40 protein-coding genes and 4 pseudogenes (1 of these 44 only partly in view) are annotated in these 57,671 nt (G+C 60.0%); 36 read left to right on the top strand and 8 right to left on the bottom strand.

Annotation, left to right across the window (positions count from 1 at the left end):
• A protein-coding gene (locus NKJ64_RS22530; protein WP_031198374.1) for an OmpA family protein crosses the window boundary here: on the top strand, positions 1 to 1,007 show its 3' portion. 34 nt of this gene lie to the left of the window's left edge; only the last 1,007 of its 1,041 coding nucleotides appear in the window; its start codon lies beyond the left edge, outside the window; it ends in the stop codon at positions 1,005 to 1,007.
• A 59-nt stretch (positions 1,008 to 1,066) separates the two neighbouring features.
• Positions 1,067 to 2,221, top strand: coding sequence for a DUF4236 domain-containing protein (locus NKJ64_RS22525; RefSeq protein ID WP_352463365.1), 1,155 nt, complete (start codon positions 1,067 to 1,069; stop codon positions 2,219 to 2,221).
• A gap of 33 nt (positions 2,222 to 2,254) precedes the next feature.
• Here the strand turns inward: NKJ64_RS22525 and NKJ64_RS22520 are convergent, their stop codons facing one another.
• Positions 2,255 to 3,142, bottom strand: coding sequence for a thermonuclease family protein (locus NKJ64_RS22520; RefSeq protein ID WP_081731062.1), 888 nt, complete (start codon positions 3,140 to 3,142; stop codon positions 2,255 to 2,257).
• Positions 3,143 to 3,618: 476 nt separating this feature from the next.
• Between NKJ64_RS22520 and NKJ64_RS22515 the strand changes: the two genes are divergently transcribed.
• From NKJ64_RS22515 to NKJ64_RS22505, 3 genes are all read left to right on the top strand, one after another.
• Positions 3,619 to 9,207 carry a DUF3320 domain-containing protein gene (locus NKJ64_RS22515; protein WP_352463364.1) on the top strand — a complete coding sequence of 1,863 codons (5,589 nt, stop codon included), beginning with the start codon at positions 3,619 to 3,621 and terminating at the stop codon, positions 9,205 to 9,207.
• A 71-nt stretch (positions 9,208 to 9,278) separates the two neighbouring features.
• Positions 9,279 to 10,538 (top strand): metallophosphoesterase family protein, encoded by a 1,260-nt coding sequence (locus NKJ64_RS22510; RefSeq protein WP_352463363.1) that lies wholly within the window; start codon positions 9,279 to 9,281, stop codon positions 10,536 to 10,538.
• Entirely contained in the window at positions 10,535 to 14,005 is a 3,471-nt protein-coding gene (locus tag NKJ64_RS22505) for an ATP-binding protein (RefSeq protein WP_352463362.1), read from the top strand. Before NKJ64_RS22510 ends, NKJ64_RS22505 begins: the two co-directional genes overlap by 4 nt.
• A 632-nt stretch (positions 14,006 to 14,637) precedes the next feature.
• Here NKJ64_RS22505 and NKJ64_RS22500 read toward each other — a convergent pair.
• From NKJ64_RS22500 to NKJ64_RS22490, 3 genes are all read right to left on the bottom strand, one after another.
• Entirely contained in the window at positions 14,638 to 15,855 is a 1,218-nt protein-coding gene (locus tag NKJ64_RS22500) for an MFS transporter (RefSeq protein WP_352463361.1), read from the bottom strand.
• Positions 15,856 to 15,912: 57 nt separating this feature from the next.
• A complete protein-coding gene (gene rpoN / locus NKJ64_RS22495) occupies positions 15,913 to 17,349 on the bottom strand; it encodes an RNA polymerase factor sigma-54 (protein WP_352463360.1) in 1,437 nt (478 codons plus the stop codon).
• A gap of 69 nt (positions 17,350 to 17,418) precedes the next feature.
• On the bottom strand, positions 17,419 to 17,952 hold the full coding sequence (locus tag NKJ64_RS22490) for a peroxiredoxin (RefSeq protein ID WP_023698264.1): 534 nt from the start codon (positions 17,950 to 17,952) through the stop codon (positions 17,419 to 17,421).
• A 1,650-nt stretch (positions 17,953 to 19,602) separates the two neighbouring features.
• On the opposite strand from NKJ64_RS22490, the gene NKJ64_RS22485 reads away from it, so the two are divergent.
• The 28 genes and pseudogenes from NKJ64_RS22485 (at position 19,603) to NKJ64_RS22350 (ending at position 50,885) form a co-directional block, all read left to right on the top strand.
• The gene (locus NKJ64_RS22485) at positions 19,603 to 20,805 is read left to right on the top strand and encodes a cytochrome P450 (protein WP_352463359.1); all 1,203 of its coding nucleotides are present in this window, start codon (positions 19,603 to 19,605) and stop codon (positions 20,803 to 20,805) included.
• 91 nt (positions 20,806 to 20,896) lie between these two features.
• Entirely contained in the window at positions 20,897 to 22,186 is a 1,290-nt protein-coding gene (locus NKJ64_RS22480) for a cytochrome P450 (protein WP_352463358.1), read from the top strand.
• A 1-nt stretch (position 22,187) separates the two neighbouring features.
• Positions 22,188 to 22,313 (top strand): annotated as a pseudogene (locus tag NKJ64_RS30540) (ferredoxin); the annotation flags it as partial.
• 168 nt (positions 22,314 to 22,481) lie between these two features.
• Complete coding sequence (locus tag NKJ64_RS22470; protein ID WP_352463373.1) at positions 22,482 to 23,324, top strand: SDR family oxidoreductase; 843 nt, start codon at positions 22,482 to 22,484, stop codon at positions 23,322 to 23,324.
• Positions 23,324 to 24,667, top strand: coding sequence for a cytochrome P450 (locus NKJ64_RS22465; RefSeq protein WP_352463357.1), 1,344 nt, complete (start codon positions 23,324 to 23,326; stop codon positions 24,665 to 24,667). The genes NKJ64_RS22470 and NKJ64_RS22465 overlap by 1 nt, the downstream gene beginning before the upstream one ends.
• Positions 24,668 to 24,797: 130 nt before the next feature.
• Positions 24,798 to 25,790 carry a polyprenyl synthetase family protein gene (locus tag NKJ64_RS22460; RefSeq protein WP_352463356.1) on the top strand — a complete coding sequence of 331 codons (993 nt, stop codon included), beginning with the start codon at positions 24,798 to 24,800 and terminating at the stop codon, positions 25,788 to 25,790.
• A 146-nt stretch (positions 25,791 to 25,936) separates the two neighbouring features.
• Positions 25,937 to 27,487 carry a hypothetical protein gene (locus tag NKJ64_RS22455; RefSeq protein WP_352463355.1) on the top strand — a complete coding sequence of 517 codons (1,551 nt, stop codon included), beginning with the start codon at positions 25,937 to 25,939 and terminating at the stop codon, positions 27,485 to 27,487.
• The gene (locus NKJ64_RS22450; RefSeq protein ID WP_352463354.1) at positions 27,484 to 28,386 is read left to right on the top strand and encodes a terpene synthase family protein; all 903 of its coding nucleotides are present in this window, start codon (positions 27,484 to 27,486) and stop codon (positions 28,384 to 28,386) included. The genes NKJ64_RS22455 and NKJ64_RS22450 overlap by 4 nt, the downstream gene beginning before the upstream one ends.
• A gap of 28 nt (positions 28,387 to 28,414) precedes the next feature.
• The gene (gene fni / locus NKJ64_RS22445; protein WP_502902885.1) at positions 28,415 to 29,518 is read left to right on the top strand and encodes a type 2 isopentenyl-diphosphate Delta-isomerase; all 1,104 of its coding nucleotides are present in this window, start codon (positions 28,415 to 28,417) and stop codon (positions 29,516 to 29,518) included.
• Between the two features lie 1,152 nt (positions 29,519 to 30,670).
• A complete protein-coding gene (locus tag NKJ64_RS22440) occupies positions 30,671 to 31,090 on the top strand; it encodes a DUF4258 domain-containing protein (RefSeq protein WP_084013556.1) in 420 nt (139 codons plus the stop codon).
• Positions 31,083 to 31,535, top strand: a complete 453-nt coding sequence (locus tag NKJ64_RS22435; protein ID WP_023706400.1) for a helix-turn-helix domain-containing protein — start codon at positions 31,083 to 31,085, stop codon at positions 31,533 to 31,535. Before NKJ64_RS22440 ends, NKJ64_RS22435 begins: the two co-directional genes overlap by 8 nt.
• A gap of 492 nt (positions 31,536 to 32,027) precedes the next feature.
• The gene (locus tag NKJ64_RS22430; RefSeq protein WP_502902884.1) at positions 32,028 to 32,375 is read left to right on the top strand and encodes a helix-turn-helix domain-containing protein; all 348 of its coding nucleotides are present in this window, start codon (positions 32,028 to 32,030) and stop codon (positions 32,373 to 32,375) included.
• Positions 32,350 to 33,606, top strand: coding sequence for a type II toxin-antitoxin system HipA family toxin (locus tag NKJ64_RS22425; protein WP_352463372.1), 1,257 nt, complete (start codon positions 32,350 to 32,352; stop codon positions 33,604 to 33,606). The genes NKJ64_RS22430 and NKJ64_RS22425 overlap by 26 nt, the downstream gene beginning before the upstream one ends.
• Before the next feature lie 473 nt (positions 33,607 to 34,079).
• Complete coding sequence (gene nifH / locus NKJ64_RS22420; protein ID WP_023706403.1) at positions 34,080 to 34,973, top strand: nitrogenase iron protein; 894 nt, start codon at positions 34,080 to 34,082, stop codon at positions 34,971 to 34,973.
• A gap of 97 nt (positions 34,974 to 35,070) precedes the next feature.
• Positions 35,071 to 36,573, top strand: coding sequence for a nitrogenase molybdenum-iron protein alpha chain (gene nifD, locus NKJ64_RS22415; RefSeq protein ID WP_352463353.1), 1,503 nt, complete (start codon positions 35,071 to 35,073; stop codon positions 36,571 to 36,573).
• Positions 36,574 to 36,700: 127 nt separating this feature from the next.
• Positions 36,701 to 38,242, top strand: coding sequence for a nitrogenase molybdenum-iron protein subunit beta (gene nifK / locus NKJ64_RS22410; protein WP_352463352.1), 1,542 nt, complete (start codon positions 36,701 to 36,703; stop codon positions 38,240 to 38,242).
• A 56-nt stretch (positions 38,243 to 38,298) separates the two neighbouring features.
• Entirely contained in the window at positions 38,299 to 39,789 is a 1,491-nt protein-coding gene (nifE, locus tag NKJ64_RS22405) for a nitrogenase iron-molybdenum cofactor biosynthesis protein NifE (protein WP_352463351.1), read from the top strand.
• 8 nt (positions 39,790 to 39,797) lie between these two features.
• Positions 39,798 to 41,180 carry a nitrogenase iron-molybdenum cofactor biosynthesis protein NifN gene (nifN, locus tag NKJ64_RS22400; protein WP_352463350.1) on the top strand — a complete coding sequence of 461 codons (1,383 nt, stop codon included), beginning with the start codon at positions 39,798 to 39,800 and terminating at the stop codon, positions 41,178 to 41,180.
• Entirely contained in the window at positions 41,146 to 41,643 is a 498-nt protein-coding gene (nifX, locus tag NKJ64_RS22395) for a nitrogen fixation protein NifX (protein ID WP_352463349.1), read from the top strand. Before nifN ends, nifX begins: the two co-directional genes overlap by 35 nt.
• 17 nt (positions 41,644 to 41,660) lie before the next feature.
• On the top strand, positions 41,661 to 42,140 hold the full coding sequence (locus NKJ64_RS22390; protein ID WP_352463348.1) for a NifX-associated nitrogen fixation protein: 480 nt from the start codon (positions 41,661 to 41,663) through the stop codon (positions 42,138 to 42,140).
• A gap of 27 nt (positions 42,141 to 42,167) precedes the next feature.
• Positions 42,168 to 42,947 (top strand): winged helix-turn-helix transcriptional regulator, encoded by a 780-nt coding sequence (locus NKJ64_RS22385; protein ID WP_352463347.1) that lies wholly within the window; start codon positions 42,168 to 42,170, stop codon positions 42,945 to 42,947.
• 100 nt (positions 42,948 to 43,047) lie between these two features.
• Positions 43,048 to 43,929: a universal stress protein gene (locus NKJ64_RS22380; protein WP_352463346.1), complete on the top strand. Its 882-nt coding sequence runs from the start codon at positions 43,048 to 43,050 to the stop codon at positions 43,927 to 43,929.
• A 1,305-nt stretch (positions 43,930 to 45,234) separates the two neighbouring features.
• Positions 45,235 to 46,365 (top strand): annotated as a pseudogene (locus NKJ64_RS22375) (TlpA disulfide reductase family protein).
• Positions 46,366 to 47,141: 776 nt separating this feature from the next.
• Positions 47,142 to 47,459 (top strand): ferredoxin III, nif-specific, encoded by a 318-nt coding sequence (gene fdxB / locus NKJ64_RS22370; protein WP_023672812.1) that lies wholly within the window; start codon positions 47,142 to 47,144, stop codon positions 47,457 to 47,459.
• Positions 47,460 to 47,500: 41 nt separating this feature from the next.
• Positions 47,501 to 47,812 carry an exopolysaccharide production repressor protein gene (locus tag NKJ64_RS22365; RefSeq protein ID WP_352463371.1) on the top strand — a complete coding sequence of 104 codons (312 nt, stop codon included), beginning with the start codon at positions 47,501 to 47,503 and terminating at the stop codon, positions 47,810 to 47,812.
• A 255-nt stretch (positions 47,813 to 48,067) separates the two neighbouring features.
• Positions 48,068 to 48,890 (top strand): annotated as a pseudogene (gene istA / locus NKJ64_RS22360) (IS21 family transposase); the annotation flags it as partial.
• Positions 48,891 to 48,909: 19 nt separating this feature from the next.
• Positions 48,910 to 49,666, top strand: a pseudogene (gene istB / locus NKJ64_RS22355) (IS21-like element helper ATPase IstB); the annotation flags it as partial.
• A gap of 973 nt (positions 49,667 to 50,639) precedes the next feature.
• Positions 50,640 to 50,885, top strand: coding sequence for a helix-turn-helix domain-containing protein (locus tag NKJ64_RS22350; protein WP_352463345.1), 246 nt, complete (start codon positions 50,640 to 50,642; stop codon positions 50,883 to 50,885).
• 166 nt (positions 50,886 to 51,051) lie between these two features.
• Here NKJ64_RS22350 and NKJ64_RS22345 read toward each other — a convergent pair whose 3' ends face one another.
• Entirely contained in the window at positions 51,052 to 52,392 is a 1,341-nt protein-coding gene (locus tag NKJ64_RS22345; RefSeq protein WP_352463344.1) for a hypothetical protein, read from the bottom strand.
• Positions 52,393 to 52,592: 200 nt separating this feature from the next.
• Here NKJ64_RS22345 and ectB point away from each other — a divergent pair, with 200 nt between their 5' ends.
• From ectB to NKJ64_RS22330, 3 genes are read left to right on the top strand one after another with little or no spacing between them, the layout of a single operon-like run.
• Positions 52,593 to 53,867 (top strand): diaminobutyrate--2-oxoglutarate transaminase, encoded by a 1,275-nt coding sequence (gene ectB / locus NKJ64_RS22340; RefSeq protein WP_352463343.1) that lies wholly within the window; start codon positions 52,593 to 52,595, stop codon positions 53,865 to 53,867.
• Positions 53,868 to 53,911: 44 nt separating this feature from the next.
• Entirely contained in the window at positions 53,912 to 54,355 is a 444-nt protein-coding gene (locus tag NKJ64_RS22335) for a hypothetical protein (protein WP_352463374.1), read from the top strand.
• A gap of 2 nt (positions 54,356 to 54,357) precedes the next feature.
• A complete protein-coding gene (locus NKJ64_RS22330; RefSeq protein WP_352463342.1) occupies positions 54,358 to 54,591 on the top strand; it encodes a hypothetical protein in 234 nt (77 codons plus the stop codon).
• Between the two features lie 215 nt (positions 54,592 to 54,806).
• Here the strand turns inward: NKJ64_RS22330 and NKJ64_RS22325 are convergent, their stop codons facing one another.
• Genes NKJ64_RS22325 through NKJ64_RS22315 form a run of 3 tightly spaced genes read right to left on the bottom strand, consistent with a single transcriptional unit; the run spans position 54,807 to position 57,473 of the window.
• Positions 54,807 to 55,973 (bottom strand): amino acid kinase family protein, encoded by a 1,167-nt coding sequence (locus NKJ64_RS22325; RefSeq protein WP_352463341.1) that lies wholly within the window; start codon positions 55,971 to 55,973, stop codon positions 54,807 to 54,809.
• Entirely contained in the window at positions 55,970 to 57,001 is a 1,032-nt protein-coding gene (locus NKJ64_RS22320) for an aspartate-semialdehyde dehydrogenase (RefSeq protein WP_352463340.1), read from the bottom strand. Before NKJ64_RS22320 ends, NKJ64_RS22325 begins: the two co-directional genes overlap by 4 nt.
• Positions 57,002 to 57,008: 7 nt before the next feature.
• Complete coding sequence (locus NKJ64_RS22315; RefSeq protein WP_352463339.1) at positions 57,009 to 57,473, bottom strand: cobalamin-dependent protein; 465 nt, start codon at positions 57,471 to 57,473, stop codon at positions 57,009 to 57,011.
• Between the last annotated feature and the right edge of the window lie 198 nt (positions 57,474 to 57,671).

Below are 57,671 nucleotides of genomic sequence, written 5' to 3'. Positions count from 1 at the left end.
AGCGCAAGGGTTTTGGCCGCGGTTTGATACTGGGCCTGACCATGGCCGAGACGATGCTGCTTTTGGTGTTCTGCCTGTTGCTAGCAGCCGGTGCTATCATCACGAAAAAGCAGAAAGAGACCGATGAGGCACTGCGAGCCACTCAATCAAACAAGGAAAACGTGCAGAGGCTCGAAGCCGAGAACAAGCGGCTTCTGGCTCAGATAAAAGCGGTGTTTCAGCCCACGAGGGGAGGAACCGTTCCCGACGAACAATGGCGCGAGCTGGTCCTGGCCAAGGATGCTGTTAAGTCGGTCAAGGAAGCAGGTATTTCTCTGGAGGAGGTCGTGCGAAATGCCCCTGTCGCGAAAGTCCTTGCGGACAACGACATAAGCATTGATCAGACCAAGGCCATGATAGATGCGGCGAAGGTCTTGAGAGAATTTGGTTACGCCGGCACCGACAAAGGGCTGCAGGATCTGGCTGATGTGCTCAAGGAGGCTGCAGAGCCGACGCAAGCAGCAAAACCTCACGATTGGCCGCCGATCATCAGTCTCAGCGAACTGGATGGCTATAATTTCGATACCGGAAGCGCAGAGCTTTCGAATGCCTTCAAAACAAAGTTGCGCGATCTTGCGAAGACCATCGCCGGGACTGCGACCTCGTACGGTGTCGACGTGATTGAGGTAATTGGACACACGGACGAACAGGCAATGGCGGGCGAATCCTCCAACATGGACAAGGGGCTCCAACCGGTCCTGTCAGGGAAAGTGGAAATCGGCTCACTCCATCCCGCCGACAATGCCGGTCTTGGGCTGGCCCGCGCGATTTCAGTTACAAGTGTGCTCAGTGACATGCCCGCATTAAAGGGGTTTACGATTTTGCCGATGTCTGGTGGTCAGCTCATCCTGCCCGGCGATCATCTCACCGACGGAGCGCAGATTGGCGATGTACGGGCTCGAAGGCGCATCGAGATTAGGGTGAGGCAGCGATCAAAATTGGCGCCGGTTGGTGGCGCCAAGCCATGAATGGGGACGAGAGACTGGCGCCTTAGTCGGTACGGCAGTTGAGTTGGGGGGATTGGGCTATGGGGTTTTACGTTCGAAAATCGATCAGTGCGGGACCATTCCGCTTTAACTTTTCGTCCGGTGGGGTTGGCGCTTCCGTTGGCGTGAAGGGCCTCCGCATCGGCACTGGGCCAAGAGGTCACTACATCCACGCCGGCGTGGGTGGGCTCTACTATCGTGGCACTTTAGGCAAGGCCAGCGCGAAGAAGGTAGTTCAGCTCTCTCAGACCCCATCTGCGCCGCAACCCCGTCCACAATCCTCGCGCCCGGAATACGTCTCTGACGGCGTCGTGATGAGAGAAATCGAGTCCCGCGATGTGGTGGAAATGCGTGACGAGACATTCGCCAATGTGCTCGATGAAATCAATGCCAGGCAATCGCAGACGCGGCTGTCCGTAGCACTCGCGGTTTTGTTCGGGATTGCAGGTTTCCTTGTGGGGACCAAGCTCGGAGGTGCCGCACCGGTGCTGGGCATCGGTGCCTTTGTGCCGGGTATGCTCATTGGCAAATGGTTTGACAGTTACCGCCGGGTGAGCGTGCTCTATTACGATCTGGAAAAAGACGCGGAGGCCGCCTACGGGCGACTTGTCGGCGCGTTCGAAACTCTCACCGGCTGCGCAGGGAGATGGCATGTCGCTGCCGGCGGCAAGATAGAGGATCTGACTGCTTGGAAGCGAAATGCCGGGGCCAGCATGCTGGTCGACAAAAAGCCCACGACCCTTACAAGCTCCTTGCCGAAGGTTGTACGCAGCAACGTTACTCCTCCTTCAATCCATGTGGGTCGGCAGGTGCTCTTCTTCATGCCTGACCTAGTGCTGGTGAAGGACGGAAACCGATACGGCGCAGTCGGATATGCCGATCTGCAGACCCAATTCGCCCCGAGTAATTTTATCGAGACCGGCAAAGTTCCATCTGATGCGGAGATCGTGAGCTACACCTGGGCTCACCCAAACAAAAACGGCGGGCCTGACAAGCGCTTCAAAGACAATCGGCAGATCCCTGTATGCCGCTACGAAGCGTTGCGGTTTTCTAGCCCGTCCGGACTTAACGAGCTGGTGGAATTTTCCAAGACAAACGTCAGCCAGCCCTTTTGCCAGGCTCTATCGGCACTCGCGCAATTGCATCGAAGCTCCGACCGCCAATTCATAACGCTAAATGCGCACGCTAGGGAGTGATGGTTGGGGATGGGCTCAAAGCGTGAGCCCAGGTCAGCAAACGCCTTCGCACGGAATCCCGTCGCTATCTCGATCCAACTTGCTCCCCCATGAGCAGTTGGCGAGATACCAACGTGCTTCTTCGCAAGATGAAATCTGCGTGCACAAGCGGCGAGGTTGGCATGAGTAGCTCTGTGCTACTTGGCGACGGCTGACAAGCCCAAGGGGGCTTTTGGTTGGGCTCGCAGATTCGGCATGTTGTTCGCGCCAATCCCAAGGGTTGTCAAACGTCCCAATCCAGATTCCAACCTTTGCGGTTTCAGCATTAGTTTGCTGTTGCGCATAGGCGCCGTGGCTATAGCGGGGCCAGTCCAAGGCTTGGCCATGTTCGACCATCCAGGACGCGGCGCTGACACCGTCCGCGCGCCGACAATCACCGACGAAGCGACGGTACCGATCCCATGAAACAAATGTGCATTGGACAGGCTGCGAAGCCGCAAGGAAATTCGCCAATGCTTCGGCCGCCCGGCGCCCGCAGGGGTATTGATGTGCGCTAGCGTCATTGCAGTATTGGCGGCTTTCGGGTGCATCGATGCCGTTGAAGCGGACGCGCTGCCCGTGGATCTCTATCGTGTCTCCATCAATCACCGATGCTATGCCTACTATCGGCGCCCGTCTCGACCCGGCCGAGTTTGCTATATCGAGACCACGTAACTGGTCACCCGAGCCTGTAAAATAGTGGGTCGCGTAAGCAGCCAAGGCCACCACGATCACCAGGATCAGAGGCAAGCGCACATCTGGAGAGAAACGTCTGCGGACGATTGGTTCAGCGCCGCGCCTTGGTCGCGCGCGGCGACGATGAGAATAGCGATTGTTATTCAATTTCCGATCCTTTGCGAAACGCAAGCTGCATGATTTGTAACGTGCCTCTGCACCATTCATAGGCGCCTTTTTCGCTGGCGCTGGTTTGCCTTGTAGTTCGGCGCTTTGACCACCATGGTGCCTTCGCAGATCAGCCCGAAGTCACGACTTTGTAGTTACCTTTTCCGTAAACACGACCATCTTTCCGCGCTCGAGCCTACAAGTTTTCTCGGAATGAAATTAGGAGGCCGATTCAAAAAGAAGTCGGCTTGTGCGCCAGTTGGTCGTGGCCGGCGAGGCGGATGCCAGAGCTGCCAACACCTCGTCCACACGTACGATGGCATTTTGTCTGAAAGGGAACCTCGAGATCAAGGTGGGGATGCGAAGTGTCCGGAACATTAAACAAACATCCGCAATTTTTCCACCAAGCCGCAGTGCTCACAATACTAAACGATTGAAGTGTTGGTGGTAGCCATTCGAGGTTGAAAAACCAGCATTTTATGTTGCGGACTGCCCTTGTCTAGGCTCTATGTGTCCAGCCTATCAGGGGGGTGTGAGTGTCGGAAGTTGAAAAATCGGTCTTCCAAAGCGATCTGCCTTTAAAGGAAAAGCTCGAGCGAGCCAGGATGGAATTGCTCGACCTTTCTGCTCGCAACCGACTTTTGAATGTGCCACGGTTTTCAAAGAGCGCGAAGACGATCGATATTGTCGACGAGAGGTCGTCTGAGATCTATCGATTGCTGGTGAGCGAAGGAAAGGCTTTTACCTTCCTGGCCGGCAAGCCGGATCGGCCGAAGGCAGGCCAGGTTGAAAGCAGCCCTCCAGACGAGGAAATCGACTATTCCCCCGTTGCTCTTGCTCAGCCTGAGGACGAAGGATTCGACGACAGAGGGGTATCTGCGCGACATTCTGACACCAAGCTTCAGACGAGGATGACCCCAACGGGGCTGCAGCGCCGGCTCCTTGATCTCTACCACGACGCCCGCACACTTGAGGAAGAGCAGGGCGTCAATATCCTCTTTCTGGCCCTTGGCATGCTGAAGTGGATTGACCCGAGCAACAAAGAAAACATCCGTCAGGCTCCTCTCATTTTGGTCCCGGTACGGCTGGAGCGAGGGGCCGCTGGAGAAAAGTTTCGGCTGCGAGCTCGTACGGAAGATCTTACCGCAAACCTCTCCTTGGAACTCTATCTCGACCGCATTCACAAGCTCGCCCTGCCGCGTTTTGAAGTAGGAGACGACTTCGACGTCTCGGCCTATCTCGAAGCCGTTGCCGAAGCAGTGTCGACCAAAGAGGGTTGGCAGGTTCTTGCCGATGATATGGTGCTCGGCTTCTTCTCGTTCGCTAAGTTCTTGATGTACCGTGACCTGGATCCGGATCTCTGGCCGGATGGCGCAAAGATTATCGAACAACCGAAGATCCGCTCGCTTCTTTCAGATGGTTTCGAAACACGCGAACCGCTGATGTCGGACGACATTGCGATTGATCCGCATATCGCGCCTGCCGAAATGTTGCATATCGTCGACAGTGACAGTTCTCAGACGCTGGCGATCCATGATGCAAGAAAGGGTCGCGACCTCGTTATCCAAGGTCCTCCCGGGACAGGAAAATCGCAGACGATCGCAAACATTATCGGGTCGGCCGTTGCCGATGGAAAGACCGTGTTGTTCGTTGCGGAAAAAATGGCCGCACTTGAGGTCGTAAAGCGACGGCTTGACACTGCGGGGGTGGGGGACGCCTGCCTTGAGCTCCATAGCAACAAGGCAAACAAGCGCATGATGCTGGAGGAGTTGCGGCGCACCTGGCAACTCGGATCGCCTCGCGGACAGCTTGCTTCTTCCCTTACTGAACGCCTGCTGGAGGCTAGGGATAAACTCAATGCACATGCTACAAGGATGCATGTTCCATTTGGAACGTCCGAACTCACTCCATACCAGGTTCTTGGCCAGCTAACCCGACTAAGGCAGAACGGGCAAAAGACAGTTGATATTGAACTTGAGGATGCCACCGCTTGGACGAATGACGGTGTCTCGCAACGTCGCAAACTTCTCGATGACGTGTCTCAGCGGATCAACGAGATCGGCTTGCCGATCCACCACCCATGGCGGGGAGTTGGCCTGGATGTCGTCCTACCAACGACCATTGAGAGGCTCGTCCCACGCATTGCGTCGTCGCTGGATCAAGCAAAGGCTCTGCACGCCAAACTGGCCGATATTGCTGAGCGGATCGAGGCGAAGCCTCCGCAAATCCTCAGCGACAGCGGCGAGGTAGAAGATCGCGCTGAGCTTCTCGCGTCCGCACCTGGACTTCCTGCCGAGGCGCTAGTCTCGCCGGTTTGGGATGAGCGTCCAAAGGACATTGCATCGCTTCTCTGGACAGGAACAGATTTCAACCGCAAATCCGAGGAACTGTCGGAGCAGTTGGTGGCGACGGCTATCGACACGCCAATTGAAGGTCTCGAGACAGAGCTTGCTAAGCTTCCTTCAGACTTTCCGAAAGATGGTTTCGTTCGTGCGCGCCAGCTAACCGTGTTGCTCCCACGCTTAAGAGAAGAAGCTGAGCGGCTAAATCAAGAACTGGGGTCTACGGTTTTACCGGACACGCTTGCAGGACTCCTCAGGTTAGTGATGACCGGCGAGAGAGTTGCGGCAGCCCCCGATGCGAGCCCTGAGGCATTCGCAGCCACAGTTTGGGACTCCGGGCTGGAACAGGCTGGTGACCTTGCCGACAGCGTAGCAACGCTAGAGACTGCTAGAGCCGAGCTTCAGGGCAAAGTTGTTGATGCCGCGTGGAGTACCAACGTGGCCGCGGCGCGGCAAGCGCTCGCCGAGCACACGGGAATATTGAAAGCATTAAATGGCGACTACCGTCGTGCCACTGCACTTGTGCGGACTATTTTGGTGGCCCCTAGCGCTCCTGCGGCGGAGATAGTGGGTCTCCTCGACATTCTAATGAAGGGCCAAGCGGCCGCAGCAAAAGTGCGCGAAGGCGACGCCTTTGGCGGTTCCGCCTTCGGAGCCGATTGGCGCGGTGAGAGATCGTCTTCGGCACCACTCCAGGCCTTAGTGGAGTGGATGCGCACGCTGAGGGGACTTGGCTCGGAACCGCGAATTATAGCCGGGCGGATGGCGGAGCGCTCTGAAGCGGGCGCGCGTGCGGTCCGAGTTCGTAAGGTGATCGACATCGGTCAGCCGATTATCGAGGGGTTTTGGAACGATTTAGGCCACCTTGCGTCATCCCTGCAAGGTGACGTGGCTTCCGCCGAGCGGGCCTCGCTGCAAATGATGGAAGCGAAGGCAAGCACTGTAGCTCAAGCCGATGACGCGTCACGACAGGTTCTGACTGACGTTCCAGATCTGATCAGTGAGCGGGTGGAGATACTACGCCGACTAGGCAGACTACAAGCGCTTGATCAAGAGATCGAGGACGGGGAAAGCCTTGGCAAGTTCGCATTCGGCTCGTCGTGGCTCGGTCGAGGATCCGATTGGGCCGCTCTCGCGCAAGCCGAACTTTGGCTGAGAGAAAATGGCTCAATCCGGCATTTGGCTGCGCGGTTGCCTGAAAGAAAAGAGATCGCAAACTTGGCGCGTTCAGCGCGTGAAGCGGCCCAAGCGGCAGCGCGGGAATTGAAGGCGCTTGCAGGGGATTTGAAAGCCGATGCTCCCTCCTTGTTTGGAGTAGACGATTTTCCAGACGTCGCGATAGTCGAGGTTGTTTCTCGACTGGAGGGGTGGCTTGATCATCAGGAACAGCTCTCAAAATGGGTTGCCTATGGAGAGCGATCCGAAACAGCCCGAAAGGCTGGACTGGGACAGTTGATAGACGGCCTGGCCAACGGCCAGATTACAACAGGATCGGCGCGATCAGTCTTCGATATGGCCTACTACGAACGAATGTTTCTAGCGATGGCGACCGATGAGCCGGAGCTGGCAAGGTTCGACGGGGAATTGCATTCCAGGGCTGTACGTGACTTCGCGGATCTGGACCGACAGAGGATCAAGGCCGGTGCCATCGAAGTTGTGACGGCTCATCACCGAAAAATTCCTTCAAGAGACGGCGGAGCTGGACCAGTCGGACTGCTTCGTTCTGAGATGGCGCGCAGACGGGGCCACATGCCTATCCGGCAGTTGATGCAGAAGGCAGGGCCTGCCATCCAGGCACTCAAGCCAGTGTTCATGATGAGCCCGCTTTCGGTGGCCCAATTCCTGTCGCCCGGCAGGATGTCCTTCGATCTTCTTGTGATGGACGAGGCGTCTCAGATACAGCCTGTGGACGCGCTCGGCTCGATCGCCAGGGCCAATCAGGTGGTCGTTGTTGGCGACGAACGCCAACTGCCACCCACGACATTCTTCGCCAAGGTGACAGGCTCGCAGTCTGAAGATGACGAGGGTGAGGGCGCGCAGGTCGCCGACATCGAAAGCATCCTCGGCCTGTTCACGGCCCGCGGCTTGCCGCAGCGTATGCTCCGCTGGCACTACCGTAGCCGTCACCAATCTCTGATCGCCGTATCGAACAGCCAGTTCTACGAGAACCGGCTTTTCATCGTGCCAAGCCCCTATACCCAAGAGGCAGGCATGGGGTTGCGGTTTCATCATGTGCCAGAGGGGGTCTTCGATTCCGGTGGCACAGGAACCAATCCGGTAGAGGCGAGAGCAGTAGCCGAAGCGATCATCCGTCATGCGAAGGTGAACCCGCGAGAGACTCTAGGCGTTGCAACATTTTCGGTTAGCCAACGCCGCGCGATCCAGGATGAACTCGAAGGGCTGCGGCGACTAAATCCCGATACGGAGGAGTTCTTTCACGCGCACCCCAGCGAGCCATTCTTCGTCAAGAGCCTTGAAAATGTTCAAGGCGATGAGCGCGACGTGATCATGATCTCAGTGGGGTATGCCAAGAATGCGCAGGGGTACATGGCCATGCGTTTCGGCCCTCTTGGTGCGGAAGGCGGCGAGCGTCGGCTCAACGTCCTCATAAGCCGCGCCAAGCGCAGCTGCGAAGTATTCGCGTCCATCACAGACGAGGACATCGACCTGGAGCGTGGCAAAGGGAAAGGCATCTTCGCCTTCAAGCTCTTCTTGCACTACGCGAGAACAGGACGAATTTCGCTTGCCCAGGCCACGGTTCGCGAAATGGATTTAATCTTTGAAGAGCAGGTAGCCAACGCGCTGATCGGAAAGGGTTACCAGGTTCATGCTCAGGTTGGCATTGCAGGCTTCTTCATCGATCTCGCGGTTGCTGATCCGGAGAGGCCAGGCCGCTATATTCTTGGCATCGAATGTGATGGCGCAGAATATCATTCATCGCGCTCGGCCCGAGATCGAGACCGGCTACGGCAGTCTGTTCTGGAAGACCATGGTTGGATAATCCATCGCATCTGGAACGCTGACTGGTTTCAGAGGCCACGCGAGCAGCTGGAGCGAACCATATTAGCGATTGAGGCTGCGAGAAAAGAGCTCGATGAGCGGGCCGAATTGGGGGTCCAGAGAAATCGTGCTGTAGCCGTGCAGGTTGTTACGGTCGACAGAGGCAACGTGACGGAAATCGGTCTCGAAAGCACAAAGGGATCCGAGATACCCAATCGAGCCTACGAAGAGGCCGAACTAAACCGACCGGGATCGTTCGAACTCCACGAGACGCCCAGCGGAATCATGGCCGGACTGGTCGAGCAGGTGGTGGCTATAGAAACACCAATCCATGTCGACGAAATAGTTTCGCGTATTCGGGGCGCGTGGGGTCTGCAGCGGGCCGGTGGCAGGATTCAGGATGCAATCGAGCGAGGGGTAGGCCTAGCGCAGAGAGGTGGTGCAGTAGCCCGTCGAGGCAGCTTCTGCTTCAAGCCAGGTGCTCCTGTTCGTCTCAGGGACCGCAGCGGCGTCGTGTCCGCTGGATTGCGCAAGCCCGAAATGATTGCGCAGGACGAAGTCGCCCAAGGCGCCATGGAAGTCGTGAAATCCAACCTCGGCGCGACGGAGGAAGAAATCGCAATAACCGTTGCGAGAATGCTGGGCTTCAAAGCCACAAGTGCACAATTGCGGCAGTTGATTTCAGCTGGGGTCGCCGATTTGATTGCCAAGGGCTTGCTGCGGCCCCAAGACGGTTTGTTGGTGGCCGGCGAGTCCGCGAGCGAGGCATTAGCTGAAGTGTGACCGGGCATTGTAGAGCCCTCGTTGCAATCTCTGTTGAAGCTCGGAACACCTCTTTTGCTGGCGGAGGCCGAATGGCATTTCGATTCGTACACACGGCCGATATTCATCTCGACTCGCCGCTGCGTTCGCTCGCGATGCGTAATCCCGATCTTGCCGGGCTCGTGGGCGACGCCAGCCGCCAGGCATTCGTTTCGATAGTGGATCTCTGCCTAGAGGAACGCGTGGAGGCGTTGGTAATAGCCGGCGACCTATACGATGGTGATCAAACCTCGATGAAGACGGCGCGGTTCCTGGCAGCGCAGATGACACGCCTGCACCAGGCCGGCATCAGGGTTTTCAAGATCCGCGGCAATCATGACGCCCTGTCGCGGATTTCCAAACAGCTGGTGTTTCCTGACACCGTGACCATTTTTGGCGGTCGTGCTCAGTCGGTATTGCAGACAGCCGGCGGTGTGGACGTCGTTTTCCATGGTTTGAGCTTTGCGAACCCTAAGGCGCCGGACAGCCTGCTGCCCAAATATCCGGCTGCTCGCGAAGGAGCCGTCAATATTGGCATCATGCATACCAGTCTGGCCGGATCGCCCGGTCACGACGTTTACGCGCCCTGCAGCATCGCTGACCTGCACGCCCACGGTTTCGACTATTGGGGGCTTGGCCACATTCATCTTCGCCAAGTCCATTCCGGCGCAAGCACGGTGGTGATGCCGGGAATACCGCAGGGGAGGGATATCAACGAGGCCGGCGAGAAATCAGTCACCCTTGTGACGGTGCGAGACGACCGTTCGGTGGAGATCGAGGAAAGGCTGACCAGCGTTGCGCAGTTCGAAAGGGTCAGCGTCGACCTTACGGGAGCAGTGGAGTGGTCCGAGGCCGTCGCGCGTGTTCGAAACGCACTCGAAGAGATGCGGGCCGCCGTCCGGTCGCGTCATGCTGTGGCCCGCGTTGGCCTAACAGGAACATCACCATTGTTATGGGCGCTGATCCGCGACAGAGATCTCCTTCTTGCCGAAGCCGAACAGGCTGCGGAACAGCTAGGCCATACGTGGGTGGAGAAGCTCGAGCTTGACCTCGCGCCACCTCGGGCGGAGACGGCCGAGGATATTGCTGATCCGATTTTCGAACTCGAGCAATCCATGCGCGCCGATGCCACCTCGGATACCTTCCGCGCCGAGGCGAGGGCGTTCGTCCAAAGGATGGTCGCCGACCTTCCGGCCGACGGACGGGATTTTGCTGGGAAGGACGAAGCCGGGCTGGAACGGTTCCTCGATCAGGTGCTTTCCAAGGGCGCAGACTTGGTGACTTCCCGCCTTAAGTCCGGTGGAGCGTCATGAGGCTGCAGCGCCTTGACCTCATTCGCTATGGAAAGTTCACCGATGGTACGATCGACTTCGGACCCAAACCGGAATCCGGACCTGATCTGCATATCGTGTTTGGCCTGAATGAGGCCGGCAAATCGACAGCGCTTTCCGCCTATCTAGATTTGCTGTTCGGCATCGAGGAACGGAGCCGCTACAACTTCCTGCATGAGTACAGCGCCATGCGCATCGGTGGGGTTCTGGAACTGGCCGGCTCCGAGCACACGTTCACGCGTACGAAACAGCGTACTAATTCGCTATTGAACGCGACGGGCCAATCGATGAGCGAGGTGGCGATCACGGCGCATCTCGCCGGACTGTCGCGTGACGCTTACACGACTATGTTTTCACTCGATGACGAGACGCTGGAAGCCGGCGGAAAATCGATCCTGGAATCGCGGGGCGACCTCGGCAAGCTCCTCTTCACGGCCAGCGCCGGTCTTGGGAACGCAAGCGATACGTTGAACGCCCTCGAGGCCGAAGCAGACGCGCTGTATCGGAAGCAGGCGCATGGCACCGAACTGGCGCTGCTGAAGAAGCGCCTTGTTGACGTGAAGTCGCGCAGGGATGCGATCGACACACTTGCATCGACCTATGAGGGGCTGGAGGCCGAACGTCTCGATGCATCGCAGCAGTACGGCCGAACCATCAGCGATCGGGCGGTGCTGGTGGCCAGGCTGGATACCATTGCTCGTCACGTACGTGCTGCGCCGATGCTGGCGGATATGCGCCGCAAGATTGCCCGGCTGGATCAGCTGCCGGACATCACCTCCCCAGCCCGGACATGGACGGGAAGTGTCACCGAACTAATCGATGACGATGCCAGCCTCAGAACGCGACTGTCCGCAAACATCGATGAGGTCGAGCGGCTGTCGGCAAAAGTCACTGCGGTCGACGAGGACGAACGGATCCTGTCGATTTCCGAACGCATTCGCAGCCTGGCGGAGGGCAAGGTGCGCCATACCGCGGCTGGCTTTGACTTGCCCACTCGCAGGATGGGGCTGCAAATCCTCAACAACACCGCGGCAAGCTGCCTTGCCGCCTTGGGCCGGTCTTCCGAGCCGGATCCTGCCGCACTGCTTCTGCCTGCCGTCACAGTTGGCGTCGTTCGCGCTATGGTCGAGCAGAGGTCCGGTATTGCTACGGGCGCGCGCGCCGCCCGCGACGAGGCGGCGGCAGCACTCGATGCGTTGCAGGTGGCAAGGCAGCGGGTCGGCGAGGAAAGGGCGGTGCCCGAACCCGCCAGGGCAAGGCTGGGCTCGGCTTTGTCGAAAGCGCGAGCAAGCGGACACAAGGCAGAGATCAAGATGGCTCGCGAGGCGGGAGATGCGGGAACAATCCGATGGAAGGCATCGCTGGCTCGCTTGCGTCCATGGAACGGAGATGCCCTCGCTCTCGTCAACGTTGGGGTTCCGAGCGCCGGGCAGATTGCCGCCTGGAAGACAGTAGCGACAGTACTGGCAAGGAACACCGCGGTACTTGCCGAACGCCTCGCCGAATACGAGGGCCACCATGCAATGCTCGCCGCACGATTGGATGCCCTTCGAGCCTCGGTCGACGTTGTCGACGATGAAGCGGCTGCCGCCATCCGCCGTCTCCGCGATGATGCGTGGGCAACGCACCGCGCAGTGTTGACTGGTGACACCGCTGACGATTTCGCCGTGGCACTGACGCGCGATGACGTTGCCAGCGCAGGCCGGCTGGCCGGCGCGGCGGATCTGGCCGAGATCCGGGCAATGACGCGTGCCCTGGCCGAGGCCGCGGCCAACCTGTCACGAAACGGCATCCAAAGCCAACAGCTCGTCAAGGATGCGGATACCCAATTGTTGGAAATCCGTGTGGCCGCCAGCGACCTCCTCGGAGAAGCCCTGGAACCTTCGTCTGAGCGCCTGATCGAAAGGATCGAGGATCAGATCGAGGCGCGCAGCGATGCGCTCGCTGCCTGGGAGCAGATCGAACTTGCTCGCTTGAAAGCCGAGCGAGCCGCTGACGCAGGCGAGCAGATACACTTGGAAATGAGAGCGGCGCTGGAAAGTGTCGGCATAGTATCAGAGCCCGGCGACCCCCTCGAAGCAATCATGGCCATCGCGGAGCTGTTTCTGGACCGGCAGCGCAAGGTGGACGCCGAGTATGCCGAGGCGCTCAGGATGGTGAGTTCCAAAGAAGAGGATCTAGCTGCCCGACGGGTTGCGGTAGGGGTGGCGGAGCGTCGCGAGGAGGAATGGCTGGCCGGCATTACCGAAGCGCTCAAGGGAACGTGGCTCGAAAGCGGTCTGTCCGCGTCAGGCGTTGGCGCTGTGCTCGATCAATTGGCCGAACTGTCAAGAAGCCTGCAGGAACGGGAGGATCTGCAGCTGCGTATCGACAAGATGGAGGCCGACAGGGCCAATTTTCTGGTCGAGGTCATCGCCGTTGCGGTCGAAGCCGACGAGCCGACGAAGGATGGCGAGCCGGAGCAGTTGGCCACCCGCCTTGCCGAGCGCCTGGAGCGTGCCGAGCGGACACGTGAAACGAAGGCAAGCCTCGGCAACGAGCTGAAGCGCCTCAAGGAGGCGCGCGAAATCCTCGACACCCAGATTTCGGCACACGAACGCCGCAAGAATGAAGTGCTGGGCGTCTTTGGCGTCGCCACTCTGTCCGAGGTAGTCGAACGCGACGAGCTGCTGCGTGAGCGCGACGGCTTGCGCACTACCGTCGCCGAACTTGAGGAACGGGTAGTGGCGGAACTCGCAGTCGATGGATTCGACCAGGCACGCTCGATCCTGGAAGCGATCGATTTCGACAGCCTCGCGGTCGAGACGGCTGAGGGCGAGCAGCGGCTTCGCCAGTTCGATGAAATCATCCAGCAACAGCTGATCCGACAGACCCGCGCGGCAGACAAGTTGGACGCCATCGGCGGTGACAGCGCGGTTGCCCGCCTGGATGCCGAACGGCGCACAACCCTGTTGGAAATCGAGGAGAAGGCCGTTCGCTACATTGAGCTGAAACTTGGTATCATGTCGGCTGGAAATGCTTTGCGGATCTACCGTGAGAACCACCGTTCGGGGATGATGGCGCGTGCATCAGACGCATTCAAGCTAATGACCCGTGGGCAGTATTCAGGCCTTACAACCCAGCCCGTCAAAGGCGAGGAGGTTCTCATCGCGGTGCAGCGCGACGGGCAATCCAAGCTCGCTGAAGCGCTTTCGAAGGGCGCGCGCTTTCAGCTCTACCTAGCACTGAGGCTCGCCGGTTATTACGAGTTCGCCCAATTCCGGCCCTCGGTTCCCTTCATTGCCGACGACATCATGGAAACCTTTGACCATATTCGCTCGGAGGAAGTTTTTAGATTGTTTGGGGAGATGGCGAACACAGGTCAGGTCATCTATCTCACGCACCACAAGCACCTATGTGAAATCGCCAAGGCTGTTGTGCCACAATCTACCATTCACCAGCTGGATTAGGCTCGATTAGAATTCGCGTCAAAACGGTTCAACTAACCAACTCGTCTGACATAGGAACCTTCGATCGAATCCGTCATGACGTCCCATAGAGGCTGAGAAATGCCTATTTTGTTCTGCAATGTTGCGTGGATGAACGACTACGCCGGGCGGAGCGCGGATGCCCGCCTCTCGGTGGCGGGGCATTTCGAGTAAGCAGGGTTATTGCGCCGAAGAATGCAACTTTGTTGCAGCCAACGACGGGTACGTTTACGTCGCTTCGAGACGATTAAGGGCGAATTGGATCGGCAGGTGCGCCCACAATATGGGTTCAGTTCAAGGGGCGTAACCCGCCCAACACTACAAGGATAAGATCAGGTCGTTCAGGGCTAGGACGCTCGCCGAAAATGCATTCGTGCTGCCCCGGAGGGATAGGCACCGCGTCAAAGGGTGGAGTGGCCAGGCAAGCTGATGGTATGCGAACGATACGACAGATCGATCCGCCAGAGCATTCGTCAAGAGAGTAAAGGCATTATCGAAGGCGAGCCAGTCGCTCCCGTCGGGGCATCGCCCGCAAGCGGAGGATCGCGCCGCGTCGTGCATGCGATTGGACCTCTCGTCCCGCTGCGCTGCTGAGATCTCTCCTGTCAGGCGGTCTAGGTTCCGCGCTTCGGGCCGAGCAGGAAAACTATGAGGGCAGCGACGAACGTGGCAACAGCACTGTAGGCAATGGCGCTGGCGATCCCCGCATTCTCCACCAATAGCCCGCCGAAAATCGCGCCGGCTGCGATTGCCACTTGGAATGCTACGACCATCAGCACACCGGCGCTTTCGGCCTGCTCGGGAACGGCCCGCCGCACCATCCACGTCTGTAATCCCACCGGCACCGCGCCGAAGGCAAAGCCCCACGCGCCAACCGCAATCCCCGAGGCGAAGGCCGATGCTCCCGCCGTCAGTAGCGAAACAGCCGCTATCCCTATGAGCAGCGGTGCAAGGGCCGCGACTGCCTTGAGGCTGTACTCGGCCAGAAGCCCGCCGGCCAAATTGCCGAAGAATCCGCCGATGCCAAAAGCAAGCAACACAAGCGAGACCGTCTCGACGTCAAGCGCGGGAATCTTTTCGAGGAAGGCGCGGATATAGGTGATTCCGGCGAAGTGGCCGGAAGCGACCAGCAGGATGACAAAAAGCGCAACCTTGACCATCGGAATCTTTGCCACATCCAGCAGGCTGCGGACGCTAGTCACTCCAATCGGAGGCAGTCTCGGAATGGTTATGAGCTGCACGAGCAGTGTAGCGACGCCGCCGGCTGCGGCAAGCATGAAGGCGCTTCGCCATCCCCAGATATCGCCGACATAAGCGCCGATTGGAGCTGCGCAGACGGTAGCTACGGAAACGCCGGTGAGGATGGTCGACATAGCGCGAGGCAGGAGGTGGCTTGGAACGAGCCGCATCGCCAGTGCTGCCGACATCGACCAGAAGCCTCCGAGCGCTATGCCGAGCACGACGCGTGCAGTCAGGAGAACCGCCAGCGACCACGCGCCGGCCGCCAGAACGTCCGACAGGATCAGCAGGACCGTCATGGTCCACATGACGGTCCTGCGGTCCAGGCGCTTTGTGATGATGGCCACCGTCGGCGCCGAGATCGCCCCGACGATAGCTGTCGCCGTCATCGCCTGTCCAGCCGCTCCCTCGCTGATACCGAGATCATGCGCGAGGGGCGTGAGCAGGCTGACAGGCAGAAACTCTGCCGTGACCAGCCCGAAGGTGCCCAAGGAAAGCGAAATGACGGCACCCCATGCCGGGCCAGACGGTGGGACTGGCTTTTCTGGGTCGTGCAGAACAGCGTTCATAACGCCTGCTGCGGATCGGGTCATGAACGAAGTCTCCACTTTGATGCAATGCAACGTGATGTTGGCTGCCTTGACCCAAATCTAAAAACACAAGCGCATTTCCCGGCGGCGTTGTACGGAGGAGGGGATGTTCATTGCTTCGCGATACTTTGTGACGGTGCGGCGTGCAACATCAATGCCGGTTTCCTTCAGCCGGACAGCGATGTCCTCGTCGGAAAGCACGTCGCCGGGAGATTCTGCGGCAATGATCGCTTTGATCCGATGCCGGACAGCTTCGGCGGAGTGCGCATCGCCGCCTTGGCAGGACGCGATCGCGACGGTGAAAAAATACTTCAGTTCAAAAACGCCGCGCGGGGTAAGCATGTACTTGTTCGAGGTCACCCGGCTTACCGTCGACTCGTGCACGCCGATCGCGTCAGCGACGGTTCTAAGATTGAGAGGCCGCAGGTGGGCGACGCCATGTTCCAAAAAGGCATCCTGCTGACGCACGATTTCAGCCGCAACCTTAACAATCGTCTTGGCGCGCTGATCGAGGCTGCGGATTAGCCAGTTCGCGTTTTGCAAGCATTCTTCGACAAATGCTTGATCTTTCGAATTTTGGGCAGTCTGACGCGTGACTTCGGCATAGTAGGTTTGGTTGATCAGCAGCTTCGGCAGCGTGGCGGGATCAAGTTCGATCTGCCACCCGCCTTGCGGCGAGGGTGTGACCCAGACGTCGGGTATGATTGATTCAGAGGCACCGGATTCGAATCTGTTCCCAGGCTTTGGATCGAGCGCACGAACCTCATGCATCATGTCGAGAAGGTCTTCTTCATCGACGCCGCAATGCTGCTTCAGCGCCTCAAAATCGCGTCGCGCAAGCATTTCAAGATGGGCAACCAAAGCTGCCATTGCCGGGTCGAGCCGGTTTCGCTGGCGCAACTGAATTTCGAGGCATTCTCTGAGACTTCGCGCAAAAACTCCCGGTGGATCAAATTGTTGCAAGGTTCCGAGAACCCGTTCCACAACAGCCTCATGGACATTTAGGCTCTCGGCCAGCTCCAAAAGGTTTGCCCGAAGATAGCCAGTGTCTTCCAGATCGGCGGCAAGCTGGCCAGCGATCAGCCGCTCCTGTGGTGTGAACGCAGTGAGGGCGATCTGACGAGCGACATGGTCGTGCAATGTTTCGGCGAGGGTGGCAAACTCGTCGAGGGAAGGGCCATTGCCCGGCGGGTTGTTGGTCGTGTTGCGAAGTGATTTCCATTGCCCGAGCCGTTCAGGCGACCCTGCCCCGGTCGGACCTTCAACGGCGTTTGCCCCAAAGCCGACAGGCTGATCCGCTCCCGAAATCGAAGCATCGTCAAAAGGCCCGCCATCGTTTGACGCAGATTCCAAGAGCGGGTTCTTCTCGATTTCCCGCTCCACGAACTGATGCAGTTCGGTATGCGCCAGTTGCAGCAAGCGAATCGACTCAATGAGTTGAGGCGATGCGACGATGGATTGCTTCTGGCGCTGAAACAGGCTTGCTGAAGATTGCATGGTGAGTGCGATAATCCTGTCGAGGAGCCTCTTGGGGCCTGCAATGGCGCCAGTGAGACGTTTTCTAGGTCATGCGGCGGCTTTCAGCGTTTCAAGGACGTTTTGCGGGGATGAGACGCCATACGGGTCGGCCTCGCAGTTGTCGGAGAAACCTTCCTCCTCGAACCAGTGCTCCACCACGCCATTGTTGATCAGGGCGGCGTAACGCCATGAGCGCATCCCGAATCCGAGATTGTCCTTGGCAACCAGCATGCCCATCTTGCGTGTGAACTCGCCTGAGCCATCGGGGATGAGCTCGACCTGCTTCAGGCCCAAGGACTTCCCCCACGCATTCATGACGAAGGCGTCGTTGACTGAGAGGCAGTAAATCGCGTCAATTCCCTCCTTCTCAAACTCATCATAGAGCTCTTCGAACTTGGGCAATTGGTAGGTCGAGCAGGTCGGCGTGAAGGCGCCAGGCAGCGAGAACAGGATGACGCGCTTGCCGGCAAAGTAGTCGTCAGATGTCTTTTCTTCCCAGCGATATGGATTTGGCCCCTCGACCGACTTATCGTGAACACGCGTGAGAAAGGTGACGAAGGGAACTTTCTTTTGAACTGTCATCAAGTTGCTCCTAAAGAAGACTGCGCTGAATTCTGGCAGAGGCTGGCGCAATACCGGGCAAAGGCTCGTATCCCCGGCACGGATGAGGGCCTCGCGGCTCGCAACCTCCTTTTTTTCCCTCCCGACGTATGGGAACGTCTTGGCGGTTGGTCCTGGCCACCCGAACGCAATCGATCTGAGCGAGCTGGACACCGTCGAGCCGGTTGCTTTCCACGGCTATGGCGCCGGAAGCGGGATCGGTCACTAGCGATAGTGCGTTTGGAAAAGGGATAGCGGCCGGAAGGAGCCAATATCGCAAAGCATGTGGGGGCCTGAAATGTCACTTCACGCAACAGACCCGCTTCACTGGATTCCGCGTCACTGGACTGGTTCAGCATGTTGTCGATATGTGGCAGTGACCCGCCGGCTTTGGCTTGGGTGACGACCCTTTGACAAGGCTTTTCGGCACTCACATGCTGAACAGAACCGGCAAACCGCATTTGCGCGCGCGGCCCGTGTTGGCGTGCCGGCATCGGACCAGCCATGCGCAAAGCGGCCATCCAGAACGGACTTCCGGAGGAGACGATGCCCCGATGTTCAGCTGCAAGGGGCACCGTCTCCTCAGGCCACGGTCTAGAGCTTCGCGTATCGGGCATGGCACAAGTCGCTTTCATCGTGATTTGATGGTGCTCTAACCAGGAGCAGCAAGCGGCGTGCCATTTGGAATAGAGGTGCCGTTGGACCGCCCCTCCTTCTCGGAGGCCGTGTCTTGGAAGATCGGGCGCGCGCTTTAACCGCCTCGTCACACAGGCAACAACGATGCTGTGTGGTGCGGATATTCGGCGCTTCGGCCCCGGCTGGGCAAAGAAGACCGGAAGCCGAGCCGATGCACTTGCTGAGGCTGGCGGGCACTCCAGTCATTGCGTAGCGTGTGCCGCTAGCATTCATGGGTGCGCAGGCACCGCGAACACGCGCCTGTCGCGGCAACACGAGCGCGCGCTCTTGGGCAAGCGCCTTGGCCCCGTGAGGATCGGATTCCCCAATCGTGTCTGTTTGCCGCCCTCTTATGTTCGAAACTGGACCAGAATGTCGCAAGCCCGACCTAAAGGTCGCCGAGGCGTTCTGTCCGACACTGTTCGGTCGCCTTTGTTGGCCCGCGACACCGGCCTATTTCGCCTAGCTCTTCTCTGGCCTCAGGCTAAGCCCCTAAAAGCATCACAGATTTTTTTCTTCGGTCGGCCAAATTGGCACGAGTTTTGAAGCCTCTTCGTTGCGGGCCGGGAGCCGCCAACCGACTTTCATTTCGTGGATGGCACGAATGGAACGAAGAAAGAAAAGCAAAATGTCAAATCCGCGTCGGATAGCGTCTATGGGCATGGTGTGCTCGGCGAAACCGCCCTTACCCAACAGCTCGCCGCCCTTGTCGACCCTTGCGCAGGAAAGCTTGGCCGGCGGCGGCTCAAATGCCCACCGCGCCGACTTTGTCCTGACCTAGAAGGTGCAAGATAACGTTCCGCATCTCGCCGCGCGATGTGCCTAGACAGTTACGCGTTAGCCGTTCTTGATAATCGGTCTGCCTTCGGAGGACGTCATCTATATGCCGTCTTAGGTCTTCGCTGCCGCAGCGCCCGCCGGTCACCTTCCGCCCTCGCTATTGAGTGAAGTGCCACCATGTCCGAACAACCCTTGCCGACGCTGCCGATGTGGCGCCTCGATCACATTGAGCCATCGCCCGAGATGTTGGCGCTACGCACCAATGGTCCGATCCACCACGTGCGCTTCCCGTCCGGGCACGAAGGCTGGTGGGTCACAGGCTATGACGAGGCCAAGGCGGTGTTGACCGACGCGGCGTTCCGGCCCGCGGGAATGCCGCCGGCGGCATTCACCCCGGATTCGGTGATTCTCGGTTCGCCAGGATGGCTGGTCTCGCACGAGGGGGGCGAGCATACGCGGCTACGCACGATCGTGGCGCCGGCCTTCAGCAACGGCAGGGTGAAGCAGCTCGCGCAGCAGGTGGAGGCGATCGCCGCGCAGTTGTTCGAGACGCTGGCGGCCCAGCCCCAGCCCGCCGATCTGCGGCGCCACCTCTCCTTTCCGCTTCCTGCGATGGTAATTGGCGCGCTGATGGGCGTGCTCTACGAGGATCACGCTTTCTTTGCAGGGCTGTCCGACGAGGTGATGACGCACCAGCATGAAAGCGGCCCGCGAAGCGCGTCGCGCTTGGCCTGGGAAGAACTCCGCGCCTACATTCGCGGCAAGATGCGGGACAAGCGCCAGGATCCGGGCGACAACGTGCTGACGGATCTGCTCGCGGCGGTCGACCAGGGCGAGGCGACCGAGGAAGAGGCGATCGGCCTGGCGGCAGGCATGCTGGTGGCGGGGCACGAGAGCACCGTGGCACAGATCGAATTTGGCCTGCTGGCCATGTTCCGCCATCCGCAACAGCGCGAACGCCTGGTGGGCGATCCATCCCTGGTGGACAAGGCCGTGGAGGAAATCCTGCGCATGTACCCGCCGGGCGCCGGCTGGGACGGCATCATGCGCTATCCGAGGACCGACGTGACCATCGCGGGCGTGCATGTTCCCGCAGAGAGCAAGGTGCTGGTCGGCCTGCCGGCGACGTCGTTCGATCCGCGCCATTTCGACGACCCGGAAATCTTCGACATCGGACGTGACGAAAACCCGCACTTGGCGTTCTCCTACGGGCCGCACAGCTGCATCGGCTTGGCGCTAGCCAGGCTGGAACTCAAAGCGGTGTTCGGTTCGATCTTCCAGCGCTTTCCCGCGCTGCGCCTGGCGGTGGCGCCCGAAGAACTGAAGTTGCGCAAGGAGATCATCACTGGCGGGTTCGAGGAGTTCCCGGTGCTCTGGTGATGCGCGGACGCCACCAGGAATCCCGATGCTCTCGAATTGCCGGCGCCCCTGCCGCGCGCCGATCAGATCAGCCAACCAACAGGTGACCAAGATGGACGTGCAAGAAACCACGGCAGCATGCCGGGACGCCTTCGCCGAACTGGCGTCGCCAGCGTGCATTCAGGACCCGTACCCATTCATGCGGTGGCTACGCGAGCACGATCCGGTACATCGCGCGGCGTCGGGTCTCTTTCTGTTGAGCCGCCACGCCGACATCTACTGGGCGCTTAAAGCCACTGGCGATGCTTTTCGGGGGCCGGCGCCAGGTGAACTGGCGCGCTATTTCCCGCGTGCGGCGACCAGCCTGTCGCTAAGTCTGCTGGCGTCCACTTTGGCGATGAAGGAACCGCCAACGCATACGCGTCTGCGCCGGCTGATCTCGCGCGATTTCACCATCGGCCAGATCGACATGCTGAGGCCGACCATCGCTCGCATTGTCGCAGCGCGCCTGGACGGCATGGCGCCCGCACTGGAGCGCGGGGAGGCAGTGGACCTGCATCAGGAATTCGCGCTGGCCTTGCCCATGCTGGTTTTCGGCGAACTGTTCGGCATGCCCCCGGACGACATTCTCGCGCTCGTCACCGGCATCAGCGCCATTCTGGAAGGCCTGAGCCCGCACGCCAGCGATCCGCAGCTCGCCGCGGGGGACGAGGCCAGCGCCAGGGTGCAAGCCTACTTCGGCGACCTCATACAGCGCAAGCGCACCGATTCCCGCCACGACATCGTGTCAATGCTGGTCGGCGCACACGACGATGATGCCGAGACGCTGTCGGATGCGGAATTGATCAGCATGCTCTGGGGCATGCTGCTGGGCGGCTTCGCCACCACTGCTGCGGCCATCGGCCATGCTGTCCTGGCGATGCTGGCGTATCCCGAACAGCGGCACTGGCTGAAGGGAGATGCCGTGGGGGTGAAGGCATTCGTCGAAGAAGCCCTGCGCTACGACGCGCCTGCCATGTTCAGCTCCATTCCGCGTATCGCCCAGCGCGACATCGAAATGGGCGGCGTGGTGATCCCGAAGAACGCGGACGTGCGCGTGCTGATCGCGGCCGGCAATCGCGACCCGGACGCCTTCGCCGATCCCGATCGCTTCGATCCCGTGCGGTTCTGCGGCACCAGTCCTGGCATGTCGATCGACGGGAAGATCATGCTGACCTTCGGCCACGGCATCCACTTCTGCCTTGGTGCGCAACTGGCCCGGGTGCAGTTGGCCGAAAGCCTGCCGCGGATCCAGGCGCGCTTCCCCACGCTGGCATTGGCCGAGCAGCCGACCCGGGAGCCCTCCGCGTTCCTTAGGACGTTCCGCGCGCTGCCGGTGCGGCTGCATCGGCAGGAGGGCTGAGATGCGCATCGTGGTCGATCAGGATCTGTGCGGAACTACCGGGCAGTGCGTGCTGACGCTGCCGGGCACCTTTCGCCAGCGCGAACCGGACGGCGTGGCCGAAGTGTGCGTGGCGACGGTCCCGCAGGCGCTGCACGCCGCCGTGCGGCTTGCGGCCAACCAGTGCCCGGTCGCCGCCATTCGGGTGATCGAAAGCGACGCCGGCCATGACGAGCGCGCCAGCGCCGACCCTGCGCCTTCTCCGGCGCAGGCCGAGCGGCATACCGCGAAAGAACAATGCAATTCAGGAGGCACGATGGGACGGTTTGAAGGCAAGGTGGCCGTGGTGACCGGCGCCGGCGCTGGCATCGGCAAGGCATGCGCTCTCGCCATCGCGCGCGGGGGCGGCAGAGTGGTGGTGGCCGACATTGATGGCTCGGCGGCCATCGCCTGCACCGCGCAGATCGCGGCCGAAGCAGGCCACGCGCTGCCCATAGCCATGGATATCGCCGATGAGCAGGCGGTGGCAGCGCTGTTCGAGACGGCGGAGCGGCACTTCGGGGGGGTCGACCTGCTGGTTAACAATGCGAGCGCCATGCATCTGACCCAGCGCGACTGCGCGATCCTCGACCTGGACCTGGCAGTCTGGGACCAGACCATGGCGACCAATCTGCGCGGAACGCTGCTCTGCTGCCGGCAGGCCATCCCACGGATGATCGCCCGCGGCGGTGGCGCGATCGTCAACATGTCGTCGTGCCAAGGGCTCAGCGGTGACACGGCGCAGACGTCCTACGGCGCGTCGAAGGCGGCGATGAACATGCTCTCGGCTTCGCTCGCCACCCAGTACGGTCATGCGCAGATCCGCTGCAACGCGGTTGCGCCGGGTCTTATCATGACCGAGCGTCTCCTCGCCAAGCTGGACGAGTGCATGCAACGGCATCTGCGCCGGCACCAGCTCCTGCAGCGCGTCGGCCGCCCCGAGGACGTGGCCGCACTCGTGGCGTTCCTGCTCTCCGCCGATGCTGCGTTCATCACCGGCCAAGTCGTGTGCATCGATGGCGGCATGCTGGCGCATGTGCCGACATACGCCGACGGCGGCAACAGCTGCGCCGCGGGCCCTGTCGGCGACACCGAACCGGCGGCGGCGGCGCGCTGCTGATGGACATGCTGCTCAACCCGCTCAACCGTCGGCACCGGCTGCGGTGCGACATCCCGGTCATGCCTGGCGCTTTCCCCCTGGTCGGGCATCTTCCCGCCATTGTCTGCGACCTGCCGCGCCTGCTGCAGCGAGCAGAACGGACGCTGGGGAGCCACTTCTGGCTGGATTTCGGCCCTGCCGGACATCTGATGACCTGTGTGGATCCGGACGCATTTTCTCTGCTCAAGCACAAGGACGTGTCCTCGGCGCTGATCGAAGAGATCGCGCCCGAATTGCTTGGCGGAACCATGGTTGCCCTGGACGGCGGCGCGCACCGGCAGGCGCGCGATGCCATCAAGGCAGCGTTCTTGCCCAAGGGGCTGACCCAGGCCGGGATCGGCGACCTGTTCGCGCCGGTCATCCAGGCGCGGGTGCAGGCGTGGCGCGCCCGCGGCGAGGTAACTATCCTGCGCGAGACCGGCGACCTGATGCTGAAGCTCATCTTCAGCCTCATGGGAATCCCCGCGCAGGACCTGCCGGGATGGCATCGCAAGTACCGGCAATTGCTGCAGTTGATCATCGCGCCACCGGTCGACCTGCCCGGATTGCCTTTGCGGCGCGGCCGCTCCGCCCGCGACTGGATCGACGCGCAGTTGCGCCGGTTCGTCCGCGATGCGCGCGCGCATGCCGCGCGCACCGGGTTCATCAACGACATGGTGAGCGCTTTTGACAGCAGCGACGGTCCGCTCTCCGATGACGTCCTGGTCGCGAACATTCGCTTGCTGCTGCTTGCCGGTCACGACACCACTGCCTCGACGATGGCCTGGATCGTGATCGAGCTGGCGAGGCAGCCTGTGCTGTGGGACGCCTTGGTCGAGGAGGCGCAACGCGTGGGCGCGGTGCCGACCCGGCACGCGGACCTGGCGCAGTGTCCCGTCGCCGAGGCCCTGTTCCGCGAGACACTGCGCCTGCATCCGGCGACCACGCTCCTGCCGCGTCGCGCGCTGCAGGAATTGCAACTCGGCCAAAGGCGCATTCCCGCGGGCACCCACCTATGCATCCCGCTGCTGCATTTCTCGACCTCGGCGCTGCTGCACGAGGCGCCTGATCAGTTCCGCCTGGGGCGGTGGCTGCTACGCACAGAACCGGTCCGGCCCGTGGACATGCTGCAGTTCGGTACCGGCCCACACGTCTGCATCGGCTACCACCTGGTATGGCTGGAAATGGTGCAGTTCTGCATCGCCTTGGCGCTGACCATGCACAAGGCCGGGGTGCGGCCGCAGTTGCTGAGCGACGTCGAAAAAGGCCGGCGCTATTACCCGACCGCACATCCGTCCATGGCAATCCGCATAGGCTTCTCATGAGCTGGTGTCGGACGCCCTGTGTGGCAAGGCAGCGGCGCCGGCGGGGCGCGGCATTGCTGCACTCGGCGCACGCACTCGTGTGACGACTTGCGCTCGCCGTGGCCGTCTCAGCTACAAGGACATTAACAACATGCAAACCGGTTCCACAATACACGACGACCGAACTGGCGTTTCCGCATTCGGCGGGTTGGGCGCGCAGGCGCGCGGCGCATCTGGCGGGCTGCTCCCGGAGATCTGGATGCAGGACGGCGCAAAGCGGGTCGAACAGGCGCTGGCGCGTCTGCTCTGCGCCGAAGACGACGGTAAGACAGAGCTGATGGCAGCCATGCGCTACGCCACCTTGCGTGGCGGGAAGCGCACCAGAGCCTTGCTCTGTCTGGCTGCCGGCGCACTGGCGGGCACGCCGGCGCACATGCTCGACGACGTCGGCGCCGCCATCGAGATGATGCACGCCTGTACCCTGGTCCACGACGACCTGCCGGCGATGGACGACGACGTGCTTCGCCGCGGCCTTCCGACCGTGCACGTAAAGTTCGACGAAGCCACTGCGATCCTGGTCGGCGATGCGCTGCAGGCCCACGCCTTCCTGACGCTGGCGAGCCTGGATGCGCCGGGAGACAATCGTATTGCGCTCGTGCGTGAACTGGCGCAGGCGGTGTCCGCCGAGGGTGCCGCAGGCGGGCAGGCCATGGATCTGTCGCTGGTCGGAAAGCACGCCGGGCTGGACAGCATCCTGGCGATGCACCGGATGAAAACCGGAGCGCTAGTGCGCGCGTCGGTTCGCATGGGCGCGCTATACTCCATCGCGGAGGATGCCGCGCACGCTGCGCTGTATGCTGCGCTCGATCGCTACACCGCCTGTTTTGGCCTGGCGTTGCAGGTGGCGGACGACATTCTCGACGCGACGGCGAATACCGCGACTCTTGGCAAGACCCCCGGCAAGGACGCGGCCGCGCAGAAGCCGACCTGCGCGTCGATCATGGGGCTGCAGGCAGCGCGCCAGTTCGCCCTGTATTTGTTGCACGACGCCGGGGAGGCCATCGCCCCTCTGGGGGCGCGTGCGGAAGGGTTGGCGCAGATGCTGCAGCGGGCCAACGTCTATCTGTCCGCGCCATACGCATGAGCGTGCCCAGCCGTAAGGACTTGCCGCTGTGCTGCTGCGATCGGCCGGCGGGCGCTGCATGCTGCACTGTGTCCGTGTCGGCGGTGACGTGCGCGGCGTCTGCCCGTTTCTGTTCTCGTTAGCCCTCTGCAGAAGGAACATCCCGCGTGAACGCGCTGTCCGAACAGATCCTTTCCGAATTGGGCCACCTGCTGAGCGAGATGAGCGATGGCGGCAGCGTCGGTCCGTCCGTATACGACACGGCGCGAGCTCTGCAGTTCGACGGCAAAGTCACCGGTCGGCACGACGCATACGCGTGGCTCATCGCGCAGCAACAGGCCGATGGCGGATGGGGAAGTGCGGACTTCCCGCTGTTTCGCCATGCGCCTACCTGGGCGGCGCTGCTGGCGTTGCAGCGTGCCGATCCTCTTCCCGGGGCTGCCGACGCAGTCCAGGCTGCAACCCGGTTCATCGAGCGCCAGCCCGATCCCTATGCGCATGCGGTGCCGGAAGACGCGCCCATCGGCGCGGAGCTGATCCTGCCGCCGTTGTGCGACGAGGCCGCATCCTTGCTGGGCGGCTTGTCGTTTCCGCGCCACCCGGCGCTGTTGCCGTTGCGGCAAGCACGCCTGGTCAAGCTGGGGGCTGTGGCGACGTTGCCGAGCGGCCATCCGTTGCTGCACTCCTGGGAAGCCTGGGGGACGTCGCCGGCCACCGCATGCCCTGACGACGACGGCAGCATCGGCATCAGTCCGGCGGCCACCGCCGCGTGGCGTGCGCACGCCGTGACACAGAGAAGAACGCCGCACGTCGGGCGCACGGGCGGGTATCTGCAGGCGGCATCGCGGGCTACGCGCACCGGCATCGAAGGTGTCCTTCCCAACGTCTGGCCAATCAATGTGTTCGAGCCATGCTGGTCGCTGTACACCCTGCATCTGGCCGGCCTGTTCGCGCATCCCACGCTCGCCGAGGCGGTGCAAGTGATCATCGCGCAGCTCGACGCCCGCCTCGGGGTGCGCGGTCTGGGCCCTGCCTTGCACTTCGCGGCCGATGCGGACGACACCGCCGTTGCGTTGTGCGTCCTTCGCCTTGCAGGCCGCGACCCGGCGGCCGACGCGTTGCGCCAGTTCGAAACCGGCGAACTCTTCGTCACCTTTCCCGGTGAGCGCAATGCCTCGGTGTCGACCAACATCCATGCCCTGCATGCTTTGCGAATGTTGGGAAAACCCGCCGCCGGCACCAGCGCCTACGTCGAGGCCAATCGCAACCCGCACGGTCTGTGGGACAACGAAAAATGGCACGTTTCGTGGCTGTATCCAACCGCGCATGCGGTCGCTGCGCTCGCGCAAGGCAACCCCCAGTGGCGCGACGAGCGCGCGCTGGCGGGGCTGCTGAAGGCGCAGCGCGACGACGGCGGCTGGGGCGCTGGTCGCGCGTCCACATTCGAGGAAACCGCCTATGCGCTGTTCGCGTTGCACGTGATGGACGGGAGCGAAGAGCCGACCTGGCGCCGGGGCATCGCGCAGGCGGTGGCGCGGGCGCTGAAGTGGATGCTCGCCCGCCACGCGGCGCATTCACTGCCCCAGACGCCGCTGTGGATCGGCAAGGAACTGTATTGCCCCACCCGGGTGGTGCGCGTGGCCGAACTCGCCGGGTTGTGGCTGGCGCTTCGTTGGGGGCGGCGCGTCTCGGCCGAGGGAGCAGGAGCCGGGCCATGATCCCGACCGATCGCGCGCTGCAGCAGGTGCTAGAGTGGGGGCGTTCCCTGACCGGGTTCGCCGACGAGCATGCCGTGGAAGCAGTCCGGGGCGGCCAGTACATCCTGCAGCGCATCCAGCCGAGCCTGCGCGACACCAGCGCCCGCACCGGCCGCGATCCGCTGGACGAAACGCTGATCGTGGCGTTCTATCGCGAACTGGCGCTGCTGTTCTGGCTGGACGATTGCAACGACCTTGACCTGATCGCGCCGGAGCAGCTCGCCGCGGTGGAGCAGGCGCTGGGGCAGGGCGTGGCGTGCGCGCTACCAGGATTCGAGGGCTGTGCTGTGCTGCGCGCTTCGCTCGCCGCGCTCGCCTACGATCGTCGCGACTATGCCCAGCTTCTCGAGGATACCCAGTGCTACTGCGCGGCGCTGCGCGCCGGACACGCGCAGGCGGCAGGGGAGGAGCGCTGGTCCTTCGCCGAGTACTTGCAGAACGGCGTGGATTCGATCGCCTACACGAACGTGTTCTGTTGCCTGTCGTTGCTGTGGGGGCTGGACATGGCGACCTTGCGCGCGCGTCCGGCGTTTCGCCAGGCCCTGCGGCTCATATCCGCAATAGGGCGCTTGCAGAACGATCTGCATGGACGCGAAAAGGATAGATCGGCCGGCGAGGCCGACAACGCGGCGATCCTGCTGCTGCAGCGCTATCCCGCCATGCCTGTGGTGGAGTTCCTCAAGGACGAGTTGGCCGGCCACACACGCATGCTGCACCGGGTGATGGCGGAAGAACGTTTTCCCGCGCCGTGGGGACCGTTGATCGAGGCCATGGCGGCAGTCCGCGCGCAGTACTACGAGACCTCGACCAGCCGCTACCGCAGCGACGCTGCAGGCGGAGGCCAGCGTGCGCCGGCCTGAACGCGGGGGAAACGATGGCGTGCGCGCGCTGCCGTCGGTCCGACCCGACGCAACGCCGTCGCCCGATGACGCGGATGGAGCGAGCATCAGCGACACCAAGTTGAGCCGGCGCAAGGACGACCACCTGGACATCGTGCTGAATCGGCGAACGGCACGGGCCAAGGCCGCCGGCTGGGAGTACATCCGTTTCGAACACTGCGCATTGCCCGAGTTGGATCTGACGCAGATCGACCTCAGCGCCTCGCTGCTGGGCAAGACCATGCGCGCGCCTCTGCTGATCAGCTCCATGACCGGCGGCATGCCACGCGCCGAGGCCATCAACCGGCATCTAAGCGAGGCAGCGCAAGCCTTGGGAATCGCCATGTGCGTCGGTTCGCAGCGCGTGAGCCTGCAATCCCGCAACTCCCAAGGGCTGACGCGCGCGCTGCGCCGCCAGGCCCCAGACATTCCCTTGCTGGCCAATATCGGCGCCGCGCAACTGCGTGAGGCCGACGGCCTGGACCTGGCGCGCCGGGCGGTGGATGCACTGGAGGCCGATGGACTCATCGTCCATCTCAATCCGCTGCAGGAAGCGGTACAGCCGGAGGGCGACCGCGACTGGCGCGGCGTCCTGGCCCAGATCGCTCGCGCCGCGCGCAGCATGGGGGTGCCGATCGTGGCCAAGGAAGTGGGGTCGGGCCTCTCTGCTTCGGTGGCTTGTGCGCTCGTTCAGGCGGGCGTGGCGGTGATCGATGTCGCCGGCGCCGGCGGCACCAGTTGGGCCGCGGTGGAGGGCGAGCGGGCCCCCGATGCCGCCGACCGTACAGTTGCGATGGCGTTCGCCGATTGGGGGATCCCGACCCCGGCCAGCGTGCAGGCGGTACGTCGGGCGCTGCCAGCGGTGAAGCTGATCGCGTCGGGCGGGGTCAGCGACGGCGTCGACGTGGCCAAGGCTATCCGCCTGGGCGCGGACATCGCGGGGCAGGCAGCCGGCGTGCTGCGCGCGGCCACCGTATCCACCGAGGCGGTTGTCGCGCATTTCGAGATCGTCATCCGCCAGTTGGCCGTCGCCTGCTTCTGCACCGGCTCGGCTGATCTGGCGGCATTGCGTCAGGCGCGCTTGTTGCCCTCGGCGCATCTGCCCGCCGGTTGATCCCGGCGTCGCGCGCCCGTGGCGGCGGGCGCCTAGTCTTATGAGTCAGAAAGTCTCGGATGCGGGGGGAATCGCGCTGGTCGCGGGCTTGTCCGGGTGCTGCTTCGTGATCAGGGAGGCACCCCGCCATGCCCGAACGGACAGCCGAGAGTAAAGCGGTATCCGACGGATACTTGATCAGGGTGATCGGTAACGCCGACCGAGCTGAGCCCTTGAAAGGGTCGGAACAAGGTGCGCCGGGAGACCGGCAGGAGCAGATGGTGCAAATCCATTGCAATGAACGAGTAGCGGTCCACATTGACCCCTGGGTCAAGCGCGGTCGGCCGTGAGGAGACCCGTAACTTCTCTAGGGTCAAACACGGGTTGTTAGGCTCAAGCAGTTCATCAGCATGCTTTGAGACAAAGCGATGGCGGTGGAATGGTCGGTTATGATCGAGGGCTGGAACGAATTGGGAGACATGCCGGTAAGGTCCGGATAGACAAGAGCTGGGAGAGCCTGTTCTACGGCGACATCAGTTGTCGATCTGCGATAGTAGAAGATCATGGCAGCGCTGCAAAGGAACGCGGTCGTGAATCATCAGGCGGTGACGTATGCCTTCTTCGCCGTATTTGCCCGGATTGCCATACTTTCCGGCAGGTCAAGGAGTTTGCGATACGCCGGAGCCGAACGTCTTCGGCGCCGTTGAGCTTAATCCCCGATGGATGCTGTGACAGGAATGCCATCAAGGGATGGTCGGTGCCTTCGCTCTGAAGGAAATTTGTCCCGACATGGGAGTTGATGGAACCGACGGCGCGGCTAGGAAGCATGCGCCCTACCGGGAGGCGGCGAAGTGTGGCGATTTCTGCCCACTGGCGTTGACGGACAAAGTATCATCATGATATCTACGCCCATGTGATTCACCCCGTCTCCCTAGGAGCGCCGTGCTCCGGAAAGGAGGTGATGAGCATGAGCAGGAAGACGATTACGGTTGGCCGCAGTGCGGTCTCGGGTCGGTTCACGACTGTTACGACTGCGGTTCGCAAGCCGAACACGCATATCGTGACGCACATCAAGAAGTGATAAATAGGGCGCCCTTACCTCCCAGGGCGCCCTTTTTATCGTGGAGAGATTTTTTACCAATCACAAATTTTAGCGAAAGGGACTCTTTTAAAATGTATCATAGTGATATACCTAAGGTGAAACCAAGCGGGCATGGGGGCGTTGTAGTCCGTGGTTGTGATTGGCCGAAGGGGCAAGCAACGGACGAAATACGCGCGATTGCGCGTTCGAAAGCGCTTACGATTTCCTATAAGCGCCACGCGATCGAACGTATGGCCGAACGAAACATTATCATGGGTGACGTTTTGTACGTCCTCAAAAATGGCTTTGTGCACATGGAGCCGATGGAGAGTACGCGACCCGCGTACAAAAAATATGCGATGGAAGGTCTCTGTCCCAACGGCAATAGCCGCACTCTGAGAGTGATAGTCATTCCTGAGAAGACCGGCACCTTCCTAAAAATTGTCAGTGTTATGTGGGTTGACGAGCCGTCTACCCGCGCAGGTACGTTGAATGGAGAATGCGATGAATAGCCACCACTACACCGAATGCGGACTGAAGAACGTTTTCATTAGCGGTCTTGATTTCGTGAACGACGATGAAGGTGACGAAATCATCACCATCCCGGCTGTCAACGAACTTCATCGTGTAATCGCTCTTGGCATAGTCTCACACGAGCATGGGATTAGCCCTGACGAGCTCCGTTTTCTGAGAACAGAAATGGGGTATACTCAAGCTGAGCTTGCTGTGCTTGTTCACCACGACAAGCAGTCAGTGGGACGATGGGAGCGGGGCGAGTTTGTGATCGATGGGTCGGCGGAGACAATCATCCGGCGTTTGGCGATTGAAAAACTCGATCTAGCTTCCGGAGCTGGGATGGATGAGCTGTCGCGTCGGAGTGTGCACACACTGAAGCCGCAACCGATCCAAATTCAGCACAGCAATGACGACGGATACCAGCTTCTAGCAGCCGCTTAGACCAAGCCATGGGTGCTCGTCCCTCCCGCACGAGTGGGAGGGACGACCACCTGGCCTTTGCCAGCCTTGATCAGCGGCCATGCGCTTTCGTGCTTCTAGTTCCAATCGCGTCGATGTCGTCCCATCCAGCTTTTAGGCCTGTCCGGACGTCACCACTTTAACGCGATAAGGCATCCGGCAGCTGAAATCGCTCATCTCTTTTCGTGTTCATAGGGACACCGTCGGGCGCATTGCGCCGAGGTCAAAATAGCCATTTCGCTGAATGTGCGCAGTTGGCCGTTTTCGGGCGACGTACGCACCTGGCCGGCCCAGTCGGTAGAAACGCCGGGTGCACGGTGGCAGTAGCAGCTGCTCTTCGAGGAACGCCGTTCGCTCTGAGGCGCTAAAGATATCTTTGCATATCATGATTTCCATATTTGATACGTGAACAGATCATAAAGCTTTGACTTGCTCCGCTGGATAAGATACCCCTGCGTATCATTTGGCATTGGAATGAATCATCTGTGTATCGTTATGGACTCTGAATCGGAAATTCTGCGCGAAATCGGTGGGCTTTTCAGGAAGGCGAGGCTGGCCGCCGCCATGACGCAGGAGCAGGTTGCTGACTTGGCGGGTATATCCCGTCCCCGCTATCGCGACATCGAAAAGGGAGCCGCAGCGGCGCGTGCGACGACCCTCATGAATATCGCTCGCGCGCTCGGTCTGGAAATGATGCTGGTTCCGCAAGTCATGGTGCCGGCTGTCCAGGCTCTATTGCGTCCACATGATGATGACGATCGACCCGCCTTTGTTTCTCAACCTGACGATGACGATCATGGCTCCAGTCTTTCGCGCACCTAAGACGATCCCGTCGCTGGACGTGCTCTTGAACGCAGCGAAAATCGGCACAATCGTCAGGACGCCGGGCGATTTCAATGCATTCAACTTCGATGAGGCCTACCGCGCGACGGGCGGCTTTCCGGTTCTCAGCCTGTCGTTCCGGGCAGCGACGGGAGGATTGCGGAAAGATCCGAAGCCTCTGGCAAGCGCCTTGCCCGCATTCTTCGCGAACCTCCTGCCGGAGGAGAAATTGCGCGAGGCGATGGAAAGGCACCACGAAGGCAATGTGCGGCCAGGCAATGATTTCGACCTTTTAGCGGCGCTGGGCGCCGATCTGCCGGGAGCCGTACGGGCGTTGCCCAGTGACGGCGCGATAGCGGTTTCACAGGACGCTTCAAAGGATCAGCCCAAGGCACGGTTCTCGCTTGCCGGCGTGCAGATGAAGCTGTCGGTCATGAATAACATTGGAAAAGGCGGCGGCCTTACCTTGCCGATGGACGACGAGCAGGGCCGGTACATCGCCAAGTTCCCTTCGACGGCGTTTCCGGGCGTTTCCGAGAACGAATTCGCCAACCTGGCGCTGGCAGCAGCAATCGGCATGGAGGTTCCTGAACGCGAACTTGTCGAGAAGTCCGATTTTGAGGATATTCCCGAAGAATTCAACACGCTGTCAGAGGGCAAGGTCCTTCTCGTCAAACGCTTCGATCGCGGCGCTGAGGGCGAGAGGATACACATCGAGGATTTCGCTCAGGTCTTCGGTGTCTACCCCTCGCGCAAATATGAGGGGGCTGCTTATCACGACATAGCCTTGGCTCTTGGCGTGGCCGTCTCGCCTACGGCGGCTCTCGAATTCGTCCGCCGCCTGGCACTGACCGTCATCACCGGCAATGGCGACATGCACCTGAAGAACTGGTCTTTGATCTATCCCGATAACGGCGACAAGCCGGCGCTTGCACCAATCTACGACCTCCTGTCCACCGTGCCATATATTCCCGCCGACGCCATGGCGCTGTCGCTTGGAGGAGAGCGCTCGTTTAAGGCGCTAGCAGCACCGCGATGGAAAGCATTTGCGAACCGTGCACGGCTTCCGGAGCCAGCAGTCCTGAAGGCAGTGGTCGAGACGGTCAAACTCGTCAACGAGTACTGGTGGCATCTGCCTGAGCGCGACGTTGTCGCAGCGAAAGTGCTCGAGCGGATCGACGAACATGTGAAGGCGATGACGACGGTACTGAACTCCTGCGCCGAGAAGTAAACCGAGTCCCTCGGGTTGATATAGCGGAACTATTCGCCCGTGCCCCGGATGAGTGGCCGTGGATCGGTGGCATGCTAGGATCGCGCGCAAAGTCGGCGGAGTGTCCACTTGGACACGCGTTGAGCAAGCACGTCAGCTCGCGGGCACAGAAGAGTTCGCAGCATCCCGCAGAGGGTCGAGATGCTGTTCGTCCACCTCAATACAACGATGCGGTTCAACCGAATGCGGTGACTGAGGATCGCGATCCGACGCTTTGTGTCGCCAATGTCGCGTCCGCTACACGGGCCGTTCCGACGATCCTTTCTTGGAACTCAAGCTAAACCCCTGAAAAGCAACCATGAAATTATTCTTCGGTTGGATCAGCCAAATTGGCATGAGTCTTGAGATCCTTAGGTGCGAGGCGGCTAGAGCTGCCCGACCGGCATTCAAGTCGCGGCAGCCGCGATGAATGGGAACGAAGGAAGGAAAGCTACATGTCAGGTTTGCGTCAGATCGCCTTTTACGGCAAGGGCGGCATCGGCAAGTCCACCACCTCCCAAAATACGCTCGCCGCCCTGGTCGACCTCGGGCAGAGAATCCTCATCGTCGGCTGCGACCCCAAAGCCGACTCCACCCGCCTGATCCTCAACGCGAAGGCGCAGGATACGGTCCTGCATCTCGCGGCAGAGGAAGGTTCGGTGGAAGACCTGGAACTCGCGGACGTGCTCAAGGTCGGCTACAAAGGCATCAAATGCGTGGAGTCGGGCGGACCCGAGCCAGGTGTCGGCTGCGCCGGCCGCGGCGTGATCACCTCGATCAACTTCCTCGAGGAGAACGGCGCCTACGACGATGTCGACTATGTCTCCTACGACGTGCTCGGGGATGTGGTGTGTGGCGGTTTCGCGATGCCGATCCGCGAGAACAAGGCCCAGGAAATCTACATCGTCATGTCCGGCGAGATGATGGCGCTCTATGCCGCCAACAACATCGCCAAGGGCATCCTGAAATACGCCCATTCGGGCGGCGTGCGGCTCGGGGGCCTGATCTGCAACGAGCGCCAAACTGACCGCGAACTCGACCTCGCCGAGGCGCTTGCTTCCAGGCTCAATTCCAAACTTATCCACTTCGTGCCGCGCGACAACATCGTCCAGCACGCCGAGCTCAGGAAGATGTCTGTGATCCAGTATGCGCCGGACTCCAAGCAGGCCGGCGAATACAGGGCGCTGGCCGAGAAGATCCATGGGAATTCGGGCCAGGGCACCATCCCGACCCCGATCACCATGGAGGAGCTCGAGGACATGCTGCTCGACTTCGGCATCATGAAGACGGACGAGCAGATGCTCGCCGAGCTTCAGGTCAAGGAAGCGGCTAAGGCGGCCGCACAGTAGCGACCACTGCCGACATAGGCGCCGCCTGACCTGGTGCGTCTTTCAAAGAACGGCGCCTCGTCGGTGAGGCGTCACCCTGAACCTTGAAAGGGGTCCCATGAGCCTGGAATACGAGAATGACGGTGGCCTCCATGCGAGGCTTATCGAGGAAGTGCTGTCGCAATACCCTGACAAATCGGCGAAGCGGCGCAGAAAGCACCTCAGCGTGGCAAAGAGCGGCGACGAGGCTGGCGAGGAAAGCGAGGTCCTTTCCGAATGCGAGGTCAAATCGAACATCAAGTCCATCCCCGGCGTGATGACGATTCGCGGCTGCGCCTATGCCGGCTCGAAAGGCGTGGTGTGGGGTCCGGTCAAGGATATGGTCCATATCTCGCACGGCCCGGTCGGCTGCGGGCAATATTCCTGGTCTCAACGCCGAAACTACTACGTCGGCACGACCGGCATCGACACGTTCGTCACCATGCAGTTCACCTCCGATTTCCAGGAGAAGGACATTGTTTTCGGCGGCGACAAGAAGCTGGAACGGATCATCGACGAGATCGAGGAACTGTTTCCGCTGAACAAGGGCATAACTGTGCAATCCGAATGCCCGATCGGGCTGATTGGCGACGACACCGAAGCTGTGTCCCGCAACAAGGCCAAGGAGCACGGAAAGACAATCGTGCCGGTGCGCTGCGAGGGCTTCCGCGGCGTCTCGCAATCCCTTGGCCACCACATCGCCAACGACGCGATCCGCGACTGGGTGTTCGAGAAGAAGGACGTCGAGTTCGAGGCCGGCCCGTACGATGTCAATGTGATCGGCGACTATAATATCGGCGGCGACGCCTGGGCTTCGCGCATCCTGCTCGAGGAGATGGGCCTGCGCGTGGTCGGCAACTGGTCGGGCGACGCTACCCTGGTCGAAATAGAGCGGGCGCCAAAGGCGAAGCTCAATCTCATCCATTGCTACAGGTCCATGAACTACATCTGCCGGCACATGGAGGAAAAGTATGGCATCGCCTGGATGGAGTACAATTTCTTCGGCCCCTCCCAGACCGAAGCCTCTCTGCGCAAGATAGCCAAGCACTTCGGGCCGGAAATCGAGGCCAAGGCCGAGGCGGTCATCGCCAAATACCGGCCGCTGGTCGAAGGGGTCATAGCCAAGTACCGGCCGCGCCTCGAAGGCAGGACGGTGATGCTCTATGTCGGCGGGCTGCGCCCCCGTCACGTCGTCACCGCATATGAGGACCTGGGCATGGTGATCGTCGGCACTGGCTATGAATTTGGCCATAACGACGACTATCAGCGCACCGGCCACTACGTGAAAAAGGGCACGCTGATCTATGACGACGTAACTGGTTACGAGCTGGAGAAGTTCATCGAGGGGATCCGTCCTGATCTCGTGGGCTCCGGCATCAAAGAAAAGTACCCGGTCCAGAAGATGGGCATACCGTTCCGTCAAATGCATTCCTGGGATTATTCCGGCCCGTATCATGGCTACGACGGGTTCGCCATCTTCGCGCGCGATATGGACCTGGCCATCAACAACCCGGTCTGGAACCTCTACGACGCCCCCTGGAAGAAAAAAGCCGAGCCGTCGGCGGCGATCGCAGCCGAATGAAACCCTGGCCTCCCGGAAGCCGGGAGGCCGCGAACGCCTGTGGCCGCTTGTCCGCGGGAGACCTGAAAAACGTTTCGACGTCCCTGTGCCGCCGTATGGCGGGCCAGATGGAAAGAGGTAACCACCCATGCCGCAGTCGGCTGAAAAAGTTCTCGACCACGCGCCCCTGTTCCGCGAGCCGGAATACAGGCAGATGCTCGCCGAGAAGAGGCTGAATTTCGAATGTTTTCACCCGGACCAGATCGTTACCGACCAAGGCGAATTCACCAAGACGTGGGAATACCGCGAAAAGAACCTTGCTCGCCAAGCGCTTGTCGTGAACCCCGCCAAGGCCTGCCAGCCGCTCGGCGCGGTGTTCGCGGCCGCAGGCTTCGAGCGAACCATGTCCTTCGTCCACGGCAGCCAGGGCTGCGTCGCCTATTACCGCTCGCACCTGTCGCGCCATTTCAAGGAGCCTGCTTCGGCGGTTTCCTCCTCGATGACCGAGGACGCGGCAGTGTTCGGCGGCCTTAAGAACCTGGTCGACGGGCTCGCCAACACGTACCAACTCTACGACCCGAAGATGATCGCCGTCTCGACCACTTGTATGGCGGAGGTCATTGGCGATGACCTGCACAGCTTCATCGAGAACGCCAAGGACGAAGGCTCGGTCCCGCGCGACTTCGACGTCCCCTTCGCCCATACGCCGGCCTTCGTCGGCAGTCATGTCGATGGCTACGACGTCACGCTCAAGGGGATTTTGGAGCATTTCTGGAAAGGCGAGGAGCGAACGGAAGCCGAGGGGACCATCAACGTCATTCCGGGCTTCGACGGATTCTGTGTTGGCAACAACCGGGAACTCAAGCGCCTGCTCGACCTGATAGGCGTGTCCTATACCTTGATCCAAGACGCCTCTGACCAGTTCGACACGCCGTCCGACGGCGAATACCGGATGTATGACGGCGGCACGAAGATCGAAGACGTGAGGAAGGCGCTCAACGCCGAGGCGACGCTGTCGCTGCAGCATTACAACAGCCGAAAAACGCTAGAGTATTGCGAGGGGGTGGGGCAGGCGACGGCCTCGTTCCATTACCCGCTCGGTGTAAAGGCGACTGACGACTTCCTGATGGAGGTTTCCGCGATTTCCGGCAAGCAAATCCCCGAGGCAATCCGCCTCGAGCGCGGCCGACTTGTCGACGCCATGGCGGACAGCCAATCCTGGCTGCACGGTAAGAAATACGCCATTTACGGCGATCCGGACTTTGTCTACGCCATGGCCCGCTTCATCATGGAGACGGGCGGCGAGCCGACCCATTGCCTCGCCACCAACGGCACGTCGGCATGGGAAGCGGAGTTGAAGGAACTGCTTGCATCATCGCCCTTCGGCAAGGATGCTCAAGTCTGGGCGGGCAAGGACCTCTGGGCGATGCGCTCGCTGCTCTTCACCGAGCCGGTGGACCTGCTGATCGGCAACTCCTATGGCAAGTATCTGGAGCGCGACACGGGCACGCCGCTGATCCGGCTGACGTTTCCGATCTTCGATCGCCACCATCACCATCGGTTTGCGCTGATGGGCTATCAAGGCGGGTTGCGCGTGCTGACGACGATCCTCGACAAGATCTTCGACAAGCTCGATCGCGAGACAAGCGAGACGGGCGTGACGGACTATTCATATGACCTCACCCGCTAAGCTTGACGGTCGGCTTTGGCCGGTCGTCTTCCCGAGGGACTTTGGAGACCGACGCAATGTCCTTGCTCAGAGCCAAAATCAAGGATGTCTTCAACGAGCCTGGCTGCGAAAAGAACCGCGGCAAGGATGCCAAGGCGCGCAAGGAGGGCTGTTCGAAGCCACTGACCCCCGGGGCGGCGGCCGGCGGCTGTGCCTTCGATGGCGCCAAGATCGTGCTGCAGCCGATCACCGACGTTGCGCATTTGATCCATGCGCCGCTCGCCTGCGAGGGCAATTCCTGGGACAACCGCGGTGCGGCTTCGTCCGGGCCAGCCCTGTGGCGCACAAGCTTCACGACCGACCTCACCGAACTCGATGTTGTGATGGGGCAGGGCGAGCGGAAGCTTTTCAAAGCGATCCTCGAGATCAAGGAAGCGTATGGGCCGCCGGCTATCTTCGTTTATCCGACCTGCGTGACGGCGCTGATCGGCGACGACATCGAGGCCGTCTGCAAGCGCGCGGCGGAAAAGTACGGCTTGGCCGTTGTACCGGTCAATGCGCCGGGCTTCGTCGGCTCCAAGAATCTCGGCAACAAGCTTGCCGGCGAGGCGTTGCTCGAGCATGTCATCGGCACGCTCGAGCCCGACGATGCCGGCCCTTACGACATCAATATTCTTGGCGAATTCAACCTCTCGGGCGAATTCTGGCTGGTGAAGCCGCTGCTGGATCGGCTCGGGATCCGGGTGCGCGCCTGCATTCCGGGTGACGCCCGTTACGTCGACATTGCCTGCGCGCACCGCGCCCGGGCGGCTATGGTGGTGTGCTCGACCGCGCTCATCAATCTCGCCCGCAAAATGGACGAGCGCTGGGACATCCCGTTTTTCGAGGGCTCCTTCTACGGTATCACCGATACCTCGGATGCACTCCGGAACATAGCTGAGCTGCTCGTGAAGCAGGGTGCTGATCCGGAGATCCTCGGCCGCACCGAGCTATTGATTGCAGAGGAAGAGGCGATCGCCTGGAAGAAGCTAGCGGCCTACCGGCCGAGGCTCGAAGGCAAGCGCGTGCTGCTCAACACCGGCGGCGTGAAGTCCTGGTCGGTCGTCCATGCGCTGATGGAGATCGGGATCGAGATCGTCGGCACCTCTGTCAAGAAGTCGACCGTCGAAGACAAGGAGCGGATCAAGCAGATCCTCAAGGACGACAACCATATATTCGAGCAGATGGCAGCGCGCGACCTTTACGCCATGCTCTCCGAACACAAGGCCGATATCCTGCTATCAGGCGGGCGCACGCAATTCGTCGCTCTGAAGGCCAAGACACCCTGGCTCGACATCAACCAGGAGCGCCAACACCCTTACGCCGGCTATGACGGCATGGTGGAACTCGTACGCCAGATCGACCTGGCCATTCAAAACCCCATCTGGTGCCAGGTACGGGAGCCGGCACCATGGGATTGCCAGCCTGCGATGGGGGAGGAACGGCCGTGCACGAAAAGCGAGACCGTGACCTTGCATGCTGTCCAGGAATTCTCCGGCACCACGGCCGCTGATTTCGGCGAGTGTTGAGGAAGCCAATGGGCCGCATCCTTCCCCAGACCAAAGCGGCGGCGGTCAATCCGCTGAAGTTATCGCAGCCATTGGGTGCCGCCTTGGCCTTTCTTGGCGTCGACGGCGCGATGCCCTTGTTCCACGGCAGCCAGGGTTGCACCAGCTTCGCGCTCGTGCTCTTCGTGCGACATTTCAAGGAAGCCATTCCCTTGCAGACAACCGCGATGGACGAGGTGGCAACGATCCTCGGCGGGGCAGACCATCTGGAAGAGGCGATCCTCAACCTCAAGGCCCGCACAAAGCCAACGCTGATCGGGGTTTGCACGACCGCGTTGGTGGAAACCCGGGGCGAAGACTGCGCAGGAGATATCGCCAATATCAGGCTGAAGCGGACCAAAGAACTCGCGGGTACGGAGGTGGTGCTGGCCAACACGCCAGATTTCGATGGTGCGATCGAAGAGGGCTGGGCCAAAGCTGTCACCGCGATGATCGAAGGGATTACACGGCCCGGCGAGCAAGCGCGGCAGTCGAAGAAAATCGTGATCCTGCCTGGCTGGAACCTCACTGTGGCTGACACCGAGCATTTACGTGAGATGGTTGAAAGCTTTGGACTGAAGCCGGTGATTCTGCCGGACATCTCCGGCTCGCTCGACGGTACGGTGCCCGACCGCTGGGTCACGACCACCTATGGCGGCACCAGCGTCGAGGATATCCGCGAGCTAGGCACGGCCGAGCAATGTATCGTCATCGGTGAGCATATGCGCCGCCCGGCCGAGCTGCTGCAGAGGTTGACCGGCGTGCCTTACGTGCTGTTCCGGTCGCTGACCGGATTGAGGGACGCCGACCGGTTCGTCTCGCTGCTGTCCGCAGTTTCGGGCGAGGCGGCGCCGGCTGAGGTGCGCCGTCGGCGGGCGCAGTTGCAGGACGCGTTGCTCGACGGACATTTCCACTTTGGAGGCAAGAAAATTGCGATCGCTGCTGAACCAGACCAACTCTACCAACTCGCGAGCTTCTTCATCGGCATGGGCTCCGAAATCGCGGCGGCGGTCACAACGGCCGCTATGTCGAAAATTCTGGAGGAAGTACCGGCGCAGTCGGTTCAAATCGGCGATCTCGGCGATTTGGAAGCGCTTGGCGCCGGCGCTGATCTTCTCGTTACTCATTCCCACGGCCGCCAGGCGGCGCAGCGTCTCGGCATTCCGCTCATGCGGGTCGGCTTCCCGATCTTCGACCGGCTCGGGGCCCAGCACAAGCTCACAATCCTCTACCAGGGGACCCGCGACCTGATCTTCGAGGTTGCGAACATTTTCGAAGCCAACGGGCGAGCGCCGACGCCTGAGGCGCTTCATCCACTCCGTAAGCGAGAAATGCCAGATGAGCTCCGTCCGTCGCCTCTCGCTCGTCACTGACGAGGTTCACGCACCGACGCCGGAACGCCAAGCGGGCGCATTGCGCGTGGCGATCGCCACGCAGGACATGAAGAACCTCAACGCCCATTTCGGATCGGCCAGGCGCTTTGCTGTCTACGACGTGATGCGCGAGGAGTGGAATCTCGTGGAAGCCGTGGCCTTCGATGACGTTTCCGACGAGAGCGGGAAGCATCGAACTGAGGGCGATGACCGCATCACCCCGAAGGTGGAAGCGCTAAAGGGCTGTCATCTCCTGTTTTGTCTGGCGATCGGCGGACCTTCGGCAGCCAAACTTGTTTCCGCAAAGATCCATCCGATCAAAGTGCCGCAGCCCCAGACCATCCAAGAGGTGCTGTTGCGCACGCAGATGATGCTCAGAACGTGTCCTCCCCCTTGGCTGCGCAAGGTGCTGGCGCAGGCAGGTGTCGCTGAACAGAAACCCTCCTTCGAGGACGAGGACTAAAATGAGGAGTGGGCGAAATGTTTGAAGCCGCTGTTAGCCCTGCCGCCACCGAGGACGAGGCGGCCCTTGCCACCCCGTTCGTCAAATGCCTCGTGCGGCTGATCCGTGCCAATGATTCCCACGGGTCATGGGAAGGCAAATCGGACGCCGAGCTGCTGGGCGACTTCATCATCACCAGCGAACAGCGCCGTGCAATTCCAATCATCGGCGATCCCGATCCGGACGTGCTGTGGAGGCTCGATAAGTTCTACACCGCCGTCGGGCTTGCGATTGAGGAACGCTCCGGCCTGATGGCATCGCCGATGATTGAGATAAGCCATGAGGGCTTCGGGCGCGTGCTCTTCACGGCCGGGCGGTTGGTCGTTCTGTCCAAGACCTTGCGCGACGTCCACCGGTTCGGTTTCGAGACGTTCTGGAAACTCGCCGCGGCCGGTACCCAACTGGCCGGCGATGCCACCGCAGCCATTGAGGCTTATCCCGAGGTGGCGCGGGCGTGATGAAACCGATTTTCGATAGAGGGGATCATGTCAGGCCTTGAGGACATGCGAGCCCTCTCAATCGAGGCGGTCCAGGCCGATGTGGTTCTTGGGGTAGCGCTGATGAAGCCAGTGGTACTGATCTGTTCGCAAGATGCGGAGTTGTATCTGTTCCTCAGCCACATTCTGGGGGTGGACGGCTTCACGAGTGAGCCGGCAGGCGGCGTGAAGGAAGCACTTGCATTGGCCCATCAACGGGAGCTCCTGGCGGTAGTCCTGGACTGCGGGCCAGCAAGCGCGGCAGGCTCCACAATCTGCGCCCGGTTCAAGGCGGAGCCCCGGACCGGCCCCCTGCCCGTCATTGCGTTGATCGCGCCCGGCGCCGAGAACCAGCACCTCGATCTCTTGAAGGCAGGTGTTGACGAGAGCTTTGTGCGGCCCTTCGCACCGGCCAAGCTGCTTGACTGTCTACGCACGAAGTTGGCGCTGCCACAGCCGGGTTCAAACGGGATAAAAGACGGCAGCTGGCTCTGTTGCGGCAGCCTTGAGATGAAGCTCGATGCTCACCGGGTTCGAGGTAATGGCCACGACATCCATCTCGGACCTCTCGAATTCAACCTGCTGCGGCAATTTCTTGAGGCTCCCGGCAAGGTCTTCAGCCGAGACGAGCTGATCGACGCGGCCTGGCCGGACAATATCCATGTCGGTGAACGCACTGTCGACGTCCATATCAGCCGGATCAGAAAGGCGCTGAAGGCGGCCTCGCCAGGTAGCGTCATTCATACTGTCAGGTCTGCGGGCTACTCGCTCGAGAAGCTGGACGACTGAATCGCGAACGGACGGTGTGCCACTCTCCATCTTCGTTGGAAGGCAAGTCTTGCCGTTCGAAACGCGCTACGGGCGCGACATCTCAGGGGGAAGCAGTCAGATGGCCTTCAAGAAAATACTCAGTGTGACGGGAGCTGACCATTCCGATCAGGACGTGGCAATAGCTGCTCGCTTATGCGCCGAGGTCGGCGCGTATCTTTCCGTATTAATTATATCGCCTCCGCCGCTCCTGATGTCGCCACCGGTTATTGGGTCCCCTCCGCCGTTGGGCGGTGGCATCGCCGAGTGGTCTAGACATCGCGCACACCACATTGCCGCGCGGGAATTTTCACAGGACATGGCCAACCTGGAAAAGACATCGAGGGAAATTCACAAAGTGCTGAGAGCCACGTGGCGCTGCTATGATGTCGACATCGAACACTGCGACAAGGCTGGCGTGGGTGACGCGGTGCGGCAGCGGGCGCTCTGCACCGACTTGACAATCGTCGGCCCCGCACTTCTCGACGAGACTAGTCTCGGACCCCTTGTTATCGACGGCAGCTTGTTCGATACCGGAAAGCCGGTACTTGTCGTCCCGGAGGGCGCTCAGGCGACTCTGTCCCCACGGCGCGTCCTGGTCGGCTGGGATTCGCGAGTCGAGGCGTCCCGTTCGGTTCGGGAAGCGCTGGATCTGCTATCCGGTGCTGAGGAAGTTCGTGTCGCAGTCGTCGATCCGGAGGCGACCTGCACCGAAAACGGCGCCGAGCCGGGAGCCGATATCGCTGCCTATCTCACTCGGCACGGTGCTAGGGTTTCGGTCGACCGGCTGGCGAGCCGCGGCAAACCGGTGGCCACGGTGCTAGCGCAGCACGCAATCGACACGTCTGCCGACGTGATCGTCATGGGCGCTTGTGGCAGCCGCCGGCTGCGCGAGCGGCTCTTCGGTAGCGTGACAAGATGGATAGTTGGCAAACCGCCATTGCCGCTGTTTTTGGCCCGCTGACGGGTTCTGAAGTGGCTCCGACGCTGTTCCAAGCTCTACTCCGCTGGTCACCTACCCTGATACCAAGTCGCAGGAAGGTCGCCGCAAACGAGCAGGTTTCGTGAGCAACTTGCGAGCGCCGTCGCGAAGAACATTCCCCGGACGCCTCTAACGCGCTCGGTGTCTGCTCGCCGAGACAACCCGTAACGCCGCATACAAATGGCCGGGCAGAGGCCCAGGCGTCTCAATGCGCTCAAACCAGCGATACTCGAGCCGGCGTCAGGTCGAGAAAGAGAGTCGTTTGAGCGCGGCAGGCCGCGTTCGGACCGTAGCCTCATCGTATTGGGGTTATCACGATTCCCTTCACCACTGGCCGGGAAATGCACGGCAACGACCGTGCAGCGGCCAACGCACCGACCTTCGAGTCCGACGTCGGGCTCTTGCCGGCCCTGGCGCGAACGGTGGCATCAATCACGTGTCATCGCCTGGGATGGTAGCCGGGTCAGCGGCGGGGGCGGCCGCATCTTCGGCGTTTTCAGTTTGCCCGGCCCACCGCGTGGCGACCGAGCGGGCTTGAGGCCGGTCAATTCCGACAGCGCTCACATCGCACCATGTGGTCCCTGTAGGTCCTGCGAAGGGACACAGAACAACAAAAGTAGGACCCAGGAGAGTTCACCGGCCCGGCACAGGCCGGCATTCATCCTGGCCCTCTTCGCCACAATCACATCTGACGATGACGGTACTCGCGACCCGCAGCCGGACATAACCGGCTTCGTCGTGAAACTCTGGCGTTGCGAGCCAGGAATTCAAGCGCAAAGCGGAAGAGGTAGGGCAGGGGCGATGCTCGGAGGGAGCGGCCCCTGCAATCGCAATGGCGTTCCGCTGAGCGAGCGGAACGGCAAGAAGCTCAAGCAAGGCTTGAGGCGGACGATGATGACGTGGCTGGCGCTAGCCAACGCAGTCATGATGTCAATCTGTTCGTCCCTATATGTCGAGACGTCCGTGGCCACGCTTCTGTGCCGACGCGAAGCGGGTGATGCGTGTCCAAGACCTGACAATGGCAGAAAACATGTCGCCACTAGTACAACCGGTTATCTAGTCGCCCCGGGAGCTTTTTTAAGTACAATCAAGCGTTTACTGCACGCTGAGCGCGTTGGCACGGCCTTTGCGAATTTAGATTCAGCAACACTGACTGAGGCTGACTGCACCCAGATGCGCAAGACGAGCGATGCTCTCCCTTCCTCGAACCCTCGTGCTCCGTCTCAAAAGGGGAACAAGCTCGCGCATAAGGTCACGCGACCTTTGGCAACAGCTTTGGAGAGCGACTTGGTGTTGCAGATGGGGTCACCGGCTCCTTCAATCAAAGTGGAGGACTGGCTGCGTGGCGAGCCCCTTGCGAACTTCCAGCGCGGCAATGTGCGGCGGAGATGCTCGAGCTGATGCAGCTACAGGAGAAATACAAAGACAGCGGACTTGAGATCGTCGGGATCGCGGCTGATGAAGACGCTCCAACGGCCGTCGAGGCCCGGACCAAGTTGGACGCGTGGTTGGGCGAAAAGTGCCCCGATCTGAATCATCGGATTGCGTTCGACTTCACAGGCGAAATGAAGAAGCTTTGGAGGGAACCCAGCTTTTGCGTCGGGGTTCCGACCTCGTTCGGTAGTCGACCGAGACGGCTGCATCGCCTTTATCGGTCATCCGAGCCAACTAGGTGAGGTTTTGCCGAAAGTGCTCAACGGCAGCTGGCATACCAGCAACAAAGCGAAAGCGGCCGATCAGGAGCGGATCGCAACAAGCGAACCCCTGGCGCGCAGACAAGCGTTGAAGAAGCCGATCGATGACAGGTTCTGGGCGGCGGTGAAGTTGGAAGATTGGAAGACGGCGCTCTGGGCTATGGAAGAGGGCATTGCCTTGATGCCGGACGACCTCAATTTCCGCCTGTCTCATGCGCATCTGTTGCTTCAAAAAATGCAAGACATGTGGACCGGCTTGCCCGTGATGCGCCAATTGGTTCGGGACGCGATCGACAGAAATTCCGAGGATTGGATGGTTTCGGCGCTAGACCAACTTTTCCATCCGGCCAATGACCATTCGCGCCTTCCCCCTGCTGAGCGCTTCGCGATGGGCAAGGAGCTGTCCGAACACATCCTGGCGCTGAATCCCCCGCAAGGCGACAGTCCTAAGTTCCGGTCCTATCCCGCGGTCGCCCGGTACTATCACGAGAACGGCAACAATGATCGCGCGATCGAGTTGGTCGAACTGGCACTGACCTCGCTGGACGGTCCGGAGCCTATCCCAGCCGAATTGAAAGAGCAGCATCTGCCGGATTTGCTGCAGGCCCTCGCCAGGTACAGGGGTGCGAAGGCTTGTTGCGGCGCTCTCTTTGCGGCTCCGCAAAACAGTTTCCCGAAGGTGCCAAAGCGCCGTCGGCCGAGGAAGAAAGATAAAAAAGGGTAATTGGTCCAAATGACTTACTGGCCAATTCGTCCATTTCCCTGGCGTGACCGCAGGAAGGAGGTCCATGCAGCACTTGGTCCATCGTTTGCAGCAGGATCGAGGCTCGATTCTTCATGGCCTCCCGCATTGCGGCGGAAGCGATCTTTGACGTGAATCCGCGTGGAAGACTTCGCAGTCAAGGACGTGTTCAAGGTCGGCCCGAGGGACATCAATTGCGTGGAATCAGCGGGGCCGAGCCAAGCGTCGGCTGCGCAAGTGTGCCCGAAGTAGGCGCCCCAGAAAAAAGACAACGTGCTGTGGAGGCTCGATTTGTTTTATACCGCCGTCGGGCTTGCCATTGCGGAGCGTCTCCGCCCGGTGACATCGCCAATCGTGGAGATGAAAACGTAAGGACTTCAGGCCGTCCTTTTCATGGTCGGGTAACTCGTCTTTCTGTCCAGACGTCCATGGGTTCGGCTTCGAGACGTTCAGGAAGATCGAGGAGGCCGGTACGAAACTGGTCGACGATTCGACTTCAGCCATCGAAGCCTAGCCCGACGTGGCACGGGCGTGAAGAAACCGATTTCGAGGAAGGATTTTATGTCAAAGCTAGACGAGATGGGGAAGAAAGTCAGAAGGCTTCAGCTGCGAGCGGCAGTTGCCAAGATGCAATTGCGACCTTGCAGAGGATCTCCCGGGAAAATGGACTGAGATAGAGGAAGTTGCTCAGGAAAGTCGGCGGTTTTTTCCGAGTTGGATGGTGCCAAGAGAGCGCTCGCTGCAATGAAGAAGTTACTATGACGAACACATTTATCACCCGCGACGGCTCCGGATGGGTGCCGGAATATCTCACCGCTATAGACGGCACGACCTGCATCGGCTGCGGCCGCTGTTTCAAAGTCTGCTCTCGCGAGGTCATGCATCTTTACGGCGTCGATGACGCGGGTGAAATCCTCGGCGCCTGCGACGGCGAAGACGACGATTTCGATGGCGAGCTCAATCGCATGATCATGGTCGTCGATCATGCCGGCCGCTGCATTGGCTGCGGGGCCTGCGCCCGCGTCTGCCCGAAGAACTGCCAGACCCATGTTGCGGCCGATCAGGTCGCAGCGTGATCTGAGGAGACAAAACCAGGAGAACGGAGTTGACCTTTAGAATGTTTTGTCGAGTCCTGGCGGTGGTGCTGTGCAGCACCGCACTGACTGTCTACTTCGCATCTCATTCGATCGGCACAGTAGTCGTCATGACGCTGGCCTGTTCGCTGCTCCTTCAGCTGGCGTATTTCGCAAGCGTGCTCCTTCTGATCTGGCGGTCTGGCTGCGTTAGCCGAGCTGGCCAAAGGGCTGAGCATTTCGGCAGTTGCAAGGAAGTTGGATCCGAGCCGCCAGGCCTTGATGAGGCAACGAACGAATCTGCAGATTTGCTCCAGCGCGATCAAATACTGGCTATATCGCTGCTGCTGCCTTGAGGTGCTATGACAAGGTCAGTGCTCAAGTTAGCGCCATTGAGCAGTTATTAGAGCGAATACTGTGCTTGAGAAGTCGATGGTGAATGCAATCCGGTCGTTCTGGTTATCCCGGAGATGCAGTTCTTGAATCCCATAGGCATTGGTAGGCTCTCGCAGCACGCCGGCGTGCGGTTGCAATTCTCAATGACGAACGTAGGCGCTGGAAATAGTAATGCGGCTCTTCGGGCACCGACCCAGACGACATCGAATCAAACCGATGAGCCGACCACGCCGAAAATCGTCTGGCTATTCTCCATGGTGCTTGGCTTCAGTCGCCTTATCTGGGCACGCTTCGTCGTCCACCAGGATCTGCCGACTGTCTTGCGCTGCCATGCTGGGGCTTTCGAGGCGCTGGGCGGCGCTCCTCGCGAAGTGCCTTAAGACCGTATGAAGACGGCTGTGATCGGGAAGGCGATACCGGCGGCATCGTCTACAACCGGGTCGATCTTGCCCAACACTATGGTTTGCATCCCAAGGCCTGCCGGGCTCACCGCGCCAAAACAAAAGGCAAGGTCGAGCGGCCGTTCCGCTACATTCGCGAGGACTTCTTCCTGGCCCGGTCCTTTCGCACCTCGAAGACCTGAACGTGCAGTTGCGTCACTGGCTGGACACGGTCGCAAACCCGAGAGTTCACGCAACCACACGGCGTGTCGTCAACGAAGCTTTCGCCGAGGAGCGGGCAGGGCTCCGGCCGCTGCCTTTGGCTCCCTTCCGATCGGTCCTGAAGCTCGAGCGACGCATCAGCCGGGAGGGCATGGTCAGCGTCGGCAGCAAATTCTACAGCGTGCCCGACGCCACCAGGCGCCGTGTCGTCGAGGTGCACACGCTGGCCGAAGAGGTACGCATCTTCGAGGACACCGCGCTGATTGCCGCCCATCCCATTCTCGAAGGCCAGCATTAGCGTCATGTGAGCCGGGTCATCGCAACATCCATGTCCACAAGCGCCGACAAAGACTGAGTAACGACGAGGTCATTCTTCATGGCTCGGGCGACAGAGTCGCTGCGCCCGTTGGCCTCCTACGACGCCGTCGCCTGGTAATGGCGAAAGAGCAGCGTCCATGACGAACGCGCTCGACACCATGCCATCCACGATCGACCGGATGCGCCACGACCTCGTCGGCCTGAGATGCCGCGCGCGCTCGAAGCACTCGATCATGTCGTGCGCCGGCTCGAGCAAGGCGAGATCGCCCTCGAAGGCATGGACATTCTCCTTTCGGAAGAGTTGACCCTCCGCGAGAACAGCCGGACCAAGACGGCACTGCGCATGGGGCGTCTGGCCACGATCAAGACGCTCGCCTGCTTCGACTTCTCTTTCCAGCCCTCGCTCGAGCGATCGAATTTTCACGCTCGCCCAACTCGGCTTCGTCGCCCGCTGCGAGGTCGTCCACTTCCTCGGCCCACCCGGCACAGGCAAGAGCCATCTGGCCATCGCACTTGCCGTCGATGCTTTGAAGGCTGGAAAGAGCGTCTATTTCTGCACGCTCGCCGAACTCATCGCCGCACTGGCAAGGGCCGAACGCGAAGGCCGCCTGCAGGAACGCATCCGCTTCTTCTGCCGGGCCTGCTCTGCTCGTTGTCGATGAGATCGGCTACCTGGCCGTCATCCACGGTGGCGGCAATCTGTTCTTCCAGCTCGTCAACACCCGCCATGAGAAGGGCGCCTTGATTCTCACCTCAAACCGCGGCTTCGCCGAATGGTGCGAGGTCTTCGGCGACCCTGTCGTTGCAACCGCACTTCTCGATCGCCTGCTTCATCATGCGGTCGTCGTCCAGATCGAACGATCGAGCTATCGGCTCCGCCAACACGCTGCCATGGCCGAGATTGAAGATCAGCGGTCCGTCGCCCAGCGCCTTGAGGATCGCATCGACGCCGTCAGGCAGATGGTCAAAACTGCGGCTTGACCCTGTCCGGTCCGAGGGGCGCACTCTGCTTTTGGGGAAAATTCGAGCGGCATTGACACCCACTTACCCATCATCTGCGCAACGCTGAGTTCGCTACGCTGCGGCTCAGGCCTGCTTAAGCTCGGCGCCCGCGTCATCGAAACCGTCTCGCGCATCCGCCTAGCCTTCCACGACCGCCGGGGCGGTAGGCCCCGGCGAACTACACAACTTCCACCCTCCAGCGGCGTTCACAAGTCCAGACACAGCCGCAATGAAAAACCTGTCCAACGCTCAGCGGCAAACAGACCAAGATGCGTCATGAATAAGATGGGCTAGGCCATCATCTGTTTCACAAGCGATCCAGCAGATGGCACGTCGAGGAGTTGGGTAGTCGCTATCAGGGGGAGAAGCACTGAATGCCGCCGGCCGTCGATGCAGATGGCCAGGTCCTAGACGCGCCCTTGCAAAGCCCAGGGATAGGCAAGCCGCACTGCGGCTGATGTGCAAGCAAGTTGCCGGTCATCTTCTGCAAACCGGAGCGCGACTGCCTCTATTACAATACGCAGGTGCATACGATCGTACACTTCCTTCCCTGCGGAAGAGCCCTTGGCGGCGACAAAATCCAACAATCCATCGAAACCCAGACAGCTGACGCTTCGCGAAGGTGGGGCGGCTGACCCAGAAGTTGCGCGACGATGATCGGTTCGCCAGCCTGATCTCGAACGAGATAACTATGTCCTGAACCTGCCAATTCCTACACGACTTTTTGTGCCTTGGGGGTAAAGTGTGGATTTACCCTCGTCGGTTGGTTTGAGAAATATGATTGTAAATCAGCTTCTTCGACGGACGTTTTCTCGCTTGGCACGTCCCCTGCGTTGATGACGGCATACAAATTGAAGGAGCCTAAATGTCACGTGTCGCGAAGCTCACGAATTCGAGCGCCATCCAAGGCCCCCCCACTCTTTCTCTGAGGGAAAAAGAGTGTATTCTGTGGACAGCACAAGGAAAATCATCATGGGAAATAGGCGTTATTCTAGGAATATCAAAATATACCGTCGATTTCCACATAAAAAATGTTATGCGAAAATTCAATGCTACTAGCAGAACGGCCGCTGCCATAAAAGCAGTACACTGCGGAACGATCGAACTCTAGACACCGCATTCAAGGACTTTCATGCTGCGATCATCATCAATATTCCCCTAAGGCGAAATAATGCGCCGAAATCGGATTTCTATACCATGTTTTCGGAACCTGCCTCTTTGGCGCGGTGGCTGCAGTGCTCCAGACGGGAAATGGTGACGGTGGGCGGCGATGCACACTAAAGCAGATAGGCGTTCGATTGATCTGCAAAGAAGTGTACATCGTCTGCGATCTGCCGAAGCTGTTCTTTCGGGGTCGCTGTTTTTCTCAACAATTCGCGATTGTGTCGCCGGGTGGTCTCTGAGAATGGAAGTCCGGCACAGGACAGGTAGCGAATGGCCCCCTGTGGATCTCGAACTGGGATGACGTTTCCCAGCGTGAAAATACTGGGACTGAAGGGGACATCGAGCCTTCCTGCTTTGAACGCCTCCACTATGGCCTTGTGAAAATCCCTGACCCCGACGATCGGATCGATCAACTCAATGACCTCGCGCTCGATCCAACGCATCTCTTCTGTAATGATCGATTCGTCAAGTTCGATGAAATCGAATATTCTCGCCAGAGCGCATCTGGTCAACCGGATTCCGTTAACGTTAGCCTCAACCGTTGGGATACCGAGCGCCTCTTCGTAGGTCTTTGTGACAACCTTTGCGGCGCCTCCAAGCTTCGCGACTAACCCTCCGAGCAGAATAAGGGCGCTGGCCTTTGCCTTGTCTCGGGGAAACGGCCCCATGTATTGATGCAGAACGGGATAAACGCGCGGTCCGGAGGGCAAATATCGCCGTGCGAGCGAGTCGATCGATCGCAACGCTGCGATATCCTGAAGGCTATTGCCGCCTTGAGGGTAAGCGATCAGCAGGCACTGTACTCCGTCACGCGCGGCGCTAATTGCTTCAAGAAAGGTGATCGCCAAGGATGTTGAAGGCGGGATCAGAACTGCTGTGAGGGTGCCGAACATCTCCCGCGACACAATGATATCTTGATCAGCCAGCTCTCCGCAAATGTTGTCAATTCTTCGCCAAGAGGCGATTGATTCTTCAAGCGGAACTTTCTTCGCATAGGGCAAGTTGTAGGCGATGCCGCCCCCCTCGAAAGATGTAATTCCAGAAGCAATGGCAGTTTCGAAGAGATGGTCGGCAATTGGTGAGCCGTGGCGAATGTCAAGAGGCTGCTTCGTTCGCTCGTTGAGATCGCGACCTCTGCGCCAGCCGTGGGACACCAATGGGTATCCGTTCAAGGCCGTGGGGTTGTTGTGAAGTAGTCGGCTGGCATGATCAAACATTCCAAGCCGGGAGTAGGAATCTATGGTGAGGGTTAAAATATCCGGATTGGCTTCAGCTTCGATCCTGGACAGAAGCTCCAGCATCTCGTCGTGACCTCCGACGCCGGATCGAGGCTGAACGGCGACTGCCCCTGTCCCCTTTGCCTCTGCAAGTAGTTGCGCGACGCAGGGTTTGTTCAGGCTTTTTATGAAATTGCATGTGTCTGCCAGAGTGGGGAGTTCTTGCGTTCGGGCCATCAGGTGGAACTGCGCTGTGTCTGTTGCATTTTAGAGTAGGTAAGAAGCGGTGATCGCGATACTACCATCCTAGGTAGGTGAATGGGCCGAGACTGTCATTTAAAACCGCTGGGCCACTGCCGGAGTCTTGGTGGACGCTGGCTACTGACTGTAGATATGCGCAACGGTGCTGCGGAACATCGTCTGATTGAGGAAAAGTCATGCTTCAAGAGTGTAGCTCAAACTCGCTATTTGCCTTTGAAAAGCTCGAATCGAACGTGCGGTCATATTCGCGATCCTTTCCTGTTGTGTTCAGGAAGGCCGCAGGAGCCATTCTCGAGGACGAGAATGGCTTCGAGTTTGTCGACTTTCTCTCCGGCTCGGGTGTCCTTAACTACGGTCACAACGACCCCGACTTCCTGGATGACGCCATTCAATACTTGAATTCAAACGGGATTATCCATGGGTTAGACATGGCGACGTCGGCAAAAAGGCGATTTATGGAGTGTTTTGACGCAATAATATTGCGCCCACGCGGCCTGACATATAAATTTCAGTTTCCCGGTCCTACCGGCGCCAATGCCGTGGAAGCCGCTTTGAAGCTCGCACGCAAGGTCACTGGACGGCACAGCATAGTTTCATTCACCAATGGCTTTCATGGAGTGAGTTTGGGCGCGCTTGCTGTAACGGGTGCTCGATACTACCGAGATGCGGCAGGTCTTCCTCAAGCTGGCGCAGTGTTCATGCCCTATGACGGATACTGGGGAGCCGATAACGATACTTCAGAGTATCTGGACAAGGTGCTTGATGATGCAAGCAGTGGTGTTGATTTGCCGGCAGCTATCATTCTGGAAGCCGTCCAGGGCGAGGGAGGCATCAAGCCTGCGAGCAAGGACTGGCTGCAATCGGTCGAGCGGCTTTGCAGAAAGAACGGCGTCCTCCTGATTGTTGATGACATTCAGGCGGGTTGCGGACGAACAGGCGACTTCTTCAGTTTTGAGTTTGCCGATTTGTCGCCGGACATCATAGTTTTGTCGAAGTCCCTCAGTGGCAGTGGACTACCGCTGTCCCTTTTGCTGCTCAAACCCGAACTAGACGTTTGGCAGCCGGGCGAACACAATGGAACTTTCAGAGGCAACAACCTAGCGCTTGTCACCGGGACTGCTGCATTGCGAAAATATTGGACGAATGAAGCGCTGTCTGACGGTGTCGCGGAGGCGGAACGCGTTCTGAACGAGCGGCTCCAGCGAGTCGCTCAAAGCAGCCGAGATCACAGCCTTTCTGTGCGCGGAAGGGGTATGATGCTGGGACTCGATTGCAGTACAGGTGAGCTCGCGGAGAAAATCGTCCGCAGGGCCTTTGAAGGTGGGCTTGTGGTGGAGCGATGCGGCGCGAGGCACCAAGTTGTCAAACTTCTTCCTCCTTTGACGATTGACCGGCAGACGCTTCAACGTGGTCTGGACATTCTGGACAAGTCTGTGCACGCAAGCGCCTAAAGCGGATCGGGGCGACCAGCCTGATCTATAAGTGGCGCAGCACGATGAGAGCCCGCGAGACGGGCTTTGCCGACATTGTCGTGGCTACCGACGAGCCTGTCGCCGCTTCGGTGCCGGGGGCGCCCCTAGCTGTGATCGAGCTGGAGATCGTCGGCAAGGTGCGGCTGCCGTTTCCGCTGACCACGCCGCCGACACTGGCGGCGAGCGATGGTGAAGGCGCTGGGCGTCTCATGATCCCGGTTCTGAGCCAGGTGCGGATCTGGTTGGCGGTCGGCCGGACCGATATGCGTCGCGGGATGCAAGGCCTCGTTCTGCAGGTCAGGAGACGTTGGGCCGGGATCCGCATGCCGGCGATCTTTATGTCTTCCGTGGCCGCAGCGCCTGGCACGCCCACGTTACTCGCCCGACTGCCTGCCTATCGGATCGATGATTTGTTGCCGTGGAACTGCAGACCCGCAAAACTGCGGGCCCAACCAGCGGCGGCCTAATCATGCAGCGCAATAAGGTGCATCACCTCTACACCGTCGAACGTGTCGCCAGGGAACTCGGCGTCAGCGAAGCTCTCATCCAGGAACTGACCCTCGGTCTCGAGCCCGAGGAGGGTGTCATTTGGGTGTACGGCGTCAACGATGACGACGGGTTTTTGGCCTTCACCGACGAAGGCATCGAGGAGATCGAACTCCTCCTCGATGAATATCATCGCGTCTCCCCATGGAAAGCTTGACCCCAGCACCGCGGTGCTCAGGTGCTCATGGCCAGCGGACACGCACGTCTGCGGTCTTCACCGATGCGTACCGAGGATCTATCGCAACGTTTGGTTGCCGGCGGTGTGCACCGAGCCCCTCGCCCAATTTCAGAGGGCAGCGATCGGTTCACGTCTTCTGAAGAACACGGAGATGGAGGAATCAGAGCGGAATGAGGACATTTTCCCCGAAGGCATTACTGCGGATCTCGCGGCGCAATATGTTCAGGGACGAGCAGAGAACTATAAGCCGAGCGCTGTTTAGCCATTCTCGATCCAAATATTTCGTCAGCCGCTCCAGGATGTATTTGTTCGTGGATCTGACGGGCCAGGGAAACGGCGCGTTCATAGTCGCCGTCCAAGTGGACGCGCAACACTGAAGAATCAAGCTCTGTCACGACCGTCCGGCATCCGATAGACATTGAGCGAGTACCCGTTAGCGCGACAAGGCGCATGGCAAAATCAGTGTCGCCCACAATGCAAATGCCCGGCCCATCATTGACCTCCGTACAGATCGTACTGATGTCATGTGAATCAAGAAGCGCGTGGAGGTTGTCGCGTTCCGCGAGGCTGCCGCATGCTATCACCGCCGCGTCGCGAGCCACTGTCACAGAACGGGCGTTCCCATGGCCTGTTACAATCGTGCCCATGAGAGCTCCGTCGCCGGTGAGTGATTTACAGACAATTGTGACCGCGTGCTTTTCGGCATAGTTCACCGCCCTGTGGTGCAGTACCTTTGCGCCATGTCGCGACATCTGTGCGATTGTCCCATAGCCAATCTCCGGAATCAGTTGTGCTCCTGGGACAAGATAGGGGTCTGCCGTATAAACGCCGGGAACATCCGAGTATATTTCGCAAGCGTGCTCTCCCAACATTGAGGCGATAGCGATAGCTGTCAGATCAGAGCTATTTCGGCCAAGCATAGTTAACCTTCCGGAGTGATCAATTGCTTGGCCGCCTGCGGCAACCACAACGTCATGTTCCTGCAATGCTGCAATAATTGGCTGGGGATCCATATTCTCTATTGACGCGCGACCGAAGTCTGAATTGGTGCATATCCCGAGGGAATAGCCGTTCAAAGACATTACGGGAATCCTCAGCCGACTGACGGCAGCCTCCAAAAGGCAGGCACTGAGCATCTCTCCGGTTGCGAGTGCCGCATCGAGGTTCGACGGTGACGCTTGCTTGTTGACGTCGAGCATGACCGCTTTCAGGTTACCGGTTGTTCCCGACATCGCGCTGACCACGGCAACGATCTTCTTTTCACCTGCCACTAGTCGATCGGCTATGTGCCCAGCAACTCGGCCATAGTCCTGGGGATTCAAAAAACTGGAGCCCCCGAATTTTAGAACGGAGGCGTTCATGTTCCACCAATCGCATTGTTGGCAATTGCAAGCTGTGCGATGAGAAGTGCGTTGAGCGCGGCCCCAACCTGGAGATTGTTCGCTACCACCCAAATCCAGAGCGCACACGGGTTCTCGGGATTTACTCTAACCCGCCCGACGTGAACAACCGCAGGATCTTCCAGAAATCGCGGCGTTGGATATCCTTCGCGAATTCCGTCTGCATAGAGCCGAACACCTGGCTCTTCCACGAGTAACTTATGGACCTGTTCGAGGCGAACCGGCTCTTCGAACTCAAGGTATACCGCCTCGGAATGGCCGTTCATTACCGGAACTCGAACGCAAGTGGATGTCACGCGGAGATGAGGCACGCCAAAGATCTTTCGAGACTCCTGAATGAGCTTGCGTTCTTCGAGTGTCACGCCTTCCGGGGCGATCTCTCCAACCTGCGGTATTACATTGAACGCAAGAGGGAGAGGAAAGCGCTCCGCGCGAGGTGCTGCGCGCCCACCCAGTGCGGTTCTGATCCCGTTCAATAGCTCGTCAATTCCCACCAGGCCACCCCCCGAAGCGGCCTGGTAGGTGGTCAAAATGATCTGATGAACATCAAATGCAGTCACCAGCGGTCTCAGAGCTCGGACCAGCTGGATCGTGGAGCAATTCGGGTTTGCGACGATGCCCGACTGTGGGCGAACGGCGAGGGCACTCGGGTTAACTTGCGGTACGACGAGCGGTACATCAGGGCTCATTCGAAAGGCGTTCGAGTTGTCAATCACCAAGGCACCTTGGGCTGCAAACCGAGGTCCCCATTCGGCGCTTACTGCGCTGCCTGCGGAAAAGAATGCGATATCGGTTTTGGTATCGTTAATCTCGCCGAGTGGCTCCACGATGCAGATTTGATCTCGAAATTTCGACTGGTGACCCGTCGATTTGGGGGACGCCAGCAGTCGCAACCGAGAGACTGGAATTCGACTTGATTCCAATAACTTTATTAGTTCTGCTCCGACAGCTCCGGTGGCGCCAATGATAGAAATATCGAAGGCTCTCATAAGACCCTCACTCGGGAGTTGCAATAATAATGTTCCGTCGGGGCAGCTGGTGCAGGAGAAACGGCAGTTGCGCCGCGTCATCAAGCACGTAATCCACGCCGATCGAAAGCAATTCGTCTTTCGTTCTAGCAGCTTGATCTCGGGTAACGCCAAGGTTGCCGCCGACTATTATTGGACATGAAATAAGCAGATCCTTTTTGGCATCCCCTATGGACTTCAAATCTTCATACGCGTGGCCATTTAAGCTGCCAATGACTATCGCATCGGCATACGGATGCGCCTGGAACGCACCTACGAATTCCGCGATGGGAGTGCATGCTCCGAGGTTAATGACTGTAAATCCAGCGAGGCTAAGCTCAAATTCGATGAGCTTATTCGCAACTACATGAGCATCGCTCTCCGCCACTCCAAGAATAATGACCCGGTTTTCAGAGGATGGTTCCGTGGCAGATCGCGTAGCGGGAATATTCACTGCTCCCTCCTATTGAATGATGTCAACTGCGGGTCGGTATAGGCCGCGACAAACGTCCACAACCTACGCGAGGTTAGAATTAATTTACCTGGGGATAGAATTTTTGAAAACTCCCAGAATGAGTAGGTCGGAGAATGAAACTCTAGCGCTCCCTAACGCTGAAAGCCTCCAGCATACCGTCTGTATGCTGGAGGTGCG

Source organism: Mesorhizobium sp. M0062 (assembly GCF_040323125.1).
Taxonomy (GTDB): Bacteria; Pseudomonadota; Alphaproteobacteria; order Rhizobiales; family Rhizobiaceae; genus Mesorhizobium.
This window is presented reverse-complemented; position numbering and strand designations above follow the sequence as displayed.

What these genes read in the sequence shown, in the direction of transcription:
- NKJ64_RS22460 (WP_352463356.1), top strand. Translation starts at nt 24,798, where the DNA reads ATGCAAACCGGTTCCACAATACACGACGACCGAACTGGCGTTTCCGCA.
- NKJ64_RS22325 (WP_352463341.1), bottom strand. Translation starts at nt 55,973, where the DNA reads ATGAACGCCTCCGTTCTAAAATTCGGGGGCTCCAGTTTTTTGAATCCC.
- NKJ64_RS22425 (WP_352463372.1), top strand. Translation starts at nt 32,350, where the DNA reads ATGGCTCCAGTCTTTCGCGCACCTAAGACGATCCCGTCGCTGGACGTG.
- NKJ64_RS22330 (WP_352463342.1), top strand. Translation starts at nt 54,358, where the DNA reads ATGCAGCGCAATAAGGTGCATCACCTCTACACCGTCGAACGTGTCGCC.
- NKJ64_RS22440 (WP_084013556.1), top strand. Translation starts at nt 30,671, where the DNA reads ATGTATCATAGTGATATACCTAAGGTGAAACCAAGCGGGCATGGGGGC.
- nifX (WP_352463349.1), top strand. Translation starts at nt 41,146, where the DNA reads ATGAGCTCCGTCCGTCGCCTCTCGCTCGTCACTGACGAGGTTCACGCA.
- NKJ64_RS22320 (WP_352463340.1), bottom strand. Translation starts at nt 57,001, where the DNA reads ATGAGAGCCTTCGATATTTCTATCATTGGCGCCACCGGAGCTGTCGGA.
- NKJ64_RS22470 (WP_352463373.1), top strand. Translation starts at nt 22,482, where the DNA reads ATGGGACGGTTTGAAGGCAAGGTGGCCGTGGTGACCGGCGCCGGCGCT.
- NKJ64_RS22505 (WP_352463362.1), top strand. Translation starts at nt 10,535, where the DNA reads ATGAGGCTGCAGCGCCTTGACCTCATTCGCTATGGAAAGTTCACCGAT.
- ectB (WP_352463343.1), top strand. Translation starts at nt 52,593, where the DNA reads ATGCTTCAAGAGTGTAGCTCAAACTCGCTATTTGCCTTTGAAAAGCTC.
- NKJ64_RS22390 (WP_352463348.1), top strand. Translation starts at nt 41,661, where the DNA reads ATGTTTGAAGCCGCTGTTAGCCCTGCCGCCACCGAGGACGAGGCGGCC.
- nifD (WP_352463353.1), top strand. Translation starts at nt 35,071, where the DNA reads ATGAGCCTGGAATACGAGAATGACGGTGGCCTCCATGCGAGGCTTATC.
- NKJ64_RS22485 (WP_352463359.1), top strand. Translation starts at nt 19,603, where the DNA reads ATGTCCGAACAACCCTTGCCGACGCTGCCGATGTGGCGCCTCGATCAC.
- NKJ64_RS22450 (WP_352463354.1), top strand. Translation starts at nt 27,484, where the DNA reads ATGATCCCGACCGATCGCGCGCTGCAGCAGGTGCTAGAGTGGGGGCGT.
- NKJ64_RS22350 (WP_352463345.1), top strand. Translation starts at nt 50,640, where the DNA reads ATGTCACGTGTCGCGAAGCTCACGAATTCGAGCGCCATCCAAGGCCCC.
- NKJ64_RS22525 (WP_352463365.1), top strand. Translation starts at nt 1,067, where the DNA reads ATGGGGTTTTACGTTCGAAAATCGATCAGTGCGGGACCATTCCGCTTT.
- NKJ64_RS22380 (WP_352463346.1), top strand. Translation starts at nt 43,048, where the DNA reads ATGGCCTTCAAGAAAATACTCAGTGTGACGGGAGCTGACCATTCCGAT.
- NKJ64_RS22335 (WP_352463374.1), top strand. Translation starts at nt 53,912, where the DNA reads ATGAGAGCCCGCGAGACGGGCTTTGCCGACATTGTCGTGGCTACCGAC.
- NKJ64_RS22430 (WP_502902884.1), top strand. Translation starts at nt 32,028, where the DNA reads ATGAATCATCTGTGTATCGTTATGGACTCTGAATCGGAAATTCTGCGC.
- NKJ64_RS22345 (WP_352463344.1), bottom strand. Translation starts at nt 52,392, where the DNA reads ATGGCCCGAACGCAAGAACTCCCCACTCTGGCAGACACATGCAATTTC.
- nifH (WP_023706403.1), top strand. Translation starts at nt 34,080, where the DNA reads ATGTCAGGTTTGCGTCAGATCGCCTTTTACGGCAAGGGCGGCATCGGC.
- nifK (WP_352463352.1), top strand. Translation starts at nt 36,701, where the DNA reads ATGCCGCAGTCGGCTGAAAAAGTTCTCGACCACGCGCCCCTGTTCCGC.
- NKJ64_RS22490 (WP_023698264.1), bottom strand. Translation starts at nt 17,952, where the DNA reads ATGACAGTTCAAAAGAAAGTTCCCTTCGTCACCTTTCTCACGCGTGTT.
- NKJ64_RS22365 (WP_352463371.1), top strand. Translation starts at nt 47,501, where the DNA reads ATGTTTTGTCGAGTCCTGGCGGTGGTGCTGTGCAGCACCGCACTGACT.
- NKJ64_RS22520 (WP_081731062.1), bottom strand. Translation starts at nt 3,142, where the DNA reads ATGAATGGTGCAGAGGCACGTTACAAATCATGCAGCTTGCGTTTCGCA.
- nifE (WP_352463351.1), top strand. Translation starts at nt 38,299, where the DNA reads ATGTCCTTGCTCAGAGCCAAAATCAAGGATGTCTTCAACGAGCCTGGC.
- NKJ64_RS22500 (WP_352463361.1), bottom strand. Translation starts at nt 15,855, where the DNA reads ATGACCCGATCCGCAGCAGGCGTTATGAACGCTGTTCTGCACGACCCA.
- NKJ64_RS22465 (WP_352463357.1), top strand. Translation starts at nt 23,324, where the DNA reads ATGGACATGCTGCTCAACCCGCTCAACCGTCGGCACCGGCTGCGGTGC.
- nifN (WP_352463350.1), top strand. Translation starts at nt 39,798, where the DNA reads ATGGGCCGCATCCTTCCCCAGACCAAAGCGGCGGCGGTCAATCCGCTG.
- NKJ64_RS22510 (WP_352463363.1), top strand. Translation starts at nt 9,279, where the DNA reads ATGGCATTTCGATTCGTACACACGGCCGATATTCATCTCGACTCGCCG.
- rpoN (WP_352463360.1), bottom strand. Translation starts at nt 17,349, where the DNA reads ATGCAATCTTCAGCAAGCCTGTTTCAGCGCCAGAAGCAATCCATCGTC.
- fdxB (WP_023672812.1), top strand. Translation starts at nt 47,142, where the DNA reads ATGACGAACACATTTATCACCCGCGACGGCTCCGGATGGGTGCCGGAA.
- NKJ64_RS22480 (WP_352463358.1), top strand. Translation starts at nt 20,897, where the DNA reads ATGGACGTGCAAGAAACCACGGCAGCATGCCGGGACGCCTTCGCCGAA.
- NKJ64_RS22385 (WP_352463347.1), top strand. Translation starts at nt 42,168, where the DNA reads ATGTCAGGCCTTGAGGACATGCGAGCCCTCTCAATCGAGGCGGTCCAG.
- NKJ64_RS22435 (WP_023706400.1), top strand. Translation starts at nt 31,083, where the DNA reads ATGAATAGCCACCACTACACCGAATGCGGACTGAAGAACGTTTTCATT.